The sequence below is a fragment of the Psychrobacter sp. JCM 18901 genome, from assembly GCF_000586435.1.
In the GTDB taxonomy this organism is placed as follows: domain Bacteria; phylum Pseudomonadota; class Gammaproteobacteria; order Pseudomonadales; family Moraxellaceae; genus Psychrobacter.
This window is the reverse complement of the sequence record NZ_BAWH01000021.1, coordinates 1-57,671: the sequence shown is the minus strand read 5'-3', so window position 1 is coordinate 57,671 and position 57,671 is coordinate 1. Positions and strand designations below refer to the sequence as shown.

The window sequence follows — 57,671 nt, the reverse complement described above, 5'->3', positions numbered from 1 at the left end:
GAAACCTTTCAATATACATGGCAAGTGATTGTCGTGATTGCGATTGCCGGTTTCTTTATTTGGTTGTTGGATAACTTTTTTTAATTGGTTCGTTGGTATCTTTATCGGTTAATAGCACGTATTAGTGACTATTAGCGAGACATTTACTCATAACAACTTATTTATAATGATCAGGAGCGTGATATGCGTTGGTATATTGTCCAAGCGTTTTCAGGATATGAAAAACAAGTACAACGTTCATTAACTGATCGTATTAATCGTAGTGACTTCGCTGAGTCATTCGGTGATGTATTGGTTCCTACTGAAGAAGTCGTCGAAATGAAAGACGGCAAAAAAACGTAAGAGTGAGCGCAAGTTCTTTCCTGGATATGTATTGATCCAAATGGAGATGAACGATAATACTTGGCACATCGTAAAAGACTGTCCTCGTATTATGGGCTTCATCGGTGGTACGCCTGAGATGCCTGCACCGATTACGCAAGTAGAAGCTGATCGCATTTTAAACCGTTTGAACCAGACTGAAACTGACCCACGTCCTAAGACTCTATTTGAGCCAGGCGAAGAGTTGTTGGTTATCGATGGTCCATTTACTGACTTTAAAGGGTTGGTAGAAAAAGTGGATTATGAGAAGTCTAAACTGCATCTAACGGTAAACGTATTTAATCGACCTACACAGGTTGAGCTTGAATTTAGTAAAGTTGAAAAACTAGACTAAATTAGCAAAAAAATTCATCAACCGGGGAGCTGTTAGTCAACTAGTTGTATACCACGTTGATTTGGCGCTATCACCCATTTAGGAGAGTATCATGGCTAAGAAGATTGATGGTTACATCAAACTGCAAGTGCCTGCAGGCAAAGCAAATCCTTCACCACCTATTGGTCCAGCTTTGGGTCAAAAAGGCGTGAACATCATGGCGTTCTGTAAAGAATTTAACGCTGCGACCTCAGGCCAAGAGCCAGGTCTACCGATCCCAACTGAGATTACAGTATACAGCGACAAATCTTTTACCTTCATCATGAAGTCACCACCAGCTGCATACTTACTACGTAAGGCTGCTGGTATTGCTAAAGGTTCAGGTACACCGAACACTGCTAAAGTTGGTAAAGTTGACCGTGCACAACTAGAAGACATCGTTAAGACTAAGAATGCAGACTTAACTGCAGCTGATCTTGACGCTGCTGTCCGTACCATCGCTGGTACTGCACGTTCAATGGGTATTACCGTGGAGGGTGTATAATGTCTAAGCTAACCAAACGTCAAAAAGAAATTCAAAGCCGTATTGATAACGAAAAACAGTACACTATTGAAGAAGCGGTTCAAATCCTAAACGATTTGCCAGCGCTAAAATTCAAAGAGTCTATCGATATCGCAGTAAACTTGGGCGTTGACCCACGTAAATCTGATCAAGTAGTTCGTGGTGCAACCAACCTACCTGCGGGTACTGGTAAAACCAAACGCGTTGCTGTATTCGCTCAAGGCGCTGCTGCTGAAGCCGCTAAAGAAGCTGGTGCAGACATCGTTGGTTTTGAAGACCTAGCAGAGCAAATCAAAGCCGGTAACATGGACTTTGATGTTGTTATCGCAGCTCCAGATGCTATGCGTGTTGTTGGTCAGTTAGGTACTATCCTAGGCCCACGTGGTCTAATGCCTAACCCTAAAGTTGGTACAGTAACGCCAAACGTTGCTGAAGCCGTGACTAATGCGAAAGCTGGTCAGGCTCAGTACCGTGTTGATAAAGCTGGTATCATCCATGCAACTATCGGCCAAGTTGGTTTCACTGCTGATCAAATCGAGCAAAACGCGCAAGCGATTCTTTCTGATCTAAAGCGTGCTAAGCCTGCTACTTCTAAAGGTACTTTCATTAAGAAAATTACCTTGTCTAGCACGATGGGTCCAGGTCTAACGATCGACGCTGTTCCTTATCGTACTGCTAAATAATTAAAGTTTTTATCTTCAAATATTTTGAGTGATAAATACAAACAGTTTTTAAAGAATTAGGTCAGCGTAGTATTTGCTACGCTGTCTAAGACCGTAGGTAGAGAGTAGTTTAGAGTCATAGTTAGCGATCTTCGGATAGTTGCTTATGATAATAAGTCACTTTTGTTAATCGACGACAGATGAAAATCTTAGTTGTCCTACGCAGACGGTGGCCCACACAGTTTAAGACACGAGCGAATAGGGCGATAAGATTATTTATAATCTTCAAACTATTACTCAACGTCATTCTGATAACGGTGCCGTAATCAGTCGTTACCAGTAGATGCTTTTTTTATTAATTGAATCCGCTGGTAATGTGTCGTATCAAGTCAGTCTTAGCTTACAGTTTGAGCGCATAAAAACCTTGTTTTTGGCACTTTTATTATAAGTCGATTGATAAGATTAAAGGAGTCAACTTATGGCATTAACGCTAGAACAAAAACAACAAGTTGTGGCTGAAGTGTCTGAAGTTGCTGCTAATGCTTACTCAGCAGTAGCTGCCGAATATCACGGTATTGGTGTTGCACAGCTTACTAAGCTGCGCGAACAAGCTCGTGATAAAGGTGTCGTTTTAAAAGTGGTAAAAAAATACACTAGCAAAACGCGCTTTTGAAGGCACTAAGTTTGAGAGCATGTCAGACCGTATGACTGGTCCACTACTTTTGGCTTTCTCTATGGAAGATTTGGGATCTGCTGCTCGAGTCGTTTTCGACTTCAGCAAAGATAACAAAGCTTTAGAGACCAAATTAGTATCAGTCGGTGGTGAAGTTTATGGTCCAGAAGAGCTAGAGCGCGTATCGAAGCTACCAACTCGCGACGAAGCAATCTCTATCTTGATGGCTACTATGAATGCACCAGTGACCAAGCTTGTCCAGACTATGAACGCTGTTCCTGGCAAGTTCGTTCGCACTGTAGCGGCAATCAAAGACGCAAAAGAAGCTGCTTAATTGCTTGTTTTAACGTAACTTTAACATCGCTAATTTTGGTTGCACTTTATTGTCACACCTATTTGAAATGTCGACAAGCAATCAAGGCGATATTAGAATCAATTAATTTTTATCAGATAACGGAGAGTCTCATGGCACTATCTAAAGATGACGTGTTAAATGCAATCGCTGAAATGTCAGTAATGGATATCGTTGAGTTAATCAGCGACATGGAAGAAAAATTCGGCGTAACAGCTGCTGTTGCTGCTGCACCTGCTGCTGCTGGTCCTGCTGCTGCTGCTGCTGAAGAAAAAGACGAGTTTGACGTAGTTCTTGCCAGCTTTGGCGAGAAGAAGTTGGCGTAATTAAAGCCGTACGTGAAGCTACTGGTCTTGGCCTAAAAGAAGCGAAAGATTTGGTTGAAAGCGCTCCAGCTCCAATCAAAGAAGGCGCATCTAAAGCTGAAGCTGAAGAGTTGAAAAAGAAACTTGAAGAAGCTGGTGCAACTGTTGAACTAAAATAAGTTTAACACTGTACGAAAAAAAGCTGGTAATGCCTTGCATTGCCAGCTTTTTATTATAATTCGTAGCTTGACCTTTTGTGTCTGCCAACATACGTATGCAACATCACGGTGGATACCCATCAAAAGGACAGACGATATACATGCAAGTATACATACCAGTTTTTAAAATCAGTTAATATCAGCTAAACGTCTGTAGATGTTTGGCATTTTTTTGTGTCTGCATGCTTTCCTATCAACACTATAGTTTATACTGATTCTTAAAGTTATAGTTACCCCGATTATTAATCCTGAAAAAAGCGGTATTCTTAAAAAAAGCTGTTGATCATAAGTTGCCTACTTGGTATGGCATGACTGTCGATATTTAGTCTCATAGACAGCTTGTATGTGTAGGGAACATAGTTCGGTAATAAGTAGTCTAGATGGCAAGTGGTATGGATGCAATCTTAATAGACATTATTTCCCAGCAATGTATTTGTAAATTAAGCCTGATAGGCAATGTGTTATAGATTATATAATATTGAATTTTTTTGGTTGCAACAGTCATATAGACTGATTCACTTACCATGAATTTAGCAAGCAACGATGAGATTAAGTGAAGTGTGCTAGGTAAGCACTGAAGAGTAAAGTAGTAATTGACAGAAAAGACATGAACTGAACACGAAGACCCGTTTTATATTATCGTTTACGTCGCCACGTTTGCATCGTATTTATGCATACTGGCCACGCTTTTAATTTGTTTCCACGTTTACTGTAAGGACTCTCGATGGCATATTCTTATACTGAAAAAAAAGCGTATTCGCAAAAGTTTTGCTGAATTGCCCACTGTAATGGACATTCCCTATTTACTGTCTATTCAAGTAGATTCTTATGAGCAATTTTTGCAAGAGCACAAAAAGCCGAAAGCTCGTGAGAATACTGGTTTGCAAGCTGCGTATTCCTCTATTTTCCCAATTGAGAGTCACTCTGGTAACGCAGAGCTACAATTTGTTGAGTACTATTTAGGCACGCCTGAATTTGATGAGCGTGAGTGTATCTTACGTGGTTCAACGTTTGCTGCGCCAATGCGTGTCAAAATCCGTTTGATCATCAAAGACAAAGACAGCAAAGACAAAGATAGCAAAGCTGCGATCAAAGATATCCGTGAGCAAAGCGTTTACATGGGCGAGATGCCTTTGATGACGGCTAACGGTACTTTCATTATCAATGGTACTGAGCGTGTTATCGTATCTCAGCTACATCGTTCACCTGGTGTGTTCTTTGATCATGATAAAGGTAAGTCGCACTCAAGTGGTAAAGTGCTTTATAACGCACGTATCATCCCTTACCGTGGTTCATGGTTAGACTTTGAATTTGATGCAAAAGATTTAGTATTTGCTCGTATTGACCGTCGCCGTAAACTACTTGCGTCAATCATTCTACGCGCACTTGGTCTAACAACTTCTGAAATCTTAGATTTATTCTTTGATAAAGTTGCTGTTTATAAAGGCGAAGAGCAGTTTGAAATTGATTTAGTTGCCGATCGTCTACGTGGCGAAATGGCTCAGTTCGATATCGTATCACCTGAAGGTGACGTTATCGTAGAGCAGGGCAAACGCATTAACGCACGCCGTATCCGTCAGCTTGAAGAAGCAGGTATGACGAAGATTGCTGTACCTGATGAATATTTATATGAGCGTATCTTAGCGGAAGACATCGTCGTTAATGACGAAATCATCGCTAAAGCAAACACGCCAATTGACCATGAATTATTGGTTAAATTGAGCGCGTTTGAAGCCAGTGAATCTATCAAAGAATTCAGCATTCTATTCACGAACGATATCGACCAAGGTAGTTATATTGCCGATACGCTACGTGCTGATAGTACATCAAGCCGTGAAGAAGCATTGATCGAAATCTATAAAGTAATGCGTCCAGGTGAGCCACCAACGGTCGAAACTGCTGAGAAACTGTTTGAGAGCATGTTCTTCAACGCAGATCGTTATGACTTATCAAACGTCGGTCGTATGAAGTTCAACCGCCGTCTTGGTTTAGAATTTGACAACACTGATGATCCTGATATCCAGCGCGAACGCAGCGTATTGACTAACGATGATATCGTTAACGTTCTAAAAGAGCTTATCGAGATTCGTAATGGTCGCGGTGATGTCGATGATATTGACCATCTTGGTAACCGCCGTATTCGTTCAGTAGGCGAGATGGCAGAAAACCAATTCCGTGTTGGTCTAGTACGTGTTGAGCGTGCTGTAAAAGAGCGTTTAAGCTCAGCAGAATCAGACAACCTGTCACCACAAGATTTGATTAACTCTAAGCCAGTAGCGGCTGCGGTTAAAGAATTCTTTGGTTCAAGCCAGTTGTCACAGTTTATGGATCAGAACAACCCGTTGTCTGAAGTTACTCATAAGCGCCGTGTATCAGCGTTAGGACCTGGTGGTCTAACTCGTGAACGTGCAGGCTTTGAAGTACGTGACGTACATGATACCCATTATGGCCGTGTATGCCCAATTGAGACTCCTGAAGGTCCAAACATTGGTCTGATCAACTCACTAGCAACATTTGCTAAAACCAACAGCTTTGGCTTCTTAGAAACGCCATATCGCCGTGTGGTTGATGGTAAAGTGACTGACGTGATTGAATATCTATCAGCAATCGAAGAAGTAGGTACTGTTATTGCACAGGCTGATTCTCCGATGACTGAAGATGGCGCGTTATCTGACGAGATGGTCAGTGTCCGTAGCTATGGTGAATTTGTTCGTATGCCGCCAGAAAAAGTGACGCATATGGATGTATCGCCAAGTCAGGTAGTATCGGTTGCAGCAGGTCTGATTCCATTCCTAGAGCATGATGATGCTAACCGTGCCTTGATGGGCTCGAACATGCAGCGTCAGGCTGTTCCTACGCTACGTGCTGATAAGCCGTTAGTAGGTACTGGTATGGAGCGTCACGTTGCTCGTGACTCTGGTGTTTGTGTTATCGCTAAGCGTGGCGGTGTGATTGAAGATGTTGATGCATCACGTATCGTTGTTCGTGTCAACGAAGACGAGATGACTGCTGGTGAAGCGGGTATCGATATCTATAACTTGATCAAATACACGCGCTCTAACCAAAACACTTGTATCAACCAACGTATCATCGTTAACCAAGGTGACGAGATTGCTTTGGGTGATATCTTGGCTGATGGTCCATCAACGGATCTTGGTGAGCTAGCACTAGGCCAGAACATCCGCATCGCATTTATGCCGTGGAATGGTTACAACTTCGAAGATTCAATCTTGTTATCTGAGAAAGTAGTTAAAGAAGATCGTTTCACTACTATTCATATCCAAGAATTGACTTGTGTGGCTCGTGATACCAAGCTAGGTACAGAAGAGATCACTGCTGATATTCCAAACGTTGGTGAAGCAGCATTATCAAGTCTTGATGAAGCAGGTATCGTCTATATCGGTGCTGAAGTTGACGCTGGTGATATCTTGGTTGGTAAAGTGACGCCAAAAGGTGAAACGCAACTAACGCCAGAAGAGAAACTACTACGGGCTATCTTTGGCGAAAAAGCGGCTGACGTGAAAGACACTTCACTACGCGTACCAACTTCAAGTAAAGGTACGGTTATTGATGTACAGGTCTTCACCCGTGATGGCGTTGAAAAAGACGCACGCGCAAGAGCGATTGAAAAATCGCAGCTTGATAGCTATCGCAAAGATTTGAAAGAAGAGCTACGTATCTTTGAAGAAGCAGCACGTGGTCGTATTGGTAATCTATTAGATGGCCAAAAAGTCAGCGGCGGTGCTGGTCTAAAAGCTGGTACGGTTATGGCCTTGGCTGATATGAAAGATATGAGCCTTGAGACATTGCTTGATATCCAACCAGTAGAAGAAGAAATCTCTGAGCGTCTAACGCAAATCGCTGATTACTTGGTTGATAAGCAAAAAGACATCGATGTGAAGTTTGCTGAGAAAAAACGCAAATTGACTGCTGGTGATGACTTGCAACATGGCGTACAAAAAATCGTTAAAGTATATCTAGCGGTTAAGCGTCGTATTCAGCCTGGTGATAAGATGGCTGGTCGTCATGGTAACAAAGGTGTTGTATCGCGCATCATGCCAGTTGAAGACATGCCTTATGATGAAAATGGTAATACCGTTGACATCGTATTGAACCCACTTGGTGTACCATCTCGTATGAACATCGGTCAGGTTCTAGAGACGCATTTGGGTATGGCAGCGAAAGGGTTGGGCGAGAAGATTGACGGTATGCTCAAATCTCAAGCAGCAATCAAAGAGCTACGTGACTTCTTGGACAAAATCTATAACCAAGTAGGCGGTGAGCAAGTTGATCTTGATAGTTTGAGTGATGACGACATCATGGCGCTAGCAGACAACTTACGTGGCGGTGTACCGATGGGCACAGCAGTATTTGACGGCGCAAGAGAAAGCCAAGTTAAAGACTTGCTCGAGCTTGCTGGTATGGATCGCGATGGTCAGCAGACGTTATATGATGGTCGTACAGGTCAGAAGTTTGACCGTAAAGTAACCGTCGGCTATATGTACATGCTCAAGCTTAACCATTTGGTTGATGACAAAATGCATGCGCGTTCAACAGGTTCTTATTCTCTAGTAACGCAGCAGCCATTGGGTGGTAAAGCTCAGTTTGGTGGTCAGCGCTTCGGTGAGATGGAAGTGTGGGCACTAGAAGCATACGGCGCGACTTACACGTTGCAAGAAATGCTAACGGTGAAGTCGGATGACGTTGAAGGCCGTACTCGTATGTACAAAAACATCGTTGATGGTGAGCAGTATATGGATCCAGGCATGCCTGAGTCGTTTAACGTACTGACCAAAGAAATCAAATCACTGGGTATTAATATTGAGTTAAAACAAAGCAACTAGCCCGTTGTTTAACTTAGTTGTCCACTAAAGGCAGTCTGCTTTATTGCTGCTGCTTTTAGTGATTTGTCTCAACCCTATTCATTGCCTTCATTCATCTTATCTGCGTCAATGGTACGCTGTCAGATGATTATAAAGATAACGGAGAAGCAACTTGAAAGATTTACTCGATATCATGCAAAGCCCTACCGGCAACGGTAACCAAGAGTTTGATAGCATTCAAATTACTTTAGCGTCACCTGACGTGATCAAATCATGGTCACATGGTGAAGTTAAAAAGCCTGAAACGATTAACTATCGTACGTTCAAGCCTGAGCGTGATGGTTTGTTCTGTGCCAAAATCTTTGGTCCAGTAAAAGACTTTGAATGTCTGTGTGGTAAATACAAACGCCGTAAGTTCCAAGGCGTTATCTGTGAGAAATGTGGCGTTGAAGTCACGACTGCTAAAGTCCGTCGTGATCGCATGGGTCATATCGACCTAGCCAGTCCAGTTGCGCATATTTGGTTCCTAAAATCATTACCAAGCCGCATCGGTCTATTGCTAGACATGACGCTACGTGATATCGAGCGCGTTCTATATTTCGAAAGCTACATTGTTACTGAGCCTGGTCTAACCAGCTTAGAAAAGTACCAGTTGCTTGATGATGAAGATTATTACAAAGCGCTTGAAGAGTTTGGTGACGAATTCACAGCCAAGATGGGTGCTGAAGCCGTTCAAGACCTACTAAAAGACATCGATATCGATCTTGAAATTGATGAGCTACGTGAAGCGATTCCACAAACTGGTTCTGAGACTAAGCTTAAGAAGATGTCTAAGCGTCTCAAATTATTAGAAGCATTCCGTGATTCTAATAACAAGCCTGAGTGGATGGTAATGAACATCTTGCCAGTACTACCACCAGATTTGCGTCCTCTAGTACCGCTAGAAGGTGGTCGTTTTGCGACATCAGATCTAAACGATCTATATCGCCGTGTGATCAACCGTAACAACCGTCTTAAGCGTCTGCTTGAGCTGAGCGCACCTGATATCATTGTACGTAACGAAAAACGTATGTTGCAAGAATCAGTGGATGCGTTGCTTGATAACGGTCGTCGCGGTCGTGCCATCACTGGTAGTAACAAGCGTCCATTGAAATCTTTGGCAGATATGATCAAAGGTAAGCAAGGTCGTTTCCGTCAGAACTTACTTGGTAAGCGTGTCGATTACTCTGGTCGTTCGGTTATCGTTGTAGGTCCAACACTACGTCTACATCAGTGTGGTCTACCTAAGAAAATGGCACTAGAATTGTTCAAGCCATTTACTTATAACAAACTATTATCTCATGGCTTAGCGACTACGATTAAAGCTGCTAAAAAGATGGTAGAGCGTGAAGAGCCACAAGTATGGGGTATGCTGGCCATGGTTATCCGTGAGCATCCAGTACTTCTTAACCGTGCGCCAACACTTCACCGTTTGGGTCTACAGGCATTTGAGCCAGTATTGATCGAAGGTAAAGCCATCCAATTGCATCCGCTTGTTTGTACTGCATTCAACGCCGATTTCGATGGTGACCAAATGGCCGTTCACGTGCCATTGACGCTTGAAGCACAGCTTGAATCACGTGCCTTGATGATGTCTACCAACAACATCTTGTCACCTGCGAACGGTGATCCGATCATCGTACCATCTCAGGATGTTGTACTAGGTCTATATTACATCAGTCGCTCGTCGATCAATGCCAAAGGCGAGAGCATGATTTTTGCTACCGTTAATGAAGCACTGCGTGCAATTGGTTCAAACGACCTACATGTAAACGCCAAAATCAAAGTGCGTGTTACTGAGACACAAATTGACGAAGACGGTAACGAGACCAAAGAAATCAGTATCAAAGATACGGTTGCTGGTCGTCTACTTATCTGGAACATCATGCCTAAAGGTATGACGTTTGATGAGTGTAACCAAGAGATGACGAAGAAAAACATCTCTCGTTTAATCAACTCTTGCTACCGTAAAGTTGGCGTAAAAGAAAGTGTTATGTTTGCTGACCAATTGATGTATCTTGGTTTTGCTCAAGCAACACTATCTGGCGTGTCTATCGGTATTGATGACATGGTCATTCCACCACTTAAGAAGCAAATCATCGAAGTGGCAGAAGGTGAAGTTCGCGAAATCGAAGATCAATTCGAGCAAGGTTTCGTAACTGCTGGTGAGCGCTATAACAAAGTAGTTGATATCTGGTCACGTACCAATGACAAAGTCGCTAAAGCGATGATGGACAACTTGGCAACAGATAAAGTTATCAACGCACAAGGTGAAGAAGACGAGCAGAAATCATTCAACTCAATCTTTATCATGTCAGATTCTGGTGCTCGTGGTAGTGCGGCACAGATTCGTCAGTTGGCTGGTATGCGTGGTTTGATGGCGAAACCAGATGGCTCAATCATTGAGACACCGATTAAAGCTAACTTCCGTGAAGGTTTGACGGTACTACAGTACTTCATCTCAACTCACGGTGCACGTAAAGGTCTAGCGGATACGGCACTGAAAACGGCTAACTCGGGTTACCTAACTCGTCGTCTAGTTGATGTGGCACAAGATTTGGTTATCACTAGCGATGATTGTGGTACTGAAGAAGGCTACTCATGAAACCACATATCCAAGGTGGTGAAATCATTGAGAAGCTCGGTGAGCTAGTACTGGGTCGTGTGACTGCTCGTGACGTTACTTACAATGATGATGCTGATAAAGTATTGATTCCAGCTGGTACATTGATCGATGAGTACTGGGTTAACGTCCTTGATAACAACGCAATCGATGATATCTGGGTACGTTCAGTAATTACGTGTGATATCGAACATGGCGTATGTTCACAGTGTTATGGTCGTGACCTTGCACGTGGTCATAAAGTGAATATCGGCGAATCAGTCGGTGTTATGGCAGCTCAATCTATCGGTGAGCCGGGTACTCAGTTAACCATGCGTACGTTCCACGTGGGCGGGGCAGCGAGTTCAGCCTCTGTAGACAACAGCATCTCTGTACGTAATGCTGGTCAAGCGCACTTTGAAAACATGAAAACAGTACAGCATACCGATGGTCACTTAGTCATCGTATCGCGTTCAGCTGAAATCGCATTGACCGATGAGCTTGGCCGTGAGCGTGAGCGCTATAAAGTACCGTACGGTTCAAGCGTACTTGTGAAAGACGAAGAGCAGGTTGAAGGCGGTCAAACTATCGCTAAATGGGATCCGCATACGCATCCAATCATCACAGAATTTGCTGGTACAGCACGCTTCAGTGACATCACTGATGGTATGACTGCAACAGTAAAAGTTGATGATGCAACGGGTATGAGCTCATTTGAGATTCTAGCCACGCGTGACCGTTCAAGCTCAGCAAAAGACTTACGTCCTGCGATTATCTTGAACACTGACGAAGGCAAAGAAGTGGTTTACTTCTTACCAGCTGAAACTATCATCCGCGTGAGCGATGGTGAAAAAGTAGCAGCAGGTTCGATTCTAGGCCGTGTACCACAAGCGTCTTCTGGTACGAAAGATATTACCGGTGGTCTACCACGTGTTGCTGACTTGTTCGAAGCACGTCGTCCAAAAGATCACGCCATCATGGCAGAAATGACTGGTGTGGTAAGCTTTGGTAAAGAGACCAAAGGTAAGAACCGCTTCATTATTACTAATGAAGATGGCGAAGTACATGAAGAGCTAATCCCGAAATGGCGTCAAATCAACGTCTTCGAAAACGAGACGGTAGCACGTGGTGAAGTGATCGCTGATGGTCCACAGAACCCACATGATATCTTACGTTTGAAAGGTCAGACTGCACTTGCTGATTATATCGTCAACGAAGTACAGGACGTTTATCGCTTGCAGGGTGTAAAAATCAACGACAAGCACATCGAAGTTATCATTCGTCAGATGTTGCGTAAAGTTGAAATCACTGACGGCGGCGATTCAAGTCACTTCAAAGGTGATCAGGTCGAGTATGCAGATATCAAAGCATTGAATGCGAAGCTAGAAGCGGAAGATAAATTCCCAGTACAGTTTGAGCGTCAATTACTAGGTATCACCAAAGCAAGTCTAGCAACTGAAAGCTTTATTTCAGCGGCTTCTTTCCAGGAAACAACCCGTGTACTAACTGCGGCTGCTGTGACTGGTAAAGTGGATGAGCTACGTGGTCTGAAAGAAAACGTGGTTGTGGGTCGCTTGATTCCTGCAGGTACGGGTCTTGCTTATCATAAAGCACGTAAAGAGAAAGCAGATCAGAAGCTACAAGATAAAGATTTGAATGCAGCGTTTGATATGACTGCAAGCACTGATAGCAAAGACTTTGCAAGCTTTGATGAAGCATTTGCTCAAGAGTTAAATCAAGATAATTAATCGCATTAAGTATTTTGATTCATTCTTAATTTGATAAAAAAGCCAGCCTAAGTTGCTGGCTTTTTTGTGCGTATAAAAAAACTGAGAAAGGCATGGTGCTATTATCTAAAAAAATAGTACACTGGAAATAGGCTCTAATTCACTACTTATAGAAGGATAATTAGCAAATGGCAGGTAAAACTCGCGTCGCCAAATATCAAGCAGATCGAACCAATCAAAAGTTATATTTCTGTCGTTTATCTTGCCAATCTGCAGGAAGTACCAATGATAAGCAGTTATACCAAGCACACTGTGAGACTGCTATTTTTCACTTGCATGGTGCTTTATTGGCATTTATTCAGGAGCTCGGTCATTTCTATAGCCTAAATATGACGGCGCCAACTTTGCTCGATATTGAGCAAGCACTGAGCGAGCGTACCCAAGTATCTCCTGAGATTCAGCGTTTGCAGCAATTACAGCAGCAAGGTTTTATCGCCAATATAGAACGTGCTTATCAGCGTTGTCTGTATGCAGTACCGCCAGATACTATCGTCGATGAAGCGCCAAGCAGTCATTCAGCGTCGCCAGACTTGATTGTCAATGTTGTCACTTTATCTAACCAATGGCTACCTGATGAAACAACGATACGGGAATGGCGTAATCAGCTTTTGGAGCTGATTGAACAACTGCGTGCAGGTATGGTTGAATTCTAATAGGAAGTAAACTAGCAAATTTATTCTTTGACCGCTATTTATTGAACCATTTTAAAGTATGATTAAGTAGGGTAGGCCATAGTCTACAGCGCATAAAAAAAGGCTTATTCAGTCATTGCTGAATAAGCCTTTTTCTTATTAACTAAAAATAGTCTTGTTTGTTACTCTGGCATCGGTGGCATACTTTCAACGGGTGTCACCGTTAATGGATTTTCCGGTACGCTGTCATCACTACGATTGCTACTTGGTTTCGTTGATGGTGGAGTGCTCGTCTCCTCAGTAGGCTCTGGAACCGAAGGCTTACGCTGCTGGGTTTGAGTCTTGACTGGCTTGGCTGATTTCTTGGCGTCATCATCAACTAGGATGCCATCATCAGTCATCTCTATGATGCTTTGTTGTTGTTTTCTGGATTTTGAGCGGTTATTGATAGATACCCATTGGCTTGGCGTGTCTTTCAGCTGTGCTTTCATAAAGTCCATCCATACTGGCAGCGCTGCTACACCACCGTATTCACGGCGTCCCATAGTAGATGGTTGATCGAATCCCATCCATACTACTGTTGCATTGGTAGGGTGGAACCCTGCAAACCATGCATCCTTTGCCTGATTGGTGGTACCAGTTTTGCCACCGATATCATTGCGTCCTAATGCCTTTGCTCTTACCGCTGTACCGCGTTGGACTACATCGCGTAGTATATCGGCCATCTCAAAAGCGACTCTAGGTTGCAGTATGCGCGGTGCTTGTTTGGCCCTTACATATTGTACGGCTGGCGCTTTTAGGCGGTCTGATTGTGGACCTGCGTTGTATACCGTTAAATCAAGCTCTTTATCTGTTGTTTCGTTACCATCATTGCTTTCTGATGATGAATTATCGGGAGTTATTTCATTACTGCTATCATCAAGCGCTTCAATTGACTTCTCATACTCTTCAACTAAGCTGCTATTAACCTTTTCAAGTTTTTCGTTAAAGCATAGTGCACATGCTTGACGTGGATTTGCCTGAAACAACAGCTCGTTCTTATAATTGTAAATTTGTTCAATAAAGTAAGGTTGGACACGATGACCACCATTCGCGAAAGTTGAGTAAGCCGTGGCCATTTGTAACGGTGTGGCTTGTCCTGCTCCAAGTGCTAATGACAAGGTTGTTGGTAGCTTTTCTTTATCAAGACCGAATTCATCTAATAGGTTGCGCGTACTTGAGATACCGATCGCTTGTAACAAGCGAATAGATACAAGGTTACGAGACAAATATAAACCACGACGTAAAGTGATATCACCTAAGAAACGTTCATCAGAGTTTTTCGGTTTCCAGTCACCTACTTGAATAGCTCGGTCAGACACTATGGTATCTGGACGATAACCTTTTTCTAAAGCAGCGGTATAAACAAGCGGTTTAATGGTTGAGCCAGGTTGACGCCAGCCTTGTAGAGCGCGGTTGAACTTACTGTGGTTAAAATCAAAGCCACCAACCAATGCATTGACAGCACCAGTCTCTGGATTCAACGAGACCAAGCTACCTTGGATTTTAGGTATTTGACCTAGTTGCCAGTTGCCATTCGAAGTAGGTATCACACGAACGATATCGTTTTTCTTAACAACTTGACTGGCATTACTAGGATAATAACCAATACGGTCAGCAGAAATATATTTACGTGCCCATTTCATACCAGACCAATTAACGGTCACTTCTTCACCAGATTGTAGGACTGCGTCAAAACTACGAGAATTGACTTTAGTCACTTTGGCAGGAGACATATTGCTGTAGCGTTGAAAGTTCTCGAGAGGCTCATCATTTGCTTCAGCCCCGCGCCAACCATGGCGATGCTCGTAGCAATCAATCCTGTTACTACTGCTGCTTCTGCATCTGTTTGTGCTTTGCTATCTACTGTGAGACGTACGCGCCACCCACCGTGCATGACTTGATCGCCATAACGTTCGACTAAAGAAGCGCGCGTCATTTCTGCCAAATAAGGCATATTTACTTCGAGCTTTTCTTTATATAGGTTGATACCTATAGGAGAGTTGACCGCTTCATCATACTGAGCTTTGGTAATATAGCCAAGCTCATGCATGCGTCCAACGATCCAGTTACGACGAGTCAATGCACGGCTAGGATTGGCAACAGGATTATACTTAGAAGGGGCTTTTGGTAGGCCGGCTAACATGGCCATTTCAGCAATGGTTAAATTGTCTAATGACTTACTATAGTATTTTTTTGGCCGCAGCACGAATGCCGTAGGCACCTTCGCCCAGATAGATTTTATTGACATATAGCGTCAAAATATCATTTTTACTCAGCTCGTCTTCGATTTTCCGCGCCAAAAACAACTCTGTGAGTTTGCGGTTTAAAGTACGTTCTGGACTTAAGAAATAGTTTTTAGCGACCTGCATCGTAATGGTAGAGCCACCGGTTTGACCATCGTCATCAGTGACTGCTTCGGTGACAGCGCGACCAAGACCTTTAATACTGATTCCGCTATGCTGAAAGAAAGAAGCATCTTCGGCCGCTAAAAAAGCATGAGTTAAATCTTCAGGAATCTCGTCAAAACTAACTGGTAATGATAAACGATTGCCGTATTGGCCGATTAATTTATCATCACTACTATAAATCTGTAATGGCATTTCTAATTTGGCTGTTTTAATTTCTTGCGTACTAGGTAGGGTTGGCGATAGATACATGGCCATCCCATAAAAACCAATAGGTACAGCAAGTGCTAGAATAACTGCCAATGCTAGGCAAGCGATAAAGAGTCCCACCAAAAAGCGAATGAGACGAGCGGTAGCATTTGTTTTGGCCATAATAAGACTTATTAGTTAGAATTTGTAGCAGACAATATTATTATACATTGAACAAAATAGGCAGGTCATAATAAATGTGTAAGTTGGCCTTAATATATTTTTAAATGCTTGAATCTATCAATTAAGTAAAGTATTGTATTGAATTATTACAAATAACTACCAGATTGTACACTTAATATAAGGTATAGAGCTAGTGAGGCTATTTACTTCCAAAAGTCGACATTTGATTGGCGTGGATATTTGTGCCACTTCAGTAAAGTTGGTTGACATACAGCGTCAGCAAGGCATGTTCCACCTAAAATCTTATGGTATTGAAAGACTACCGGAAGGTATCGTGGTCGATAAGATTCTAGTAGATACAGAAGCTGCCGGTAATATTATAACGAGCTTGGCAAGACGCTGCCAAGTCGCGGGTAGCAATGCTGCGACCGCTGTTTCTGGCTCTGCAGTGATTACTAAAATCATCGATATGGATATGACACTCAGCGATGTAGAGCGTGAGGCGCAAATACGTTTGGATGCCGACCAATACGTGCCTTATCCATTAGAAGACGTCAATCTAGATTTTGAAGTATTAGGACCGTCTTTAGTTAGTGAAGATATGGTTCAGGTGTTGCTTGCTGCTTCTCGTTCAGAAAACGTCGACCAACGTGTTGATGCTTTAGCCTTTGGTGGCCTACAAACGAAAGTCATGGATATCGAGTCTCATGCAATCGAGCGTGCATTTGGATTGATGGTAGATAGCCTACCAAATGTACCAGAACTAGTAGCGTTGGTAGATATTGGCCATAATCAGACCACGTTATATATCGCTAAGAATGGTGAGTTTATTTATAGTCGTGAGCAGTTATTTGGCGGCGCTCAGCTGACCGAGGCAATACAAAATCGCTATGGCCTATCAGCAGAAGAAGCGACACTAAGTAAACGCGAACGTACCTTACCTGATGACTATTATCCTGAAGTACTAACCCCTTTTATAGAAAATACCATTCAACAGATTACTCGCTCTTTACAGTTTTATTTCTCATCAAGTCAATATAGCAGTATCGATCATGTTGTGCTTGCAGGAGGCAGCAGTTCTATTGCAGGTCTCGCTGGTATGGCACAACAAAAGCTGGGTGTAACTGTTAGTGTTGCCAACCCTTTTACCAATATGACTATTGCACCAAATATCGATAATGAGCAACTGGCGGTTGATGCGCCAAGCTTAATGGCTGCATGCGGTCTTGCGTTAAGGAGCTTTGACTAATGGCTCGTATTAACCTTTTACCTTGGCGACAAGAAGAGCGTGAACGTCGTAACAAAGAGTTTATGACATTGATAGTGGCGGTGACATTAGTGACACTATTAGCAGCCTTCGCTTCATGGAGTTATTTCAATAATGAACTTGATGAGCAGCTTGATGCCAACGCATTGATCGAACAAGAAAACACTCGCTTAGATACAGCATTGACCGAAATTGACAGTTTAGAACAGCGCCGTGAAGACATTATTTCACGCATGCAAGTCATTCAAGATTTGCAGGGACGACGTCCTGTGCCTGTACGTTTATGGGATGATTTGGCAAAAGCTATTCCACCAGCACTTTATCTAAACAACCTTAAACGTGAAGGTGATACGCTAACTTTGACAGGCTTAGCGGACAATCCAAATATTGTGTCCAGCCTGATTCGTAACCTTGATAACAGTAAATGGATGGGCAACTCAGCAGTAAGTAACATTCAACAGAATATTAGCGCTTATGAGGCTGCTCCAGCCCTCAACAATACGGTTAATACTGGTGAGCAGGCGCGACCTGTTTATCCTGAAGACAGTTACGTACAGTTTGTAGTAACGACTAGAGTACAATCGGAAACTCCGACTGCTGCTGACACCGATACTGGTCTAGGAGGAGCGTTATGAAGCTTATCCGCAAAAAGAGCCTCTCTAAAACCAAAAAAATCTGCTTTAAAGCCAAAAAAAGCAATTCGATTTAAATGAGTTTCGCCGTAGTTTTGAGTCGCTAGATTCAGAAAACTATGGCAGTTGGCCATTACCTGTAAAGGTGACAGTGATTGGTCTTATCATTACCTTCATCGCAGCGTTGTCATGGGCATTACCCATCAGCAGCAAAATTGACGAGATTAATGCGGCTGAAAGCCAGCAGCAGACCTTGCTCGATAGTTACCGCGAAAAAGAGTCGCGCGCTCGTCATTTAAAAGCGTATCAAGCGCAAGTTGTCCAAATGGAAACTGAGTTTAATACTTTGTTGGATCAGTTGCCAAAAGATACGCGTGTGTCAGAATTGGTAGAAGGCATAAACATGACAGGCGTTGGTAGCAATATCCGTTTTCAGGATATTTCAGTAGAGCCTGAAATTGAAAACGAATTCTTTATTGAGCAGCCAATACGTATTGCAGCTTTGGGTGAATACCATCAGTTTGGTAGCTTTATCAGCGGTCTTGCCGCACTGCCTCGAATTATTACGATGCACGATTTTGAAGTCAGCAATCCGCAGCCTACATTGGATGTTTTGCCAGAGCTTAATTTAGTCTTGCAAACTAAGACTTATCGCTCTAAAGAAGCGGCTCCTGAAGGTGATGCAGCCGCTGCTACTGATGCAAATGCAGGAGCAACTAATGAATATTCAAAGAATGCCCATGCTACTGGTTTTAAGTGTCGCTGTTTTATCTATGACTGGGTGTAGTGACCGTATAGGTATGGCAGAGCAGGCAATGACCGATATCCGTAATCAGCCTGCACAGCCTATTGAGCCGCCGCCTAAAGCCGAGCTGGTAGAGGATTTTGTATATAGCGCTAGTTCGCAGCGTAGTCCATTTTTACCACCGAGTTTAGTCAATGTGCAAGGCCCGACCACTCCTATAGATGGTGTAAGACCAGATATCAACAGAATCAAAGAACCGCTTGAGCAGTATGAATTGTCGCAATTGGTCTTTCGAGGTGTGGTGATTTCGCCCGAAGGTCAGCGATATGCATTGATACAACGTCCCGATGGTTCGGTTGCCAGTGTTAAAGTAGGCGATTATCTTGGATTGAATGACGGCCGTATTGTTGAAATCACGCCGACCCAGGTTAACTTGATTGAAATTGTGCCAGATAGCCGCGCAGGTTTGTGGAAAAACCCCAGTCGCTGCTATCCCCTATAAGCTAAGTCGGCAGATTTTTTGAGGAATAAATAATGACAGTACGCAATAACAAGGTAATGATGATGAGCAACCGCATGTCTTCTGCTTTTGCCATTTCAGCACTGGCAGTCAGTATGGTGGCTGTAACTAATAGTGCTCATGCTGCACAGCGCATCGATAATGTCTCTGTAGTGCAGACCGCACCTGCAGTGACGCAAATGCGTTTGGGATTTACAGGATTGCCAGTATTGCCTGCAGCCTATCAGCTTGATGACCCTAGTCGCTTAGTCCTAGATTTCGAACAAGTACAGAATGGGCTTGCTAGCCGCTTTAATGAATATAATATCGGTGCGATTAATGACGTTACTACGCTAAGTAGTGACAGTACCACGCGCCTCATTGTTGGTTTGAAAGAGTCAGGCAATTATACGACAGCGATTGAAGGCAATGATTTATTGCTAACCATCACTGATCCTAATCGTCCTGTCATTACCAGCGACCCGATTCAAGATGTTCTCAATAACAATAACAGTATGACAACGACCGCTGTCATTACGCCTATTGTTGAGAGTTCTACCGTACCAGTGGCGCCTGTACGTACCACAAGCAAGGTTGTTGTAAAAAAACGAAGTACCAGCTGATACGATGGTGGTCAGAGTCAATCCGCTTTTGAACCCTCAATTGGCAGCTTCACAAGTAAGCAAGCAGTATAGCTATGATGGGTTAAGCGCAGTCAATTTTTCAGCAGACAGTGATGGTGGCGGTAATGTCAGCATGGTACTGGCCAACGAAGCTATTCCAGTAGATGTGCAGCGCAAGGTAATAAACTTGTCGTACGTTTGACTGGTAGTACGGTTCCGAGAAACTTATTGCGCCGATTGAATATTAACAGTGGTCTTGTTGGTAGTATTGATACCAAAAACCAAGGACAGAATGGCGTCGTTACCATTAACATGAATGACGATTATGAGTATCAAGCCTACCAATCAGGTAACCAGTTAAATATTGGTATTAAAAAGCCTGAGTTGTTACGTGAGCCGACGCTGGAAGAAAGAGTCTATAGTGGCGAACCGCTATCTATGGAATTCCAAGATGTTGAGGTTCGTAGTGTCTTAGATATTTTGGCGCAGTTTACTGAGATGAATATCGTGGCAAGTGACTCTGTTGCTGGCAACATCACCCTGCGTTTAATCAATGTTCCTTGGGATCAAGCCCTCGATATTATTTTGAAAAGCAAAAACTTAGGCAAGCGTGAAAATGGTAATGTGATTTTGGTCGCACCTTCTACTGAGCTCGCTGAGCAAGAAGCACGTGAACTAGAAGCACAGCAAGCTGTTCAATCTTATGCACCTCTGCGTACTGAGTACATTCGTTTAAGTTATGCAAAAGCACAAGATGTCTTAACGCTTATTTCGCAAGGTAGCGGCGCGACTGGTAATAGTAGTGGCCTCGCAAATCGTGAGGATAATAATACGTTGTTATCCAATCGTGGTACGGTAACGGTTGATGAACGTACCAATACTTTGATTATCAAAGACGTTGCTGACAGTATCGAAAACATTCATAAACTAATCAGCAAAATTGATATTCCTGTTCGTCAGGTCATGATTGAAGCACGTATCGTCAGTGCAACTGATAGCTTCAGTAAAGAGATTGGTGTTCGTTGGGGTATCTTGTCAAATGGTGCGGCCAACAACCGCAGCTTATTGGTTGGCGGTAGTGATCAAACCTTATGGGATTTGAAAGATTTTGATGTAGAAACGACGACCGTTAATGGTCAAACCGTTTCTTATCCTTCTTATGACATTAGTCGTCCTGATAACTTAAACGTCGACTTAGGCGTTTCCAACCCAGCAGGTAGTATCGCCTTTGGTTTGCTCAGTATGTCTGATGTGATGCTAGATCTTGAGCTGTCAGCACTGCAAGCGGATAACCGTGGTGAAGTTATTTCTACACCTAAGATTTTAACCGCAGACAAGCAGACAGCAAAGGTCTCTTCTGGTACTCAGATTCCTTATCAAGAAGCATCAGCCAGTGGTGCGACGACAACCAGCTTTAAAGAGGCTGCATTAAGTCTAGAAGCGACACCAAACATCACACCTGATGGCAAGATTGGTTTGCAATTGGTCATTACCAATGGCACACCGACTATCATTAATAATCAGGTTGCCATCTCTGAGGATTCTATATCAACCAACGTTATTATTGAAGATGGTCAGACAGTCGTACTGGGCGGCGTCTTTAAAAACCGTACCAATAACGAAGTAACTAAGGTCCCTTTCTTAGGTGATTTGCCTTATATTGGTCGTGCTTTCCGTAAAGATGTACGAAGCAACGACAAAGAAGAGCTACTTATTTTCGTAACTCCGAAGCTTATTAATGATGGTACGAGTCGTCTGAACTAGTCCTAAAGCGGTTAGCTAGTTGCTAAAAAAGTAAGCCCTAGTGCTTACTTTTTTATGCGCGAGATTAGTGGTTTTCGTATTGTAATATCTATGTATGTACCGATGAGTAGTGTGCTCTAAATTTTACTCACAATAATCACGCTCATTACTAGCCAGAATAACAATGACGTTGTATCATACCTAATTTAGCTGAGTAAGTATTATGGGGCAGGAATTACCGTCGGTGTTTTTAGTGGGTCCGATGGGAGCAGGGAAGACGACAATCGGAAAACTGCTTGCCAAGCAGTTAGGTCGCACTTTTGTAGACAGCGATTGGTATATTGAATCGCAGACGGGTGCCGACATTGCTTGGATATTTGCCAAAGAAGGTGAAGCAGGTTTCCGTGAGCGTGAAACGCGTGCCATTGATGAATTGACCCAAAACTCTCAAATCGTATTGGCGACCGGTGGCGGTGCAGTCATGTGTGCTGAAAACCGAGAGTTTCTAAAACAGCGTGGCATCGTCGTTTATCTTAATGCACCTGTCGAGGTGCAACTGGCACGTACCTCTAAAGACAAGTCTCGACCATTATTACAGCAGCCTAATCCTAGAAAAATACTGCAAGAGTTATATAGTGCACGCGATCCACTCTATCGCCAAGTCGCCCATATTACTATGCCTACTGGTCACACGTACCCACGCCACATGGTCAATCAATTGATGCAGCAGCTAGAATCATTCGTCGATTGCACTACCGACGCATCGGCGCACCAAGAAGACTAGCAATAGACTGGCAACTACGATTGATAAACAGACTCAATTACTTTTACCTCATCGAAAATGCTTTAGGAGTAACACATGGTAATGCCGTTTCATGAAGGCCTAATAGTTCATACGCAAAGTCATGATTATCCTATTGTCATTACTGAACAATCTACGGCTGAACATAGCAGTATGGCGAAGCAAATCGCACCTTATATCAGTGGCCGGCAGGTACTGATTGTTACCAACGATACAATTGCACCTTTATACTTAAAAGCACTAGAAGATGAGTTAGTAGAGCAATTTATGGTAAAGGTGTGCGTACTGCCAGATGGTGAGCAATACAAAAATCAGGCAAGTATTGATCAGATTTATGATGCGCTGATGACAGAGCACTTCAATCGCGATGTGACACTTATTGCCCTTGGTGGTGGTGTAGTCGGAGATATGACTGGTTTTGCTGCTGCTAGCTTCATGCGTGGTGTAAATTTTATCCAAATTCCAACGACGCTACTGTCACAAGTAGATTCTAGTGTTGGTGGTAAAACGGGCATCAATCATGCGCAAGGCAAAAATATGATTGGCGCATTCTGGCAGCCACAAATGGTGCTCGCTGATATGAGTACGCTTAAAACGCTGCCTGCACGTGAGCTGTCAGCAGGAGTCGCTGAAATTATCAAGTATGCGCTTATCATGGATGAAGCATTCCTGACATGGCTTGAAGAGAATTTAACTGCAATGATGGCGTTGGATCTGGCAGTACTTGGCGAAGCCGTGAAGCGCTGCTGTCAATACAAAGCAGATGTGGTCGCTCAAGACGAAAGAGAGTCAGGTGTGCGTGCCTGTTGAACTTTGGGCATACGTTTGGTCATGTGATCGAAACCCATCAAGGTTACGGCAATTGGTTGCATGGTGAGGCGGTAGCGGCGGGCATGATGCAAGCAGCTGAGCTATCGCAAAAGATTGGCTGGCTAACTGATGATGAAGTTATACGTATTAAGCGTGTTTTAGAATTGGCAAACTTACCTATTACGCCACCAGCTATCGATGTAGACACTGCTCTAGATTTAATGGGCCACGATAAAAAAAGTGAAACACGGACAAATCCGCCTAATTTTGTTAAAATCAATTGGCGATGCGGTAATGACTAATGAGTTTGACGGCGAACTATTGCATGAAGTTTTGTCAAAACATAGCGCGTAACGTCTCAAGAATTTATCGTTTATATATTTATACTAAAATCTCGTACTTATAGCCAACTGGTTAGCTGTACCTCTGTTTAAATAAGCATTTATATCATGCTGTAAAACATGTGTTTACCAAGGACCGCCTCATGGCAACATCAAAAACAAAAACGCGTACTGCTAGCCAATCATACAGTCGTCAAGCACTGATTTGGCTAATAGTGACCCTACTTTTAGGGGTGGTCACAGCGTTAGTATGGATGTTTAGTCAAACGCCAGCCATGGGTGCCAAAATTGAAAATGCACCAATATCAGCGCCAGAGATTTTGAATGAAGAGTTTGAGCAACCACTAAAAGTCGAATCGCTGCATGAGCTAGATACGGATGTACAACCGATTAACTTTGATGCAACGATTCGAGATTTGCGCGATTATCCTGATGAGTTTAAAGACAAGCGTTATCTGCTAGCTAACAAAGGCAGGTGGACTGTTCAAGTAATGAATGTCTCTGAAAACGATGTGATTGTTAGTTACTTAGAAGGCCGTCAAGATCGTGATAAATTTGCTTATTTCCGTTATCTTGATGATGAAAAACAAGTCCGTTATATGCTGACTTATGGGATTATGAGTAGCCCGCAAGAAGCAGTAGGAGCCGCAAAGCTAATAGACTTTAAGCTACCTACAAACGTACGTGTACTGCCAGAAGAGATTAATCGGTATGTCAGTATCATTGATAATTATGAGCGTCCTGATCCAGTAAAAGATCTAAGTACGAAACGTACACGTGCCGTCGATTTGAGACCTACTAAGCGTGAAGTGCCTGCTCGTTTGCAAGAAGAAGCTGATGATGCCGCTGCTCAAGCAGCTAGTGCTAACAGTAATCGAGGTAACCAAGAAAGCAACAATAGTAGCAGTACTCAAGAGAGTATTCGTCAGTCGGTAGATACTTCTGCCACGTTGTCTGTTAGCGAAGAGCGTACAGTTGGTGGGGAGACGAAAACAATATCTGAAGCATCGCCAAAAGAAGAAAACAACACAAGTAAGCCTGCGCCAGAAAACAAAAAGCCTGCGGCACCGGCGGAGAACTCTACTAGTAAGAAGCCACCAGTCGTGCCAACGCCTAAACCCCCTAGTAGCACAAACAATAATTCAAATGCTAATGGCAAAAGTGCTAACGCTAATCCTCCCAAGAGTAATAGCGATAGTATAAAAGCGCTAATAGAAGACAAGAGTAATTAGTTTTTGTCTGATTAATTTAACCCACTAGCTATTTGGTCAGTGGGTTTTTTTAGCGTTATACGAAATCATTCCATCGTCATAATAAGCGGTAAGCTACTACTGTTAAGTATTATCAAAGCCTTTTGCTAACTGTCATTTATATGGTTCGCATTAAAATTTTAACAGCAGTTTTATTTGTCCTATAACCAATAGTAATAAGTCCTCTTACAATTTATGGCTAATGAATCGATAGAAAAGACTAGATTTTTCGACAATCATTAACTAATATAACTGTGGGCGACGTTCTGTATAGTTATCGTAAAAAAATGTCTATTTAACAACTATTTAGTGGTTTTTTCTTAGTTTTTAGAGTTCTTTACTAAATATTATTGTCTCAAGCGCGGTTACTTACTATCCATAATTAGGTTATCGTAAGTGACGCAACCTCTCTTATTGTCACTTTTTTTAGGGTAAACAAAGTGCTTGAATACAGAGCGTCAGATATTCAAGATAAACAAGTGCACTGTTATTAAGTTATTTTATGCTTAGCTTTAAATGCTAGACATGACAACATAACAAATGATGCTTAAATGAATGGCATTAGATATCACTGATTGAGTAACTGGCATTTAAGGGCGTAGATTCTCCCGTTGCCAAGGCTGCTACTTACTATCTTTTGATACACGGACCATATGTCAAGACATCAGCTAATGACCAGGAGGGTCAAGGGTTTTACTTTCTCTTAAAGTATGATGTCTATCGAGCATTGCGCTATTTGCCAATTCGAACACACGAATATCCACTATCAGCCGTTCTGCTTACGGGTACCAACTTATACTCCGCATTGGAAATGTAAGTTGCCCGTCTACTTAAAAGGACAAGCTATGTCAATGATTTCCTCACAAACACACCTGGCCACGCCAGATGATTTTTCTGATAATTGCGGTTTTGGCCTAATTGCCCATATTGAGGGTGAAGCGAGCCATGATTTGGTAAAAACTGCCATTCATAGTTTAAGTTGTATGACACATCGCGGCGGCGTTGCTGCTGACGGTAGAACTGGTGATGGTTGTGGCTTACTATTAGCCACGCCTACTGATTTCTTTAAACAGATTGCTGACGAGCAGCAATTTGCCATTACGGACAACTTTGCTGTCGGTATGGTGTTCGTGAATTTAGATAGCGATAAAGCCAAGCATGGCCAACAAGTATTAAGCGAAGAGATTACCGCCCAAGGATTAGAAGTGGCTGGCTGGCGCAATGTACCACTTGACTTGAGTATTGTTGGTGAGATTGGTCGTGAGACATTGCCAGACTTTAAGCAAGTGTTCGTTAATGCGCCAGATGATCTAGCTGCTGATGACTTCAACCGTAAGCTGTTTGTTGCACGCAAAAAAAGCAGAGCAGCGTTTGACGGATGATGAGCTATTCTATGTCTGTTCATTGAGTTGTCAGACCATTATTTACAAAGGTTTGGTAATGCCTTCAGACTTGCCAGCATTTTTCTTGGATTTGCAAGATGAGCGTTTGGCGTCACATATCGTAGTATTCCATCAGCGTTTCTCAACCAATACATTACCGCGCTGGCCACTGGCACAGCCGTTTCGTTATCTTGCGCACAATGGTGAGTTAAATACCATTACAGGCAACCGCAACTGGTCTAAAGCCCGTACGCCAAAGTTAAAATCAGACAAACTGCCTAACTTGAATGAGCTGACACCACTTGTAAATAGTACTGGTTCAGATTCATCAAGCTTAGATAACATGCTTGAAGTACTTATGTCTGGTGGTATGAATCTGTTCCATGCAATGTCTATCCTGGTACCGCCAGCGTGGCAGAATGTTGATAGCATGGATATGGATCTACGTGCGTTTTATGAGTTTTACTCACAGCATATGGAAGCGTGGGACGGTCCAGCAGGTCTAGTCATTCAAGATGGACGCTATGCGGTCTGTATGCTCGATAGAAACGGTTTGCGCCCGTCACGTTGGGTAACCACCAAGAACGGCTATATCACTGTTGCGTCAGAAGTGGGTGTTTGGGATTATGAGCCACAAGATGTACTGGCAAAAGGTCGCGTTGGACCTGGTCAAATGCTGGTCATTGACACGTTGACTGGTCAAATTCTAGATACGACAGCTATTGCAACTTTACTAAAAACGGCGCATCCATATCGCAAATGGTTGCGTGAAGAAGCAACGCGTGTTCGTGATGATGAACGTCTAGAAGAGACGTTGGCAACGCAAGCGTGCCGCGGTGATAAGCTCAAAGCGCTACAAAAGATGTATCACATCACCAATGAAGAGCGCACAGAAATCATTCGCCCTAATGCTGAAAATGGTCAAGAACCAGTCGGCTCAATGGGTGACGATACGCCAATGGCTGTACTGTCGCAGCAAATTCGCCATGTCGGTGATTTCTTCCGTCAACAGTTTGCACAGGTGACCAATCCGCCAATCGATCCATTACGTGAATCAATCGTAATGTCGTTGCAGACCTGTTTAGGCGCTGAGACTAACGTATTTGCGCCATCTGCAAGAGACGCTCATCGTATTATTTTGTCATCGCCAGTATTGTCAGCCAGCAAGATGCAGCAGCTTGAAACTTTGGATGATCCAGCATTCAAGATGGCTCGTATTGATCTGAACTATGACCGTACTTTAGAGCTATCTGATGCTATCGTGGCTATTTGTGAGCAAGTGGCAGATAACATTCGCTCAGGTAATACATTGATTGTCTTGTCTGATAAAGATATCGATGCAGACAAAGTACCCGCCAATGCCATTATGGTTACTGGTGCTGTGCATCATTATCTAATCGCGCAAGGTATCCGTACTGATGCTAACTTAATCATTGAAACAGGTCTTGCCCGTGACTCGCATCAAATAGCAGTATTGATTGGCTTTGGTGCAACTTGTGTATATCCATATCTGGCATATGATGTTATCGATGATTTGGTCGCGACTGGTGAGCTACTTGGTGATCCGATTCAAGCCCGTGTTAATTTCCGCAAAGGCTTGGATAAAGGTTTGCTAAAAATCTTATCAAAAATGGGTATCTCTACCATTGTGTCGTATCGCGGCGCGCAGTTGTTTGAAGCAGTTGGCCTCTCAGAAGAAGTCGTCAATTTGTGCTTTAAAGGCGTACAAAGTCGAATCAAAGGCGCTACCTTTGCAGACCTTGCTGCTGATCAAGCTCAATTGGCTGCCAATGCATTTAAGCGTCGTGCCCCTCTAGATCAAGGTGGTCTGCTCAAGTTTGTTTTCAACAAAGAGTATCATGCCTTTAACCCTGACGTGATTAACAGCCTGCATACGGCAGTACGTACGGGCGATTATGAGAATTATCAGAATTATGCCAATCTAGTAAATAGCCGCCCAGTCGCGACTTTACGTGACTTGTTGCAACTGAAAACCGACAACAGTATCGATGTCAATGAAGTGGAAGATATCTCTGAAATCTTGACGCGTTTTGACTCAGCTGGCATGTCACTAGGCGCGCTATCTCCTGAAGCGCATGAGTCGATTGCGATGGCTATGAATACCATCGGTGGTCGTTCAAACTCTGGTGAAGGCGGTGAAGATCCTGCACGTTATGGCACATTGCGCAACTCGAAGATTAAGCAAGTTGCCTCTGGTCGTTTTGGGGTCACACCTGCCTACCTTCGTTCCGCTGAAGTCATGCAGATTAAAGTAGCTCAGGGTGCCAAGCCTGGTGAAGGTGGACAGCTACCTGGTGGTAAAGTCAACGCGCTGATTGCACGCTTGCGTTATTCAGTACCAGGTGTGACTTTGATTTCGCCGCCGCCGCATCATGATATTTATTCTATCGAAGATTTGGCACAGCTGATTTTTGATTTGAAGCAAGTCAATCCAGATGCACTGGTATCGGTTAAATTGGTCTCACGTCCAGGTGTTGGTACGATCGCGACAGGCGTTGCAAAAGCCTACGCCGATTTGATTACTATCTCGGGCTATGACGGTGGTACGGCAGCGTCTCCGCTATCGTCTATCCACCATGCAGGCTCACCATGGGAGCTAGGTTTGGCTGAGACTCACCAGTCTCTACGAGTGAATGGGTTACGTGATAAGGTACGTGTCCAAACTGACGGTGGTCTAAAAACAGGATTGGATGTAGTAAAAGCTGCTATCTTGGGTGCAGAGAGCTTTGGCTTTGGTACCACGCCGATGATTGCAGTTGGTTGTAAGTACCTACGTATATGTCACTTGAACAACTGTCCGACAGGTGTTGCTACTCAAAAAGCCAAGCTGCGTGATGAGCATTTCATTGGCGAAGCAGAAATGCTGATTAACTTCTTTAAGTTTGTCGCAACTGAGACGCGTGAGTGGTTGGCAGCGTTAGGTGTTCGTAGTATGGAAGAGCTGGTTGGTCGTACTGACTTGCTCGATATCTTAGAAGGTAATACGGACAAGCAGCGTCATCTTGATTTAACACCATTGCTATTTAGTCACCCAGCCAGTGTGGGCAAAGCACAAACTTGTCAGGTTGAGCGTAATGAGCCGTTTGATAAAGGCTTGCTTGCTGAGCAGATGATTCGCGATATGCTCGTCAATATTCGCCAAGGCTCAGGCGGCGATTATAGCTATTTCGTTGGTAACTGTGACCGCTCTATCGGTGCTCGTATTTCTGGTGAGATTGCGCAAGTCTGGGGCAACCTTGGCATGAGCGATATGCCAATCAAACTTCGTTTAACTGGTACTGCAGGACAAAGTTTGGGTGTGTGGAATGCTGGCGGTTTAAATATCGAGCTTGAAGGCGATGCCAATGACTATGTAGGCAAAGGTATGGCAGGCGGTGAGATTGTGATTTATCCGCCAAAAGACTCAAACTTTATAGCACAAGAAACAGCCATCATCGGTAATACCTGTCTCTATGGTGCAACTGGCGGTAAGCTATATGCTGCCGGTACAGCAGGTGAGCGTTTTGGCGTTCGTAACTCTGGCGCACACGCAGTCATCGAAGGCACAGGCGACCATTGCTGTGAGTATATGACTGGCGGTATCGTCACGATTCTGGGCCGTACTGGACTTAACTTCGGTGCTGGTATGACGGGTGGTTTTGCGTATGTACTCGATATGGAAGGCGACTTCTTTGACCGTTGCAACCATGAGCTAATCGATCTAAACCGTATTTCAAGCGAGCAAACAGAAGAGCATCGCATTCATTTGCAACAAGTGATTGAAGCTCATGTAGATAAAACAGGCAGTGCATGGGGTCAGACAATTCTGAATGACTTTGAGCACTATGTTCGTAAGTTCTATTTGGTTAAGCCAAAAGCGGCGAACATTGCAAGCCTTCTTAAAACTACCATGGCCGACCCACAATAGCCGATACGTAACTGCCTATCGTATCAATGGAATGCATTGATGGATTGTATTGATGGATCGGCAGTCGCTTTAATCAGGTTAGCCAGCGTTCCGTTTTTAGAGACGTTTTTAACTCACAGGTTTTCAGCAGGTACGTGACAGCAGTGATATATGTCTTAGATTTTAGACAAACCAAACATCGCTGACTGTCGCCACCCACTGCAAAAGAGCCTTATATAAAAGAGATAGCACCATGGCAAAACGCTTAGAAAATAACTTCCAGTTTTTTAGATGTACCAAGATTTGATCCAACCAAAAAAGACATTGCAACGCGTTCAACAGAGTTTGTTGAAATTTATAAGCCTTTTGAAAATGAAGCTGTTGCTCAGCAAGCGCATCGTTGTCTTGAGTGTGGCAACCCGTACTGCGAATGGAAATGTCCAGTACACAACTACATTCCTAACTGGCTAAAACTGGCCACAGAAGGCCAAATATTTCAGGCAGCTGAATTGTGCCACCGTACCAATACCTTGCCTGAAGTGTGCGGACGAGTTTGCCCGCAAGATCGTCTATGTGAAGGCGCTTGTACGTTAAATGATGGTTTTGGTGCAGTGACTATTGGTAATGTTGAAAAATATATCAACGATACCGCGTTTGCACTTGGTTGGCGTCCAGATATGTCTGAAGTCGTTTGGACAGACAAAAAAGTCGCTATCATTGGCGCAGGACCAGCGGGTCTGGGTTGCGCGGATATTTTGGTCAGAAATGGTGTCAAACCAGTTGTCTTTGATAAGCGTCCTGAAATTGGTGGCTTACTGACATTCGGTATCCCTGAGTTCAAAATGGAAAAAGACGTCATGCGCAATCGCCGCGTGATCTTTGAAGACATGGGTATCGAATTCCGTTTAGAGACAGAGATTGGTACAGACGTCACCATTGATGAGCTATTGGCTGAGTATGACGCGGTATTTATGGGTATGGGTACATACACCTATATGCGTGGCGGCTTCGCTGGTGAAGAGCTAACAGGCGTCTACGATGCGTTAGATTACCTGATTGCCAACGTGAACCGTTGCAATGACTGGGAAAAAGACGCTGAAGAGTACATCGACTTTAAAGGTAAAAAAGTGGTGGTACTCGGCGGCGGCGATACCGCAATGGACTGTAACCGCACCAGTATCCGTCAAGGCGCCGAAAAAGTAGTTTGTGCCTATCGCCGTGACGAAGAAAACATGCCGGGTTCACGCCGCGAAGTGGTCAATGCTCGCGAGGAAGGCGTCGAGTTCTTATTTAATCGTCAGCCAACAGAAATCATCGGCTTAAACGGTAAAGTTAATGGCGTAAAAGTTGTTACTACTCAGCTGGGTGCACCAGACAACCGTGGTCGTCAACGCCCTGAACCAATTCCTAATTCTGAAGAGATCATCATGTGATGCAGTCATCATGGCATTTGGTTTTAGACCAAGTCCTGCTGATTGGTTTGAGTCTCAGCAAGTGGGGATGGACAGCTCTGGTCGCGTACTAGCAGCCGAAAAGCAAACCTTCAAATTCCAGACCCAAAATCCTAAAATCTTCGCTGGTGGCGATATGGTACGCGGTTCTGACTTGGTTGTGACAGCGATTTGGGAAGGCCGCGAAGCTGCGGAAGGCATTTTAGACTACCTAGAAGTGTAATACGCTAGCGCAATAGACTATTATTCATTAATACTGACGCAGTTCTCCATGAATAGTTTGATAAGTAATTTGATAAATAATCTTCAATAGCGTAGATTTCAATATAGTGTGCTAGGATATTTTTTTATAATGCCTTTTACCTGTGAATAATGGGTAAAAGGCGTTATTTTTTTGCCCGTCATTTTGCTGATAGAATATCCATTTATACTTACCCTTAGTTATTGAGATATTTTAATAATCCTTTACTAAAATATCTCACTTAAATATTCCAACCAAAAAGAGTAGCCTTGCGTGAAACCCACCCTTTATCAGCGTATCACTGCTCCATTTGTCGAACCCTATGTTCGCTACCAACATGCAGATATCCTACATGCCACCCGACTAGGTACGGCTGTGATATTGGCTTTATTGGTCAATAAAATCACCAATCTTCCGCACGGTGAATGGACGACTATTACCGTATTTATCATTCTAGGGTTATTGCAATACCAAGGCGCTATTTATACCAAGGCTAAAGAGCGCGTAATCGGTACTTTGTTAGGTATTGGTACTGCGCTTGGGGTGTTATGGTTTAATCAGAACGCAGGCGCATGGTTGTGGGTGGACTATGCGCTCATTGGTCTGCTCAGCGGCATCATTGGCTATTTAGCCGTCAGACAGCTTGGGTATACAGGGCTGCTAACGGGCATCACTATGTTGATGATTGTCTCTGATTTAGGCAATAATAGCATTGGTCAAGATGGCATCTACCGTGCCTTAAATATCTTACTGGGGACAGGCATTTCGGTAGCAGTGACGCTAATTTTGCCGCTCAAATCAACGTTGATGTGGCGGTTCTTATTGAGTAGTAACCTTGACGCTTGTAGTAGTCTCTATGCAGGCGTAGGTCATCATATTGACGCAACGGATGGAGTAGTGGACGACTCTGTTCAAAAGTTAAAACCAGTAGCCCTTCCTGTTAAGGAAGTACCCGTTGATAGAGCGTTGGTCACAGCGTTACAACAGATCAATAAACGTCTGCTGGCTGTGCGACCACATATCGCGGCGACAGCAAGTGAGTCAGGTATTGAAAAGGAAACGCTAGAGACGATTCAACGTACCCACCGTAATATCATTGGGACGATTGATTTACTGTTAAGTGCGGCACCGCGCTTGGCAAATATCGAAATTGATGAAGAAAACCATGTTTTATTGGTACATTATCAGCATGAGCTAACCCAAGCGATGCAGCATATGGCAGCGGTGTTACGTAGTCCAAGCGATGAAGTATTTCGACCCATTACTCGTATTGCTGTCTCGGAGTATCCAAGCGTACAGCACCTAGCATTTGAGTGGCAGGGCTATTTCTGGTTGACACAAACCTTGCAGACTCAGTTGCAGCAGCTGAGTGATTTACTGCAAACATCGAAGCCGCATTGGTTTGCTGCATCCGGTCTGGGCTATCAACGCCGCGAGCAGCGCCGAATGAAAGAGCAGGGCGGCGAGACGGATTTACATTTATAGCGCAAAAAAACGCTGACCATTTAGGATCAGCGTTTTTATTTTTCAAAGACTACTTTATTCTAAAATGCTAAATCAAAACTATTAACGACCAGTCTTTAGCTTATCCCAGTACTGTTGATACACTTGCAACGCCTCATCGCCCACATCTTCTTGGAACTCAGCTTTCGCTAATACTTCTTTAGAAGGATAAATCGTTGGATTGTTTTGGACGCTCTCATCCATCAGCTCACGCGCTGCTATGTTTGGTGATGCGTAGCCAATCTCTTCGCTGACAATTTTTGCATTTTCAGGACGCAATAAGTAATCAATAAATTTGTGTGCTGCATCAACTTGCTTGGCGTTTTTTGGAATGACAAAGTTGTCCATCCATAAGATAGCGCCTTCGGTTGGATACTTATAAACCAAGCTAGTCAAACCTTCGTCATTGGCCATGACTGCTTCACCATTCCATGTCATACCAAGCGCAGTCTCACCTTCGATATATGGCATACGTGTCGCATCAGAGTTAAAAGTTTTGACGTTTGGCATCAACGTGGTGAGCTTATCGTAAGCGGCTTCGATTTCGTCAGGATTACTACTGTTACCTGAGTAGCCAAGAGTCAGCAGTGCCATACCAAAGACTTCACGCACATCATTAGTCAGCATCACCTGACCCTTATACTTAGGATCCCATAGGTCATTCCAGCTATTGACAGTTTTCGGATCGACACTGTCACCGTTAATGGCTAGACCAGTGCTGCCCCACATATAAGGGATAGAGTATTTGTTGTCAGGATCAACTTTGGTATTGGTAAATGAGGTATCAAGGTTTTTAAAATTGCTCAATTTAGACTTGTCTAGCTCTTGTAGCAGTCCTTCTTTCGCCATTTTTTTCGACGTAATAAGTCGATGGAATCGCTAAGTCATACTGACTAGAATCATCCAATAGTTTGAGCTTGGCATACATCGCTTCGTTAGAGTCAAACGTGGTGTAATTAACTGAGATGCCAGTTTCTTCTTCAAAACCATCTAAAATCTCTTGCGGCATATACTCTGACCAGTTGTAAAGGTTCAGCGTCTCATTACTCGCCGCAGCACTGCCATCCGCTGCATTGTCAGAGTTGCTACAACTGGCAAGCACCAAGCCGACAGCCGCCGCTAACAATGCTTTTGGCACTATACGACCGACACTAGCCGAGGTGTGAGTAGTGGGATGGGACGATGATAAATGGGTCAAAATATCTCTCCTAAATAAAGATAATGCAAATCAGAAAAATTCAATAAAAAAAGTCAAAAAGATAAAAGCCTGACATGGCCAATAAAACCATTATGGTCATTAATTTATACAAATTAAAGGGTTGTTACTAAGGTAATGCTCAATAATACTAATAAAAATAGCCAGTTGGGCTAATGAGATGAGTAGCAAAACTAACTTAATGACAGCTAATTTTGGGTAGAATTGCTAGCGAGCTGCTAACGTCGAATCGAAAAAAGATAGCATATAACCATGCTATGATTGGCGCAGGCCGAAGTATGACGAATATCATCTAAGTAAGTATAAGCCTTTGGCTCTAAGCCGCCAACCATACCATAATAATAAGGGATACAGCACAATGACCGAAAGTACCTCAACTCAAAACGCCTTCAATAAAAGCCACTCAGTTATACCGGCATTGCTTACGGATAAAATCGCAATCGTTACCGGAGCCAGTCGTGGACTTGGTGCACAGATTGCACAGCAAATGGCGGCAGCAGGCGCTATCGTTTGCGTCAACTACCTCAATAGTAAAGAGGCTGCTGAGGCAGTAGTGGCTGATATCATCGCGACAGGTGGCCAAGCATTTACTTATCAGGCGGATGTCACCGATCTTGAGCAAGTGCAAGCAATGGCAGCTGAAGTCATCACTCGTCATGGACGTATCGATATACTGGTCAATAATGCTTTGCCGAATTATCAGTTCAATCCAAGCGCTGCGTACACCAGTATTGAAACAGTAAAGTGGTCGCATTTTTCACAACAAATGGACGGTATTGTTAAAGGCGCAGTCAATACGGTGCAAGCAGTGCTTCCGCAAATGAAAGCGCAGCAAGTAGGTAAAATTATTAATATCTCAACCAATCTTGTCTACAACCCAGTGGTGACCTATTATGATTACACCACGGCTAAATCAGCGTTGATTGGACTGACTCGCAACCTAGCAAGCGAGCTTGGACAGTATGGTATTCGGGTTAATTTGCTGGCAGGTGGATTATTAAAAACTACCGACGCAAGCAGCTTAACCACTGAAGAGGTATTTGATTATATCGCGACTACAACGCCGCTGCGCCAAGCGACTTCGGTAGCTGATTTTGCCAATTCAGTATTGCTCATGGCATCTGATTTGAGTGCAGCTATCACAGGACAGTCGATCGCTGTTGACGGTGGTTTGACGATGCCTTAATTGAGGCCTTAACTGATGCCTCAACGCTCTATTGGATTTGTAGAAGGGATGAAATGAATACTCGACAAAGTATTGGAATCATCACCGCTACAGTTTTCAGTTGAAACGTCTATATAAAATTAGCCCATAACAAAAAGCCCTTACTACTCGGTTAGTAAGGGCTTTTTTTAAATAAACATTAATGGTTTTATGTGCCTGAACAGTCTTATGACTTCATTGCTAACTGATTAAGCACGGTTTGGATACCATACTCTTCGATTGTCCCAGTGACAAAGTCAGCGCGTTCTATTAAAGCTGGCTGTGCATCTCCCATGGCTACAGCAAATCCAACCAAGTCGAACATTTCTAAATCATTCATACCATCACCAAATGCCATACATTCGCTTGCATCTACATCATAGTATTTGCATACATCTTTGATACCGCGGGCTTTTGACGCATCTGCTGGCAATATATCAGCACCAATCTGATGCCAATGCACCAGCTTTAAATCATACTGGGCAAAGTCGATGTCTTGCATCTTTTCTTGCTGATTGTTAAAAAATACCGAGCACTGATAGACGATATTTGATTTGTAGTACTCAGGGTCAAGGATCGAGTTGGGTGTGACCGCATTGAACTCGCGCAAACGTTCATTTTCACCTGACCAAGCGATATGAGTGGCAGAGTCAAACTTATGAATCAAATCACTCTGCTGACACAGGCGTACGATTTTATCTGTCTGTTCAGCCGTTAGCGGGTAGTGGCTGATTCGGCCGCTTTTATCGAAACTATATTGCCCATTCATACAAATAATAGCATCCAATATATCTGCATCAAGCAACGCTAGAATGTCTTCAGGCAATATGGCTTTAGAACGACCAGTCGAAATCACTAGTTTAATATCGGTATCTGCAAGCTGCTCAAGCGTCGCTTTATTGTGTTCAGCGATGATGCCGTTACGGCTCAAGGTATCATCGATGTCAAAAAAAGATGATTTTTGGGGTCGAAATCTTAGTAGTCATACTTTCTTTGGCAATCTTATCTTCGATAAACATGATGATCCTATTATTTTTAGTCGTGTAGTTACAATGATTCAGATACTACTACAACACACCCAATCAGATAAATACCTATCGAGTAACCTATGATACTGCAAGCATGCTTATTGAGTCAGCATTAGCATAGTGAGCTTTGCGGTTGCTCATTGCTTGTCCAGAGGATTAACAAAAATGCTAAACGATATGATTAACTTAACCGTGTTTATTTATTATAAAGTTATATTCAATTATCAAAATTAATCTACGAAATAAGATGGACTATCGTTATTAATGCATCAGCTACCTAAAGGAATAAGTATGAAATTCTTTACCTTAAAATCGGTTACAGTTTTGGCAACAGTGGCTTTATCTGCTAATGCTTTTGCAATGGATGTTAAATTTAATGATGCTGCTTGGGATGGCAAAAAAAGTACCTGAAGGTCAGCAATGTCTAAATTATAATGGCAAAAGTCCAGCCACGCCTAGCATGACTGTTTCAAACATTCCTACAGGCGCGGAAAGCTTGGTATTCGTCTACAACGATGTAAGCAACAAACGTATGCAGCATGGTGGACATGGTATCGTGGAATTTGCATTACCAGAGGGTGCTACGAGCGCAGAAGTGCCACGAGTATTTGGTCATACTTACGAAGTACCAGTCGGTATTGAGATGGTCGCAGAATACCGTAACCGTAAAGGTGAGGCGGGCGGTGCATATAAGCCACCTTGTTCTGGCGGCAAGAACCATCTGTATACGGTAGATGTACAAGCATGGCAAGGCGACTCGGTACTTGCTGAAACAACAGTTGAGATGGGTCGGTATTGATACGCTAGCTATTCAATTAATATGCAGCAATTAGTGTGCAACAATTAGTATGTAATAAAGCCGTCTATACAAAACTGTTTATACATAGCGTAGACGGCTTTTTATTGAGGGTAGGTTATGTTTCATATACCTATAAACGGGCTAGCTTAATAGACATTAAAGAATCTGATTGATGTTTATAATATTTAGTTAATCAGTAAACGTGGCTCAGTCATATAAGGGCATTAAGGTAGGGCTATAGGAAAATATAGATTAGGCTTGTCAACTATTGGAATAATGCCAAGATACTGAACGTGACAACTTTGTAGTATAATTTTACTACTATGGATATCGGTATGCTATATCATTGAAACTTCTATGTTATAAATCTAAAAAATCATAGCAAATGATAAAAAAACGTTATTAATTATACTTTATCTTAAAGTATACCTTGATTTGAATGAATTTTTTTATAAATAAGGTTTCTTATGAACATAACGACAAGCCAATCCTCAGAAGATAGAAAAAGGCATGGCGAGCATATTCTTATCCACATGACATATATCGCCAAAAATGTCGATCTAGATTCTGGGATTGAGCTGACTCGCGCACTTGAGTACTGGCGCAGATATTTTGAAGAAAACGATATCGTTTCAGCTTTAGTCATTAGCGAAGGTTATTTCGTTCAAAGTTTTCAAGGGACAAGGCCTGCTATCAATACTGCCTTGGAAAAAAATACTTGACGAGCATTCAACTATTGTCCCTAATATTGTGAATATAGATGAAGTCGAATCGCGCCAATGGAATGGGTTTTTAGTTAAACATCTAACCTCAAGTGTTGAAGACGAAGAGCATGCCCTAAAGAACTTTTCAGCAGGCTCTGACTACAATCCTTATCTAATGAAAAGCTCTCAGATTGAAAGCTTTTTAAAGGCGATATTCGAAAATGCTGAATCCAATTAATTTTTAATGAGTAGCATTTATTTCTTAAGTATTTATCTCTTAGAATAGGTAATAGCCAATTGTCCTAGCTTTCACTAAAAAGCCGTCTATATGTTTGTATAGGCGGCTTTTTAGTGAAACCAAGTTAGCAGTATCGGTACAGGATGTTTTCTTAGCAACTGGATAAAATATTGGCGGATGTTCATAAGTGACTAGTCATACCTGACTCTTGCAGGATTTAAATACTAAAAACGCCTTGGTGATACCTGTTTTTATCATATTATTTTAAGGTATGGATGATAAGAAGCTGATCAATTCCCAAGAGTTTTATTGATTATACTTTATGATAAAGTGTATATTAATTTATATACCTATTATATAAATGGATTTTCTTATGTATATAACGACCAATCAAACGTCAGAAAATAGGAAAAGACATGGCGAGCATCTGCTGATTAGCCTAACGTATATCGGTAAAAATATTGAAATGAAAACAGGTATAGAGTTGACTCGTGCTCTTGAACAGTGGCGAAGATACTTTGAGGAAAGTGGGTTAGTTGCAGCGCTTGTGATCAATGACGGTTACTTTGTTCAAAATATTCAAGGCTCAAGACCGGCGGTCAACGCTGCTCTAGCGAAGATAATTGATGAGCATTTCAAGATTGTTCCTAATGTTGTCAAGGTGGAAGAAATAGAAGCGCTTCGGTGGGATGGGTTGGTAACCAAGCACCTGACGGAAAGTGCCGAAGATGAGGAGTATGCCTTAAAAAGTTTCTCAGCAGGGTTTGATTTCAATCCTTATCTAATGAAAAGTACTCAGATTGAAAATTTTCTAACAGCGATATTTGAAGGGGCTGAATCCGATAGGTTTTAAGTGAGTAGCATTTACATATCATAAGAGTCATCTATTTTAATTGGCGTAAAAAAGCGTCTATAAAGTATCTTTTGATTTAGATAATTTTTTTATAAATAAGGTTTCTTATGCATATTACTACCAGCCAACCTTTAGAAGATAGAAAAAGACATGGTGAGCATATTACTCTCAGCCTAACGTATATTGGCAGAAATAGTGACAGTAATCATGGAATAGGGTTGGCTCGTCTGCTTGAGCAATGGCGAAGGAATAATGAAAAAAAAGTGGTGTAACCTCAGCGCTTGTCGTGAATGACAATTACTTTATTCAAAATATTGAAGGTCCAAGACCTCTTATCAATGAAATACTAGTAAAATTAATCAGTGAGTACTCTTACCTAGTACCCCACCTCAGTGAGATTGAGGAAATAGAAGAACGTAGGTGGGATGGGTTTTTAATAAAATATTTAACATCAAGTGCAGAAGACGAAGCATATACTAAAAAGCTTCTCGGCAGGTGTTGACTTTAATCCTTATCTAATGAAAAGTACTCAGATTACAAGCTTCCTGAAAGCGATCTTTGAGGATGCTGTATCTAATAAGTCTTAAATAAGTTATCTATTCTGATTAGCGTAGAAAAGCCGCCTATACTATTTATGGGCGGCTTTTTGATAGGAACTGTTTAATTTTATTAGTTAAATTTTGAACTAGGATTTCCAAAATTTAACTAGTCAAACTACCCAACCTCAACACTCGTCACGTTCTGAAAGCCTCTTGGCAACTGTCCACCACGATTACCGCGAACACCCGTATAGTTAGCCAAATCATTTGGCTTGAGTGTCACATGGCGTTTGCCAGCAGTAATGACAAGGCTGTCCTGCTGACTAAGTGGTGTGATTGCGAGCACTTCTTCACCGTCTTTTAATTTAATAAGTTTGTTCCCTTTACCGCGAGCTTGTTCAGGCAAATCATCGAGGGCAAATATCAGTAGGTATCCTGCATTGGTCGCAACGGCAACATGATCAGGTGTCACACGTATATTGCTACTTTCACCTTCTGTATTAGCGGCCGTCTCTACTGGCGCATCGATACGTGCAACAGGAAGTAGTCGACTGTCAGATGCTAGGTTAATAACATTTTTACCTGCTTTTTGGTTGCTATCGAGATTACCAATGGTATTGATAAAACCATAACCTGCCGAGCTGGCAAGGATAATGCGTTGATCGTTATCACCCGTTAGTAGCTGCTCAAAGCTAGCGCCTGCTGGCGGCTTTAATACACTGGTCAATGGATCGCCTTGACCACGTGCAGATGCTAAATTATGCGCATCGATACTATAGCTGCGTCCCGTACTGTCGAGTACGTAAATCCTTTCGTTTGATTTGCCGCGCACGTGCGCTTGATAGCTGTCACCTGAGCGGTAACTCATACCAGCAGCATCGACATCATGGCCCTTGGCGGCACGAATCCAACCTGCCTTTGATAAGATGGCAGTGACCGGCTCACTCGGTACGAGATCTGACTCTTTCAGTGCTTGTGCTTCTTCGCGTTCTGCCAATGGTGATACACGCTCATTGCCATGTTCTTTCATATCGGCAGTAAGCTCATCGATCATCAGATTGGTTAGACTGTCTGGATTGTCTAAGTATTCTTGAATGATGGCACGTTCGGCAGCAAGTTCATCTTGCTCGCGGCGCAGCTCAATCTCTTCTAATTTTGCCAACTGACGCAAACGAATATCCAAGATAGCATTGGCTTGAATGTCAGTCAGGTCATAATCCTGCATCAAGGTCGCTTTTGGATCATCCTCTTCACGAATGATGCGAATCACTTCATCAATATTCAGATAAGCAATCAGTAAGCCCGCCAAGATATGTAAGCGTTTATCGATTTTATCTAGGCGATATTGCAAGCGTCGCGTGACCACCGAGCGGCGACAGATTAACCATTCTTCCAAGACTTCCTTTAAGTTTTTCACCTGCGGCTTACCATTTAAGCCAATCATATTCATATTGACGCGGTAATTGCTTTCTAGGTCAGTACTGGCAAACAGGTGACTCATGACACGATCGACATCGACTCGCGTTGAGCGCAACTCAAGGACGATACGGCAGGCATTTTCGTGATCTGATTCATCATGAATATCCGTCACCCAAGGCAGCTTTTTATCGGTCATAAGCTTAGCTATTTGCTCTTGGATTTTGTTGCCTGAAACTTGGTAAGGAAGCGCATCAATGATGACGAGGTTTTTTTCTTTAGGGTCAACATGAAAGGTGGCACGCATCTTATAACTGCCACGTCCAGTTTCGTACATCGCTTGCAAATCTTTTTTGCTAGTGATGATTTCCGCTGGTGTCGGTAGGTCAGGTGCAGGTATCGATTGGGTAAGCTGCTTAACCGATAGCTCTGGGTTTTTAAGCAATCGAATAGCCGCACGTACCACTTCATTAAGATTATGCGGTGGAATATCGGTTGCCATACCAACCGCGATACCTGTCGTACCGTTTAATAAAATATTAGGCAGGCGGGCAGGTAGGGTCGTTGGTTCTTGCATCGTGCCATCGAAGTTATCTTGCCAATCGACCGTGCCTTGTCCCAATTCTGCGAGCAACGTATTGGCATAAGCCGACATTTTAGCTTCGGTATAACGCATCGCGGCAAAGGATTTCGGATCATCTGGGCTACCCCAGTTACCTTGACCAGTGATGAGTGGATAGCGATAGCTGAACGGTTGAGCCATCAGTACCATTGCCTCATAACAAGCGCTGTCACCATGCGGATGGTATTTACCCAATACATCACCGACCGTACGCGCGGATTTCTTGGCCTTAGCAGAGGACTTCAGCCCAAGCTCGCTCATGGCATAGACGATGCGACGTTGGACAGGTTTTAGACCGTCAGCGATATTTGGCAACGCCCGATCCATGATGACGTACATGGCATAGTTGAGATAGGCCTGCTCAGTGAACTCTGCGACTGAACGAGTATCCATCGGCTCATTGGGAATAATTGGGGCGATCGTATGATCAATAACATCAGACATAAAATAGGATTCACTTATCAGTTTTAATAGGTATAGATAATTGGTTCAAGCATACAAATAGGATAGTGCTATCGTAAAGGATATTGCACCAATTAAAAAGACGTATGTCAGAATATACGACATCTCGTGACGTGCTTAAAACAAGCGCTTATAAGGGTCTTTTATAGTATGTTGATTCATAGCTTTTATAGATTAAGTTAAGTATAGTAAATCTAATATTTGTTTTTTATATGGTTAATAAATATCTTAAGGTTGAATCATACTTATTTAGGATATTTTGTCTATCATCAATCCAAAAACAGTAGGTACAGAATAGCTTTAATGCAAAATTAATAACTGAAAGTATGACAGTTAATAGACTGAATAAGGCGGCTGCTTTGCCTATTTAAATAGCGTTAACCATATATTGACACGGACAAGTCGCTACTGAATTATCTTACAATAAGGAATTTCTGTTATGTCATTTGACCCTTTATCTAAAATATCTGCCTCTAAAATGCTAAAGAACGAAAGTAGGCGCATAGGGAAAAAGTCTACTAAAAATGTACTATTGATTACTGCTATAGCCAGTCTAGGATTGACAGCCTGTAGCCCTTCACAAATGAGCAAAACGCTACCAGCTGAGACAAGCAGCACAGTCAATCAAGATGCAGCAGTGGTGTCAGAGTCTATCATGGCGTCACCCAGTGTTAGGCCATCCGTCATCAGCCAACAGATGATGATACGTTCTGCGGCCCAGACAGGTATCGTACGCCCATCACCGAGCATCATAATCACGCCAGAGGCAAAAGACAACTATCAAAAAAAACGCAGCCAATCCTTTACATCGAACTACGAATATGGCGGTATCAACCTTGTCTATTGATACCGATACGGGCAGCTACGCTAATGTGCGCCGCTATTTAAACGAGGGTCAACTACCACCTGTTGATGCCGTACGGGTAGAGGAATTGATTAATTATTTTAACTATCAATTTGATGATGGCAAACGCTTAGGTAGTGCCCCGTTTGTCGTATCAACTGAAGTAGTGGATTCACCTTGGGATAGAGCAGATCAGGATAACAAAATCGTCAAGGTTGGTATTAAAGCCGTTGATAGTAGTTGGTCGCAAAAAAACGGACAAGCAATCTATGCCACCTGCCAATCTCGTATTTTTAGTAGATGTGTCAGGCTCTATGTCGTCGCGCGATAAGCTGCCATTGGCACAGTCGTCGCTTAAGCTGTTGACAGAGCAAATGCGTGCCCAAGACAGCATCAGTATCGTGACCTATTCAGGTAGTACTAGTGTGGTATTGCCTGCGACCAGCGGTGACCAAAAAGCAAAAATATTGGCTGCAATCGAGGGGTTGAATGCCTCAGGCTCAACCAATGGGGAAGATGCTCTTAAATTGGCCTACAGACAAGCTGAGCAAGGACTAAAAAAAGAACGGTATCAATCGAATCATGATGTTAACGGATGGCGATTTTAATGTCGGTATTAGTGATGTCGATGAGATGCTGGATTTGGTCAAAGCCAATCGCGATCGCGGTATCTCTTTGTCTACCGTTGGCTTCGGTCGTGGTAATCTGAATGATCACATGATGGAACAGATGGCGGACAACGGCAATGGTAATTATAGTTATATTGACAGCTTAACTGAAGCGAAAAAAAGTCTTTGGCGATGAATTAGCCGCGACATTCAACACCGTTGCCAAGGATGTAAAAGTCCAAGTTGAGTTTAATCCTGATGTGGTGAGTGAGTGGCGCTTAATTGGTTATGAAAATCGCGTACTGGCTGAAGAAGACTTCAATAATGACAAAGTTGATGCAGGTGAGCTTGGGGCAGGTAAGGCGGTTATCGCTTTGTTTGAGGTGACACCAAAAGGTCAAAAAGGGTTATACAGCGATCGCCGTTATGCTAATAGCAATGCCAGTATTAGTTCGAATAACAAACAGAACTCTAATGAGCTTGGCTATCTAAAAATTCGTTATAAAGCACCGACAGGTGGTAGCTCTAAACTGATTAGCCAACCGATTAATAAAGCCAGCCACGCTTTAAATAAAGCCAGTATCGATACTCAGTTTGCGATGGCAGTAGCAGGGTTCGGTCAACGCTTGACTCAAAGCGATTATATTAATGATTGGCAGTACAGTGATAGCACTAAGCTTGCCAAAAGTAGTATCGCAGATAGACCAAGTAGCGATACTGATGGTACTCGTCGCAACTTTGTGACGTTAACTGAGCTGGCGAGTGCGCTAAAAAAATAGCCAATAGTGAACAGATATCGTGTCGGGATGGTCATTATGAAGCAGAAGTCAAGGGTCATATTTTCTAATGGTATGACTGATTTTTTTAATCTAATGTATTGATATATATGGAGATATTTAGCGTCAAGCCTATTTGAGAACTGGTGTAGCAATCTTTTGTATTGAGTACTATGTATAAAGTGTGTATGTTAATGAACAAAGGGCTATTTACCGCTATATTGTTTGCTCAGCACTATACAAATATGTCGCAGCCTTGCTTTTTATCATAACGATAGGCAAGACTCTGACGTTTTGTATATTTATCACACTGTGATTGGCGTGGGTTGACGGTAATGTATTATTACTAGGAGAGAAAAGATTATGGAAAATCAAGGAAACTTAACCCGTCGTGACGATAAAGTTTGGCTAAAAACGTATGAAGAACTTGGTCTGGAGTATGACATTGAATTGCCAGCCGACAATACGTCACTTATCGATATTTTCGAAAAAAGCTTCGCTGAAAATGCTGATAAAACTGCCTATATCTGCATGGGTTCATCGTTAAGCTTCCAAGAAGTAGATTTATACAGCCGTCAAATGGCCGCTTATCTACAGTCATTAGGATTGGTCAAAGGCGATAAAGTTGCGGTCATGATGCCCAACATTTTGCAGTTACCAATCTCTGTCATCGCTGTACTGCGTGCAGGCTTTACCTTAGTCAACGTCAACCCTCTGTACACTACCAGAGAGCTCGAGCATCAGTTGACTGATTCAGAAGCCAAAGTGCTAATCATGGTCGAAAACTTTGCCAAAACCTATCAAGACATCGGTCGCAATGTGGTCGATAAAGTCGTGATTACGGGTATGGGCGATTTGATGGGTACACTCAAGGGCTTTATGGTCAATACAGTCGTCCGCCATGTCAAAAAAATGGTACCAGACTATAGCATTTCTAATAGTGTTAGTTTCAAAAGTGCATTAAAGCAAGTCACGGCTAGTAAATATAAGCGCCCAACCAATATCACGCTTGATGATATCGCTGTCCTACAATATACCGGTGGTACGACAGGTGTGGCGAAAGGCGCGATGCTAACGCACAAAAACTTGGTGGCAAACTTAATTCAGTCTAATACCTTTTTGGGCACCGCTTTTGATGATTTCGATCAAAGAGGTGAGCAACCTGTGATTATGACGGCATTGCCGATGTATCATATTTTCTCATTCACCGTATGTGGTATGTTCGGTCTATATCGCGGTTGTGTTGTATTATTGGTACCAAATCCACGCGATCTTGATAGCTTGTTAAAAGCATATAAAGCGAATCCACCAGCGTTCTTCCCAGCGGTAAACACGTTGTTTAACGCACTTGCCAATAACGAAGAATTTATCGCGATGGATCATAGCAAGCTGCGTCAGTCGATGGGTGGTGGCATGGCGGTACTGAGCCCAACAGCCGAAAAATGGCGTCAAGTCACTGGTAATATTATCATTCAAGGTTATGGCTTGTCTGAAACATCACCAGTCGCGACCGCTAACCCTAGCAACAGCAAGACATTCACTGGCACTATTGGTGTCCCTATGCCAGCAACCGATGTGGCGATCTTAGATGATGCTGGTAATGAAGTGGCACTTGGTGAGCGCGGTGAGATTAGTGTTCGTGGCCCACAGGTCATGAAAGGCTACTGGAACCGTGAAGATGCTACTGCCGAAGTCATGACAGCAGATGGATTCTTCCGTACTGGTGATATCGGTATCATGGCTGACAATGGATATGTGACCATCGTTGATCGCAAAAAAAGATATGATTTTGGTTTCTGGTTTTAACGTTTATCCGAACGAAGTCGAAGAAGTCATGGCTGGCCATCCTAAGATTTTGGAATGTGGTGTCATTGGTATTGAAGACGAGAAAAGCGGTGAGATTCCTAAGATCTATGTTGTCCGTAACGATCCAAGTCTGACTACCGAAGAAGTTCTTGAGTACGGTAAAGAGAACTTAACAGGTTATAAGCGTCCTCGTCGTGTTGAGTTTATTGACGAGCTACCAAAATCGAACGTTGGTAAGATTTTGCGTAAAGATCTACGCGTACTCGAAGAAAAAAACCACGGTTAATTTGCTGATACACGCACCTAGATAGTTGTTTGATAGATGTGTGTATTAACCAAAGACACATGTGAAAGTGTCACTCGATTAGATACTGTAGTAACTAAAGTAGTAACCAAAAATGATAAGGCTGCAACCATGCTGTCTTATCATTTTTTGTCTTTATCGCTTTTGACATTTGCGGATCACAGCTACTATTAATAGAGAATATCTATTAAAACTGCTATAGTGCCCATCGACGTATTTTTGTTTTTGTCCAAAAAAAACCGTACTGGTTTTGCTTAAGACAACTAGTGAAATCATGGTAGTAAATATCGTTTTCGACTTGGTCGTGCTGAGTGGTAGTATTATTTATCATAGACCCAGTAACACACTTTAATTCGCAAAGCTTATGAATGACAAACCCGATCATACTTATCTATTTCTTATTCATAAGCTTCTGCTGTCAGCGATAATCATAAAAAAATGGTGTTTCCATTAGCATATTCAATGTCTTTAACAGTAACATTTAGGGAAAATTATGACGGATAATATTAATAAAAAAACGACAGATAATAGCGCTGCAACTGATGATAAAGCCAATACTACTAACGACGTTTATCAAAGTAATGCATTTCCTACTATGCCGACCATCGATAGTGATAGTCCGTGGCTGAGCGCTTATGAGCGCTATAGCATCGATGCTACTATTGAGATGCCAGAAGACAATACCTCTTTACTGGATGTGTTCGAGCGTAATTTTAGCCGTTATGGCCAAAAACCTGCCTATATCTGCATGGGCTCATCGATTACTTTTAAGCAATTAGATCTATATAGCCGACAGATTGCGAGCTATTTGCAGTCAATAGGACTGGTCGCAGGCGATAAAGTTGGGGTAATGATGCCCAACGTCTTGCAGTATCCAGTGGTTGCTTTGGGTATCATTCGTGCAGGGATGGTCTTGGTCAATGTAAACCCTCTATACACCAGCCGTGAGCTGTCACATCAGTTGCATGACAGTGGTGCGAAAGCGCTATTTATCGTTGAAAACTTTGCCAAGACGTATCAAGAGGCCGAAGACAAAGGTCAGGTAGAGCATGTAGTGGTGTGTACCATTGGTGATATGCTAGGTACGATTAAAGGAGCCGTGGTTAATCTTGTGGCTCGTCATGTTAAAAAGATGATTCCTGCTTATAGCATACCGAACAGCGTGAGCTTCAAGCATGCCTTAAATGCTGAATCAGCCAGTAAGTACCAACGACCTGAGTTGAACTTGAGTGATGTGGCCTTGCTACAATATACTGGTGGTACGACAGGAGTAGCGAAAGGTGCGATGCTGTCTCACGGCAATCTAGTCGCCAACATGTTACAGGTCAGCGCACTGATGAACAGTGCATTTGATGATGATATAGATGGTAGAGATGTGATTTTGACCGCACTGCCGCTATATCACGTATTCTCATTTATGGTCTGCGGTATGTGTAGTATGTATCAAGGCTATGCCTCGCTACTCATTCCGAATCCGCGCGATCTTGATGGGCTTATCAAAGAGATGGCCAAGTACAAGCCAGCGTTTATCCCTGCTGTGAATACCTTATTCAATGGCTTAGTACACAAAGATAACTTTGCTGATTTGGACTTTTCTAATCTAAAAGCGTCTATCGGCGGTGGTATGTCAGTATTGCCTAGCGTAGCCAAAGAGTGGCATAAAATCACTGGTCTGCCTATCGTTGAAGGTTATGGCCTATCTGAGACCTCACCTGTCGTAGCTTTTAATCCGATGACTATTGCGGAATTTACTGGAAAAATCGGTATTCCTGCGCCTAGTACCGATATCGTACTCATTGATGATGACGAAAATATAGTAGCGATGGGTGATCGCGGTGAAATCTGCGTCAAAGGTCCACAGGTCATGATTGGTTACCAGAATCGTCCGAAAGAAACCGCTGAATCCTTTACGGCTAGTGGTTACTTAAAAACGGGCGATATCGGCATTATGGACGAAAAAGGCTTTATCAAAATTGTTGACCGCAAAAAAAGACATGATTTTGGTGTCTGGTTTCAACGTTTATCCAAATGAAATCGAAGAAGCGATGAGTGAGCATCCAGCAGTCGTAGAATGCGGTGCTATTGGTGTACCGAACGATGATCGCGGCGAAGAGCCAAAGCTGTTTGTGGTCAAAAAAAGGCAACGTAACTGAAAAAGAGCTATTGGAATATGGCAAAAAAACAACTGACTGGCTATAAGCGCCCACGTCATATACAGTTCGTTGACGAATTACCAAAGTCGAACGTTGGCAAAATCCTACGTAAGGAATTGCGTAAGATGGAAGGGTTAGAATAGTTTATATCTGACATTCTGTTGATAACGGTGGCGTAATGGCAGGAGCGAATCTTGCTATTGCGCCGTTGTCACGTTAGGATATCTTAAGATTTTAGTCGACTACATGCCTATCAATGTGTTTGCTAACGACTGATAGGTATTTTTATGACACTGCTTTTATAACATTGTACTAGGAATTTTTATGCGTATTGACAATCGTGAGCTTGACCAACTTCGCTCGATCAGCTTTGAGCGCCATTATACGAAGCATGCTGAAGGGTCAGTATTGGTAAGTTTTGGCGATACCAAAGTACTATGTACTGCCAGTGTAGAGTCTGGTGTGCCGCGCTGGCTCAAAGGTAAAGGCAAAGGTTGGATCACAGCTGAGTATGGTATGTTGCCACGTGCGACCAACACGCGCAATCAGCGTGAAGCGGCTCGCGGTAAGCAGTCAGGTCGTACGCAAGAGATTCAGCGTTTGATCGGTCGTAGCTTGCGTGCCATGATTGATCTGAGTAAGCTTGGTGAAAACACCATCTATCTAGATTGCGATGTGCTGCAAGCGGATGGTGGTACTCGTACGGCTAGTATCACTGGTGCTGCAATTGCGCTTATCGATGCGCTAGAGAGTATCCAAAAGGCCAAGAAACTCAAAGCAGATCCGCTAATCGGATTGGTTGCTGCGGTTTCTGTTGGTATGAAAGATGGCGAAGCATATCTTGATCTAAACTATGAAGAAGACTCTAGCTGCGATACCGACTTGAACGTTGTGATGACCCAAAAAGGCGAGTACATTGAGCTGCAAGGTACTGCTGAAGAAAAGCCGTTCACTCGTGCTCAAGCAGATGCTATGCTGTCATTAGCTGAAAAAGGCATCGCTGAATTGATTAAAATGCAACAGACAGCGCTTGGTTGGTAGACTAGCGTTTAGATTCAACATACTGTCTTTGTTTTTGGTGTCAATAACTGCCTGTTAGCTTCTAATAGGCAGTTTTTTTAATAGAAAATATTCGTACATTACGTAATAGGTAACAACACATGCTCAAGCTGACTGATGATGGCGCCAAAATCACCTTACAAGGGCAAGCAAATGCTGCTGATAATGGCATGTTTTGGTTTGGTTCTGCATTATTGGTAGGGGCTGTCGCAGTCGCTATGGCGATGAGCTTGTTGCCTGAGCGTTTAGCTATCGGTGCGCTTGCGCTTCTTATTATCGGTAGTTTTGTGTTTAACAAAAAGCGTCAACAGCATAAGAAAGCCATGAGCGGTATGATTAGTAGCGGTACATTGTGGGTAAAGGCTGGCGAGTTGGTCCATGACAATCTAGGTAAGCGTGAGCATATTCATTTGACTGACGGTGATAAGATAACGCTGATTGGAGAGCAATTACAGATTGTCGATAGTAGTGATGTTCGCAAATATCGTATTACCGGTTTTGAGAGTGCTCAAGAAGCAAAAGCTGCGAAAGCTATCTTAGAAGGGCAAACGCTAACGAAACGCCATGTAAATATTAAAATGAAGAGTAATTAATATCATTTTTCAATTTCATACTTTATGAAAGCACAGCTATTATCTTCGTATTATCTAACCTCCTAACTCAAATGTCATTTTAAATTCCACTTAGCGCATCTCCCCAATATTGTCATTCATCAGTATATTTATACCGTCTATCACCTGACGCAAGCGAATAGTGCTTGCAGATTTGTGCGCAAATGGTTTATAAGTAGGATTATAAAATTTATCCTTCTTATTATTGATACTGTCATTGAGATCTAGTTGACAAGGAGTTAGTCATGCTGCGTTTGTCTATACCGTCAGTCGCCGCGTCGTGCGGTTTATTCCTATTTACCTGCGGCATGGTAGGGCAAGTCCATGCAGATAGTATGAGTATGCTTATCGCCCAAAAATCTATTCAATCAACGACGAATACATCCTATCGTTATCCTGAGGTACAGCGTTCAGCACCTAAAGTCTTATCAGCGTTTCTATCAGGTAACTATGACAATGTCGATAGCGAGTATCTACCGCTATTGAGCAATGCCGAGACGCAGAGTAGTATGGCAGCACGTGAGGTGGTCAGTACCGCCCGCAAAATGGCACTTAATGAGCGCACGATTATTCAAGGTGGCTGCTGGGACTATTTAAATGCGGTATTCAATCGGGCAGGGGTATCGCGTAATACCATACATAAAGGCACTTATGCGCAAGGGCCTATGCTAGTAGCAGCGAGATTGAAGCAGGTGACTGGCTCTATTATATCAATCATGGCTACAATGGCGTCGAGCATAGTGGACTGTTCGTCGGTTGGGTCGATGAGCGTGCCAAGCAGGCTTTGATACTGAGCTATGCTGGCGAAAATCGCCGTGAACCAGCTCGTTACCGCGTGTACGATTTAAGTAATGTTTATCAAATTATGCGTCCGAGCGTTTAGTGTTCGATATCTCCAGTTTGATAACACGACCTATAAATGAATAAAAAAGAGTCCGCAACTCATTGAAGTTACGGACGCTTTTATTTTGCATGTCTAATTGGTTTTCTTATGCTAAAACGGTTTTACCACGACGAGAATAACGATAATCACTAAGGCAAAGACCGGCACTTCATTAAACCAGCGCCAGAATTTATGCGTTTTATAATGTGGATTATCAATTAGCTTTTTACGATAAAAGCCGCAAGCGCCATGATAGCCTGACAGCAGCACTACTAATAGCAATTTAACATGTAGCCAGCCTTGGGTTTTATAGACATCCCAGCCCAGTCCTAACATCCATAGACCAAAAATCCATGTCGCTATCATCGATGGGGTCATGATACCGCGATATAGCTTGCGCTCCATAATGGCAAAGCGCTCATGGCTGATGCTATCGTCACTCATCGCATGATAGACAAACAGGCGCGGCAAATAGAATATCGCCGCAAACCAGCAGACCATCGAGATAATGTGCGCGGCTTTAATCCAGTTAAAATAATCTGCCATCATAGTTTCTCTTGCTTAACTTATATTTTTTTTAGCTTCGGCTTAATCTACCAACACAACTTGTGTTTGATGACCATTCATCGCATCCATTACAGGCAGTACTTTAGGTGCTCTTGGTGCGGCAAACTGTTTGGTAAGGCCAAGCTCACGCATGAGTCTGTCGTCGCCTGATTGGCTTGCGTTACCAGTGGTAAGAAGCTTGTCACCATAAAAGAATGAGTTGGCACCTGCCATAAAGGCTAATGCCTGCTCAGAATCTGACAGGCTTTCGCGGCCAGCAGATAAACGCACGTAGCTAGTCGGGCAGCAAATACGGGCGACAGCAATAGTACGAATCCATTCAAGTACAGACAGTTGACCTTCGGCCAGTACTTTGTCACCAATCGGTGTACCTGCAATAGGCACCAGTAAGTTGACTGGAATTGATTCAGGCGCTTTTGGCATTTTTAGCAGCTCAAGTACCCAATCGATGCGGTCATCACGGCTTTCGCCCATACCAACGATATTACCACTACAGACATTAATGCCAGAGTTACGCACGTTTTCTATCGTATCTAAACGCTCATCATAGCTACGCGTGCTAACGACTTGCTCATAGTAGCTACGCGAAGTATCTAAGTTATGGTTGTAGTAATCCAACCCTGCATCGGCCAACTGCGTTGCTTGATTGGTATCAAGCATACCCAATGTCATGCAAGTTTCAAGTCCCAATGCTTTTACTTCTTTGATCAGCTCAACCACATAAGGCATGTCTTTGGCACTTGGATGTTTCCACGCGGCACCCATGCAGAAGCGTGATGAGCCACTGTTTTTGGCACGTTTGGCCGCAGCGATGACTTTATCAACTTCTATACGCTTTTCTGCTTGTAGTTTGGTGGTGTCGCGATGATGACCTGACTGTGAGCAGTAGCCGCAATCTTCAGGGCAGTTGCCCGTTTTGATAGAGAGTAGCGTGCTGATTTGCACTTCATTGGCAGTGAAATGCTTTCTATGGATAGTCTGTGCTTGTAATAGCAAGTCCATTAGAGGTAAGTCAAACAGTTGCGCGATTTCTTCACGGCTATACATGGTAGCTACTTTATTATCAGTTTGAGTTGCGTCTGTGGCTAGACTGGCCAAAAAAATCACTGTTGATCGTATCTGGCTGAGTGGCTACATCAGTTGGCTGGGTGGCGTCAGGTTCGGAGATGCTAAGCAATCCTGCCATAAGGTAAGTCCTTTTATAAGAATTAGAGGGTATTAAATAAAACCAATGTTTTTATCTATTGTCATTTATAAGGTAACAAAAAAGGTTGCCGTATAGTATACCGCAACCTTTTTAGAAAATCAGAACACTGCTAGACAGTATGTATAATTGTCACAGTAGCGCATATAAATAGTAACTATACGTTTGGCTATCTAGTTCTATATCATCCATTCTACCAATGACTATCGCTCAGTGCATCATTCTTTTTATTTGCCAAGTTTGTGCTTGGCGATACCAACCCAATGCTCAGCAAGTTTCTGTGCTTTATAAGCGTAAGGTTTGGCTTTTTGAATATATGGTTTGCACTCTTCTGGGATAGCTGGAACGATATGCTTGGCAAGTTTGTTGAACCACATCATTAGGCTATAGTCACCTTCAATGCTCAAGTTACCTTCTTGTACAGCAGTCATAAAGGCAGGTAGGCTACCTTTGGTTAGCAGTCTAACGCCAGTCATAGAGTCTTTGAAAGTGATGGTCAAATCGGCTTCTTTTGCATGGCCGCTTTGTTGACTGAACTGTCCATTATCAAAGCTAAAAGAACGGGCAATATCAGACTCAGTACTAGCAAACTCAATCGTAACCTGACGATCAGCAAATAACGCTTTGACATCTTCGTTATCGCTATCAGCTAACATAGACAAACGATAACCGACGACAGCCAATAAAGCATCTAATGGATCAGATTTGATATCTAATACAGGAACAGTAAACATAGCAGAACTCCTAAAGAAATGAGGCATAAAAATAAAGCGTACTTTATACCAGTTTTTATGACAAATATATAACTGGATTATAAACTATCACAGGGTGCCAACTCTTTAGGAGTTAAGTAGAGAGCGTTAAGTATCTTGTAACATTCGATGTCACTGACGTAAGCAAGGTATTGATATAGACAAATAGAGGTATAAATAGGACAGTTTTAACGAAAACGTGGCTGATAGTTATCATCATAGACAGGAGTGTGTTCGATATAGCGTGCGGCTTCTAGCTCACGTTGCTGACTAACTGACTGACTTACGTCATCATAGCGCAATGCCCGATACAGTACCCAAGCTGCCAACGGTAACCAACTGATGCTCATAGCGATGATATAGCGATGCCATGATGATAGCTCCATCAACATAGGGCGACCGGCTAATATATTTTGAATCAACTCAACGGTGAACCAGTAAGCCATACCGCCAAACAGATATAGCAGTAGCCAACGATATGACGATACGGCAAGCGCCACTACTAAACTGGCTAGTAGTCCATAACCAAGCCATACCGCGCCGCTCCATGCCTCTACACCGATAAAAGAAAATATAGTCATTAACATCATTCATCTCGCTATTCATAAGGTGAATTCCAATAAGACTATTATGAGAGGTTATTGAGTAAAGCTGAAGAGGGTACAGGCGACTTTGCGACAACCGTTGACGTTTGGTTTTTTTGGCTTGTTTTGCGATATTTGATGGCTAGATGTTAGGCTAAGCGCCGTGATGAGTGGCGCTTATTTTGAGGAGTACGTAAATGGTTTTGCTAGTCTAGGAAGCGTTTGTTAGCTAGCAAACCAAGCCAAACTAGAAAACAGGACTGATAGTTTGCTAAATATTTAGCCTCGATTGGTACGGTTACCCCACCAAGATAATAGCGAAACTAGAATAGCACCGAGTAGCATAAGTCCTACTGTCGTTGACCACTGTGCGCCAGTAGGGTATTGCCACGGCATTACGTTATGGACAGCTTCAGTGTTGAGCGAGCCTAGCGCATCTACTTTCCATGGCCATACTTTTATTAGAGAGCCTGCAATAAAGCCAGTCAGCAATGCCAAGGTAGCCTGATAATAATGCGAGAGTAGCCACTTAAGTGCGCGCGTGAATAGCAATAGCCCAGTCGCCATACCCGCAATGACTGTGAAAATGGCACTCAGATTCATCGTATCGACTGCTTCTAATACTGCATCGTAAGCGCCTAGCAATAGCAAAATAAACGACCCTGATATTCCCGGTAGGATCATGGCACAAATAGCAATTGCCCCTGCAAAAAAACAGATACGGTAAGCTAGGCGTGGTCGTGAGTAACGGCATACTACTAATGACTACGGCGGCAATAAGTCCAGTCGCGAACAGTACGGCACGTCCTATATTCCAGCGCTTTATCTCACTGAGTAAGATAAATACCGTTGCAACGACCAGTCCAAAAAAAGAACGACCAAATAAGCAATGGTTGATTGTCCAATAAATGCTTAATGATACCGGCTAAGGTCGCAAAGCTAGTGGCAATACCCAGCAGCAAACACAATAGAAACGTCGCGTCTACTTGTCGCCAAATTGCCGCGAATCCTTTGATGCCACCTTCTTGTCGAAATATCGTCCAAAGATTGGGGCCGATACTACCAAGCGCGTTAATCAAGCGCTCGTAAATCCCTGCAATCAGCGCAATGGTGCCGCCAGAGACGCCAGGTACGATATCAGCTGCTCCCATGGCCATACCTCTGATATAGATACCTACCAGCTGCTTTGGGCTATCTGTATGTACAGGTACCGTATCTTGCTCTAATGGCGTTGGCGCTGACGGCTGAGTTGGCCGTGGAGGTTGTGGTGCCGTCATGGGCATTCCTTTATCATTTAAAAATAAGTGTTATCTGAAAGTAAGCATTAGCTAAAAATAAGTAGCATCTAAAAATGAGTAATAACTAAAACAGGCGTTAGCTAAACATCAGTCTGCATAGCAGATTTTATTAGTTATCATCACGTACTAAGGCATGTCTTTAATTCATTTAATAGTCGTTTAACTGAACTAAAAATGGTCAAACATCGTCAAATAGCTGGTTAATATACCAATACTATCTACGCTACTTTTATGTTTTAAGCCACGCACTAAAGCATAAAAGCCAGATTAATGACAAAACATTAACCTAGCTTATTGGATGGCATAAAGCGTTCTGTAATTACTCAGTAGGCGCTAGTGCTGGGTAGCCAAGAGCGTACAGAGTACCTTCAAGTCCTGTCACGTTGATAGCGGCATCAGCACGTGCTTGAACGATTGGTTTGGCATGATAGGCCACACCCAGATCGGCCAGTGCCATCATCGGTAAATCATTAGCACCGTCACCGACACAGACCACTTGTGACATCTCAATGCCTAAGCGCTCAGCAGTATGCTCAACGATAGCAGCTTTTTTTGGCACCATTGACAATAGGCCACTGTACATGACCAGTGACTTCACCTTCCTCGATATCTAGAGCGTTGGCATGTACTTCATCGATACCCAACTGCTCAGCGATATAACGGGCAAAATAAGTAAAGCCGCCTGAAACTAGCACCGTATGATAACCTAGCGCTTTTAGCGCACTGATCGTCGTGCGTGCACCAGTCGATAACGTTAAGCGACTACAGATATCATCCAGCACATCAGTAGAGGTGCCTTTTAGCAAGGCCACACGCTGAGCAAACGATTCATCAAAATCAATTTCACCGCGCATTGCGGCTTCAGTGATGCTTCAACTTCTTCGCCAATACCAGCAGTCTTTGCCAGCTCTACGATGACTTCTTGCTCAATCAAGGTTGAGTCCATATCAAAGCAGGCAAGCTTATGCGTCCGTAGCATATGACCGACAGATAGGATATGACAGTCCACGACATTTAGGTTATCGGCACTGTCGGCACTGCGTGTATTGTTATATTCTTCAGTTAGATCATGACGCAATCGAGCGGTCAGCTGATCATCAATAATGTGAGCGGCTGCGGTTTTTTTTGCCAGGGTGCATCAGCGTGTCAGTGACTGGTACTAGTAGATAACGGTAGACCTGAGTATGGGTAAAGGGTAGGCGCTGTGCGTCTGCCGCTGTAGGTTCTGTATCAGATACCGTGATATTGACGAAGCTAGCGTCAGTATCTTCGGCAACCGTTACTAGATGCCAGCTTGGCTGTTCATCGACCCACGACTGAACGTACTGATGAATATCTAACGCAGATACTTGAGTCGGCAGTACTACGATGAGCGCAAAAACAGGTAGCGACTGTAGCGCATCAAAGTCTTGCAAATTGGTATCTTCGGGTAATAATGCCGCAATAGAATCAACGGCTTGTTGCCATGCTTTGCTGTCTTTTGGTAACGAATAAGATGTATTTTTTTGGCATGGCTCAATTGTCCCTTGTATGCTCATATAAGATTAGGAATAATAACAGTTTTACTGGGCAGCGCCTATAGATGACGCGCAAAGTAACAATGATGCTAAAAAACAGATTTCATGGCGTAAGAAGCCATAGAAAATGCAGTAAAGTTATTATGATAAATTTATAAAGCGCTCACGCTATAAGGCTTATTATGGTGATATAGTAGATGAGATAAGCTGGCTTGTTTACCGACGGTGCTTTCTTATTAACGATGCTTTCGCAAAAGATT

42 protein-coding genes and 13 pseudogenes (1 of these 55 running past the window's edge) are annotated in these 57,671 nt (G+C 43.0%); 39 read left to right on the top strand and 16 right to left on the bottom strand.

All coding sequences use genetic code 11. The features are described from left to right. The 10 genes and pseudogenes from secE to TT11_RS13870 all read left to right on the top strand — a co-directional run. A pseudogene (secE, locus tag TT11_RS13910) lies at positions 1-112 on the top strand (preprotein translocase subunit SecE); it begins 375 nt to the left of the window's first position. A gap of 71 nt (positions 113-183) precedes the next feature. Beyond that, a pseudogene (nusG, locus tag TT11_RS13905) lies at positions 184-715 on the top strand (transcription termination/antitermination protein NusG). Between the two features lie 91 nt (positions 716-806). Then, positions 807-1,238, top strand: coding sequence for a 50S ribosomal protein L11 (gene rplK, locus TT11_RS13900; protein ID WP_057761727.1), 432 nt, complete (start codon positions 807-809; stop codon positions 1,236-1,238). Beyond that, positions 1,238-1,939, top strand: a complete 702-nt coding sequence (gene rplA / locus TT11_RS13895; RefSeq protein ID WP_057761725.1) for a 50S ribosomal protein L1 — start codon at positions 1,238-1,240, stop codon at positions 1,937-1,939. The genes rplK and rplA overlap by 1 nt, the downstream gene beginning before the upstream one ends. A gap of 457 nt (positions 1,940-2,396) precedes the next feature. Beyond that, positions 2,397-2,591, top strand: a complete 195-nt coding sequence (rplJ, locus tag TT11_RS17465) for a 50S ribosomal protein L10 (RefSeq protein ID WP_370587196.1) — start codon at positions 2,397-2,399, stop codon at positions 2,589-2,591. 19 nt (positions 2,592-2,610) lie between these two features. Next, a complete protein-coding gene (gene rplJ, locus TT11_RS17460; protein WP_370587197.1) occupies positions 2,611-2,925 on the top strand; it encodes a 50S ribosomal protein L10 in 315 nt (104 codons plus the stop codon). Between the two features lie 131 nt (positions 2,926-3,056). Then, positions 3,057-3,427 (top strand): annotated as a pseudogene (rplL, locus tag TT11_RS13885) (50S ribosomal protein L7/L12). A 763-nt stretch (positions 3,428-4,190) separates the two neighbouring features. Then, positions 4,191-8,310 (top strand): annotated as a pseudogene (rpoB, locus tag TT11_RS13880) (DNA-directed RNA polymerase subunit beta). A gap of 151 nt (positions 8,311-8,461) precedes the next feature. Beyond that, a pseudogene (gene rpoC, locus TT11_RS13875) lies at positions 8,462-12,678 on the top strand (DNA-directed RNA polymerase subunit beta'). Between the two features lie 167 nt (positions 12,679-12,845). Continuing rightward, entirely contained in the window at positions 12,846-13,370 is a 525-nt protein-coding gene (locus tag TT11_RS13870; protein WP_101204294.1) for a DUF6586 family protein, read from the top strand. Between the two features lie 161 nt (positions 13,371-13,531). Here TT11_RS13870 and TT11_RS13865 read toward each other — a convergent pair. After that, positions 13,532-16,168: pseudogene (locus TT11_RS13865) on the bottom strand (penicillin-binding protein 1A). A 193-nt stretch (positions 16,169-16,361) separates the two neighbouring features. On the opposite strand from TT11_RS13865, the gene pilM reads away from it, so the two are divergent. The 13 genes and pseudogenes from pilM to TT11_RS13800 all read left to right on the top strand — a co-directional run bounded on the left by pilM (position 16,362) and on the right by TT11_RS13800 (position 33,346). Further along, positions 16,362-17,417 (top strand): type IV pilus assembly protein PilM, encoded by a 1,056-nt coding sequence (gene pilM, locus TT11_RS13860; protein ID WP_101204296.1) that lies wholly within the window; start codon positions 16,362-16,364, stop codon positions 17,415-17,417. After that, a complete protein-coding gene (locus tag TT11_RS13855) occupies positions 17,417-18,070 on the top strand; it encodes a PilN domain-containing protein (protein ID WP_261870877.1) in 654 nt (217 codons plus the stop codon). The genes pilM and TT11_RS13855 overlap by 1 nt, the downstream gene beginning before the upstream one ends. Continuing rightward, positions 18,067-18,854 (top strand): annotated as a pseudogene (locus tag TT11_RS13850) (type 4a pilus biogenesis protein PilO). The gene TT11_RS13855 and the pseudogene TT11_RS13850 overlap by 4 nt, the downstream one beginning before the upstream one ends. Further along, positions 18,841-19,314, top strand: a complete 474-nt coding sequence (locus TT11_RS13845) for a pilus assembly protein PilP (RefSeq protein ID WP_261870875.1) — start codon at positions 18,841-18,843, stop codon at positions 19,312-19,314. The pseudogene TT11_RS13850 and the gene TT11_RS13845 overlap by 14 nt, the downstream one beginning before the upstream one ends. A gap of 32 nt (positions 19,315-19,346) precedes the next feature. Continuing rightward, positions 19,347-19,934, top strand: coding sequence for an AMIN domain-containing protein (locus TT11_RS13840; protein WP_261870874.1), 588 nt, complete (start codon positions 19,347-19,349; stop codon positions 19,932-19,934). A gap of 4 nt (positions 19,935-19,938) precedes the next feature. Further along, positions 19,939-20,136, top strand: coding sequence for a hypothetical protein (locus TT11_RS13835; protein ID WP_261870873.1), 198 nt, complete (start codon positions 19,939-19,941; stop codon positions 20,134-20,136). Further along, entirely contained in the window at positions 20,133-21,698 is a 1,566-nt protein-coding gene (locus TT11_RS13830) for a type IV pilus secretin PilQ (protein ID WP_261870872.1), read from the top strand. The genes TT11_RS13835 and TT11_RS13830 overlap by 4 nt, the downstream gene beginning before the upstream one ends. A 202-nt stretch (positions 21,699-21,900) precedes the next feature. Next, positions 21,901-22,461 (top strand): shikimate kinase AroK, encoded by a 561-nt coding sequence (gene aroK / locus TT11_RS13825; protein ID WP_261870871.1) that lies wholly within the window; start codon positions 21,901-21,903, stop codon positions 22,459-22,461. An 81-nt stretch (positions 22,462-22,542) separates the two neighbouring features. Next, a pseudogene (gene aroB / locus TT11_RS13820) lies at positions 22,543-23,643 on the top strand (3-dehydroquinate synthase). 130 nt (positions 23,644-23,773) lie between these two features. Beyond that, the gene (locus TT11_RS13815; RefSeq protein WP_261870870.1) at positions 23,774-24,862 is read left to right on the top strand and encodes a hypothetical protein; all 1,089 of its coding nucleotides are present in this window, start codon (positions 23,774-23,776) and stop codon (positions 24,860-24,862) included. Between the two features lie 863 nt (positions 24,863-25,725). After that, positions 25,726-30,190 (top strand): annotated as a pseudogene (gene gltB / locus TT11_RS13810) (glutamate synthase large subunit). Positions 30,191-30,422: 232 nt separating this feature from the next. Beyond that, a pseudogene (locus TT11_RS13805) lies at positions 30,423-31,843 on the top strand (glutamate synthase subunit beta). Between the two features lie 291 nt (positions 31,844-32,134). After that, positions 32,135-33,346 carry an FUSC family protein gene (locus TT11_RS13800; protein ID WP_261870869.1) on the top strand — a complete coding sequence of 404 codons (1,212 nt, stop codon included), beginning with the start codon at positions 32,135-32,137 and terminating at the stop codon, positions 33,344-33,346. 81 nt (positions 33,347-33,427) lie between these two features. On the opposite strand, the gene TT11_RS13795 is transcribed toward TT11_RS13800, so the two are convergent. Then, positions 33,428-34,213: an extracellular solute-binding protein gene (locus TT11_RS13795; protein ID WP_261870868.1), complete on the bottom strand. Its 786-nt coding sequence runs from the start codon at positions 34,211-34,213 to the stop codon at positions 33,428-33,430. Continuing rightward, a complete protein-coding gene (locus TT11_RS13790) occupies positions 34,173-34,562 on the bottom strand; it encodes a PotD/PotF family extracellular solute-binding protein (protein ID WP_261870867.1) in 390 nt (129 codons plus the stop codon). The genes TT11_RS13795 and TT11_RS13790 overlap by 41 nt, the downstream gene beginning before the upstream one ends. 376 nt (positions 34,563-34,938) lie before the next feature. On the opposite strand from TT11_RS13790, the gene TT11_RS13785 reads away from it, so the two are divergent. Then, positions 34,939-35,766, top strand: a complete 828-nt coding sequence (locus TT11_RS13785; RefSeq protein WP_261870866.1) for a 3-oxoacyl-ACP reductase — start codon at positions 34,939-34,941, stop codon at positions 35,764-35,766. 205 nt (positions 35,767-35,971) lie between these two features. On the opposite strand, the gene TT11_RS13780 is transcribed toward TT11_RS13785, so the two are convergent. After that, the gene (locus TT11_RS13780; protein ID WP_261870865.1) at positions 35,972-36,715 is read right to left on the bottom strand and encodes an HAD family hydrolase; all 744 of its coding nucleotides are present in this window, start codon (positions 36,713-36,715) and stop codon (positions 35,972-35,974) included. A gap of 488 nt (positions 36,716-37,203) precedes the next feature. Between TT11_RS13780 and TT11_RS13775 the strand changes: the two genes are divergently transcribed. The 6 genes from TT11_RS13775 to TT11_RS17455 all read left to right on the top strand — a co-directional run bounded on the left by TT11_RS13775 (position 37,204) and on the right by TT11_RS17455 (position 39,908). Then, a complete protein-coding gene (locus tag TT11_RS13775; protein WP_261870864.1) occupies positions 37,204-37,611 on the top strand; it encodes a hypothetical protein in 408 nt (135 codons plus the stop codon). 467 nt (positions 37,612-38,078) lie between these two features. Further along, positions 38,079-38,333 carry a hypothetical protein gene (locus tag TT11_RS13770; RefSeq protein ID WP_261870863.1) on the top strand — a complete coding sequence of 85 codons (255 nt, stop codon included), beginning with the start codon at positions 38,079-38,081 and terminating at the stop codon, positions 38,331-38,333. Positions 38,334-38,361: 28 nt separating this feature from the next. Then, a complete protein-coding gene (locus TT11_RS13765; protein WP_261870862.1) occupies positions 38,362-38,553 on the top strand; it encodes a hypothetical protein in 192 nt (63 codons plus the stop codon). 373 nt (positions 38,554-38,926) lie between these two features. Then, positions 38,927-39,406: a BLUF domain-containing protein gene (locus tag TT11_RS13760; RefSeq protein WP_201580311.1), complete on the top strand. Its 480-nt coding sequence runs from the start codon at positions 38,927-38,929 to the stop codon at positions 39,404-39,406. Positions 39,407-39,513: 107 nt separating this feature from the next. Beyond that, the gene (locus tag TT11_RS13755; RefSeq protein ID WP_261870861.1) at positions 39,514-39,678 is read left to right on the top strand and encodes a hypothetical protein; all 165 of its coding nucleotides are present in this window, start codon (positions 39,514-39,516) and stop codon (positions 39,676-39,678) included. 14 nt (positions 39,679-39,692) lie between these two features. Then, the gene (locus tag TT11_RS17455) at positions 39,693-39,908 is read left to right on the top strand and encodes a hypothetical protein (RefSeq protein ID WP_370587862.1); all 216 of its coding nucleotides are present in this window, start codon (positions 39,693-39,695) and stop codon (positions 39,906-39,908) included. Positions 39,909-40,120: 212 nt separating this feature from the next. On the opposite strand, the gene parC is transcribed toward TT11_RS17455, so the two are convergent. Further along, positions 40,121-42,427: a DNA topoisomerase IV subunit A gene (parC, locus tag TT11_RS13750; protein ID WP_261870860.1), complete on the bottom strand. Its 2,307-nt coding sequence runs from the start codon at positions 42,425-42,427 to the stop codon at positions 40,121-40,123. A 457-nt stretch (positions 42,428-42,884) separates the two neighbouring features. Here parC and TT11_RS13745 point away from each other — a divergent pair, with 457 nt between their 5' ends. The 9 genes and pseudogenes from TT11_RS13745 (at position 42,885) to TT11_RS13705 (ending at position 51,394) form a co-directional block, all read left to right on the top strand. After that, entirely contained in the window at positions 42,885-43,292 is a 408-nt protein-coding gene (locus tag TT11_RS13745) for a hypothetical protein (protein ID WP_261870859.1), read from the top strand. Further along, on the top strand, positions 43,267-43,620 hold the full coding sequence (locus tag TT11_RS13740; protein ID WP_261870858.1) for a von Willebrand factor type A domain-containing protein: 354 nt from the start codon (positions 43,267-43,269) through the stop codon (positions 43,618-43,620). Before TT11_RS13745 ends, TT11_RS13740 begins: the two co-directional genes overlap by 26 nt. Further along, positions 43,559-44,093, top strand: a pseudogene (locus TT11_RS17450) (VWA domain-containing protein). The gene TT11_RS13740 and the pseudogene TT11_RS17450 overlap by 62 nt, the downstream one beginning before the upstream one ends. 67 nt (positions 44,094-44,160) lie before the next feature. Further along, positions 44,161-44,676 (top strand): YfbK domain-containing protein, encoded by a 516-nt coding sequence (locus tag TT11_RS13730; protein ID WP_261870857.1) that lies wholly within the window; start codon positions 44,161-44,163, stop codon positions 44,674-44,676. Between the two features lie 360 nt (positions 44,677-45,036). Further along, a pseudogene (locus TT11_RS13725) lies at positions 45,037-46,765 on the top strand (AMP-binding protein). Between the two features lie 511 nt (positions 46,766-47,276). Beyond that, a pseudogene (locus TT11_RS13720) lies at positions 47,277-49,079 on the top strand (AMP-binding protein). A 181-nt stretch (positions 49,080-49,260) separates the two neighbouring features. Further along, entirely contained in the window at positions 49,261-49,977 is a 717-nt protein-coding gene (gene rph, locus TT11_RS13715; RefSeq protein ID WP_057761673.1) for a ribonuclease PH, read from the top strand. Positions 49,978-50,096: 119 nt separating this feature from the next. After that, the gene (locus TT11_RS13710) at positions 50,097-50,588 is read left to right on the top strand and encodes a hypothetical protein (protein ID WP_261870856.1); all 492 of its coding nucleotides are present in this window, start codon (positions 50,097-50,099) and stop codon (positions 50,586-50,588) included. Between the two features lie 263 nt (positions 50,589-50,851). Then, positions 50,852-51,394, top strand: coding sequence for a hypothetical protein (locus TT11_RS13705; protein WP_261870855.1), 543 nt, complete (start codon positions 50,852-50,854; stop codon positions 51,392-51,394). A 206-nt stretch (positions 51,395-51,600) separates the two neighbouring features. On the opposite strand, the gene hemJ is transcribed toward TT11_RS13705, so the two are convergent. From hemJ to TT11_RS17430, 11 genes are all read right to left on the bottom strand, one after another. Beyond that, complete coding sequence (hemJ, locus tag TT11_RS13700; protein WP_057762639.1) at positions 51,601-52,035, bottom strand: protoporphyrinogen oxidase HemJ; 435 nt, start codon at positions 52,033-52,035, stop codon at positions 51,601-51,603. Between the two features lie 42 nt (positions 52,036-52,077). Then, a complete protein-coding gene (gene bioB / locus TT11_RS13695; protein WP_261870854.1) occupies positions 52,078-53,103 on the bottom strand; it encodes a biotin synthase BioB in 1,026 nt (341 codons plus the stop codon). A gap of 16 nt (positions 53,104-53,119) precedes the next feature. Next, positions 53,120-53,242: a hypothetical protein gene (locus tag TT11_RS13690; RefSeq protein WP_261870853.1), complete on the bottom strand. Its 123-nt coding sequence runs from the start codon at positions 53,240-53,242 to the stop codon at positions 53,120-53,122. Positions 53,243-53,487: 245 nt separating this feature from the next. Then, a complete protein-coding gene (locus tag TT11_RS13685; protein ID WP_165597886.1) occupies positions 53,488-53,994 on the bottom strand; it encodes an SCP2 sterol-binding domain-containing protein in 507 nt (168 codons plus the stop codon). 206 nt (positions 53,995-54,200) lie between these two features. Beyond that, positions 54,201-54,593 carry an AciT family ciprofloxacin tolerance protein gene (gene aciT / locus TT11_RS13680; protein WP_261870852.1) on the bottom strand — a complete coding sequence of 131 codons (393 nt, stop codon included), beginning with the start codon at positions 54,591-54,593 and terminating at the stop codon, positions 54,201-54,203. A gap of 282 nt (positions 54,594-54,875) precedes the next feature. Then, positions 54,876-55,280 (bottom strand): DUF368 domain-containing protein, encoded by a 405-nt coding sequence (locus TT11_RS13675; protein ID WP_261862900.1) that lies wholly within the window; start codon positions 55,278-55,280, stop codon positions 54,876-54,878. Between the two features lie 143 nt (positions 55,281-55,423). Further along, positions 55,424-55,873 (bottom strand): DUF368 domain-containing protein, encoded by a 450-nt coding sequence (locus tag TT11_RS13670; RefSeq protein ID WP_261870851.1) that lies wholly within the window; start codon positions 55,871-55,873, stop codon positions 55,424-55,426. Positions 55,874-56,213: 340 nt separating this feature from the next. Next, positions 56,214-56,456, bottom strand: a complete 243-nt coding sequence (locus TT11_RS17445; protein ID WP_370587861.1) for an HAD hydrolase family protein — start codon at positions 56,454-56,456, stop codon at positions 56,214-56,216. Further along, positions 56,428-56,748, bottom strand: a complete 321-nt coding sequence (locus TT11_RS17440; protein ID WP_370587860.1) for an HAD-IB family phosphatase — start codon at positions 56,746-56,748, stop codon at positions 56,428-56,430. Before TT11_RS17440 ends, TT11_RS17445 begins: the two co-directional genes overlap by 29 nt. Next, entirely contained in the window at positions 56,694-56,972 is a 279-nt protein-coding gene (locus tag TT11_RS17435) for a hypothetical protein (protein WP_370587859.1), read from the bottom strand. The genes TT11_RS17440 and TT11_RS17435 overlap by 55 nt, the downstream gene beginning before the upstream one ends. A 19-nt stretch (positions 56,973-56,991) precedes the next feature. Then, positions 56,992-57,432 carry a hypothetical protein gene (locus TT11_RS17430; protein ID WP_370587858.1) on the bottom strand — a complete coding sequence of 147 codons (441 nt, stop codon included), beginning with the start codon at positions 57,430-57,432 and terminating at the stop codon, positions 56,992-56,994. Positions 57,433-57,671: the final 239 nt, after the last annotated feature.

Excerpts from the sequence above, each read along its gene's own strand:
- rplK (WP_057761727.1), top strand. The coding sequence starts at position 807 with ATGGCTAAGAAGATTGATGGTTACATCAAACTGCAAGTGCCTGCAGGC.
- rplA (WP_057761725.1), top strand. The coding sequence starts at position 1,238 with ATGTCTAAGCTAACCAAACGTCAAAAAGAAATTCAAAGCCGTATTGAT.
- rplJ (WP_370587196.1), top strand. The coding sequence starts at position 2,397 with ATGGCATTAACGCTAGAACAAAAACAACAAGTTGTGGCTGAAGTGTCT.
- rplJ (WP_370587197.1), top strand. The coding sequence starts at position 2,611 with ATGTCAGACCGTATGACTGGTCCACTACTTTTGGCTTTCTCTATGGAA.
- TT11_RS13870 (WP_101204294.1), top strand. The coding sequence starts at position 12,846 with ATGGCAGGTAAAACTCGCGTCGCCAAATATCAAGCAGATCGAACCAAT.
- TT11_RS13855 (WP_261870877.1), top strand. The coding sequence starts at position 17,417 with ATGGCTCGTATTAACCTTTTACCTTGGCGACAAGAAGAGCGTGAACGT.
- TT11_RS13845 (WP_261870875.1), top strand. The coding sequence starts at position 18,841 with ATGACTGGGTGTAGTGACCGTATAGGTATGGCAGAGCAGGCAATGACC.
- TT11_RS13840 (WP_261870874.1), top strand. The coding sequence starts at position 19,347 with ATGACAGTACGCAATAACAAGGTAATGATGATGAGCAACCGCATGTCT.
- TT11_RS13835 (WP_261870873.1), top strand. The coding sequence starts at position 19,939 with ATGGTGGTCAGAGTCAATCCGCTTTTGAACCCTCAATTGGCAGCTTCA.
- aroK (WP_261870871.1), top strand. The coding sequence starts at position 21,901 with ATGGGGCAGGAATTACCGTCGGTGTTTTTAGTGGGTCCGATGGGAGCA.
- TT11_RS13815 (WP_261870870.1), top strand. The coding sequence starts at position 23,774 with ATGGCAACATCAAAAACAAAAACGCGTACTGCTAGCCAATCATACAGT.
- TT11_RS13795 (WP_261870868.1), bottom strand. The coding sequence starts at position 34,213 with ATGGCGAAAGAAGGACTGCTACAAGAGCTAGACAAGTCTAAATTGAGC.
- TT11_RS13785 (WP_261870866.1), top strand. The coding sequence starts at position 34,939 with ATGACCGAAAGTACCTCAACTCAAAACGCCTTCAATAAAAGCCACTCA.
- TT11_RS13775 (WP_261870864.1), top strand. The coding sequence starts at position 37,204 with ATGGCAAAAAAAGTACCTGAAGGTCAGCAATGTCTAAATTATAATGGC.
- TT11_RS13770 (WP_261870863.1), top strand. The coding sequence starts at position 38,079 with ATGAACATAACGACAAGCCAATCCTCAGAAGATAGAAAAAGGCATGGC.
- TT11_RS13760 (WP_201580311.1), top strand. The coding sequence starts at position 38,927 with ATGTATATAACGACCAATCAAACGTCAGAAAATAGGAAAAGACATGGC.
- TT11_RS13755 (WP_261870861.1), top strand. The coding sequence starts at position 39,514 with ATGCATATTACTACCAGCCAACCTTTAGAAGATAGAAAAAGACATGGT.
- parC (WP_261870860.1), bottom strand. The coding sequence starts at position 42,427 with ATGTCTGATGTTATTGATCATACGATCGCCCCAATTATTCCCAATGAG.
- TT11_RS13745 (WP_261870859.1), top strand. The coding sequence starts at position 42,885 with ATGTCATTTGACCCTTTATCTAAAATATCTGCCTCTAAAATGCTAAAG.
- TT11_RS13740 (WP_261870858.1), top strand. The coding sequence starts at position 43,267 with ATGGCGGTATCAACCTTGTCTATTGATACCGATACGGGCAGCTACGCT.
- rph (WP_057761673.1), top strand. The coding sequence starts at position 49,261 with ATGCGTATTGACAATCGTGAGCTTGACCAACTTCGCTCGATCAGCTTT.
- TT11_RS13710 (WP_261870856.1), top strand. The coding sequence starts at position 50,097 with ATGCTCAAGCTGACTGATGATGGCGCCAAAATCACCTTACAAGGGCAA.
- TT11_RS13705 (WP_261870855.1), top strand. The coding sequence starts at position 50,852 with ATGCTGCGTTTGTCTATACCGTCAGTCGCCGCGTCGTGCGGTTTATTC.
- hemJ (WP_057762639.1), bottom strand. The coding sequence starts at position 52,035 with ATGGCAGATTATTTTAACTGGATTAAAGCCGCGCACATTATCTCGATG.
- bioB (WP_261870854.1), bottom strand. The coding sequence starts at position 53,103 with ATGTATAGCCGTGAAGAAATCGCGCAACTGTTTGACTTACCTCTAATG.
- TT11_RS13690 (WP_261870853.1), bottom strand. The coding sequence starts at position 53,242 with ATGGCAGGATTGCTTAGCATCTCCGAACCTGACGCCACCCAGCCAACT.
- TT11_RS13685 (WP_165597886.1), bottom strand. The coding sequence starts at position 53,994 with ATGTTTACTGTTCCTGTATTAGATATCAAATCTGATCCATTAGATGCT.
- aciT (WP_261870852.1), bottom strand. The coding sequence starts at position 54,593 with ATGACTATATTTTCTTTTATCGGTGTAGAGGCATGGAGCGGCGCGGTA.
- TT11_RS13675 (WP_261862900.1), bottom strand. The coding sequence starts at position 55,280 with ATGATCCTACCGGGAATATCAGGGTCGTTTATTTTGCTATTGCTAGGC.
- TT11_RS13670 (WP_261870851.1), bottom strand. The coding sequence starts at position 55,873 with ATGACGGCACCACAACCTCCACGGCCAACTCAGCCGTCAGCGCCAACG.
- TT11_RS17445 (WP_370587861.1), bottom strand. The coding sequence starts at position 56,456 with ATGGTGCCAAAAAAAGCTGCTATCGTTGAGCATACTGCTGAGCGCTTA.
- TT11_RS17440 (WP_370587860.1), bottom strand. The coding sequence starts at position 56,748 with ATGCGCGGTGAAATTGATTTTGATGAATCGTTTGCTCAGCGTGTGGCC.
- TT11_RS17430 (WP_370587858.1), bottom strand. The coding sequence starts at position 57,432 with ATGAGCATACAAGGGACAATTGAGCCATGCCAAAAAAATACATCTTAT.